General features: G+C 63.5%; 46 protein-coding genes. 33 read left to right on the plus strand and 13 right to left on the minus strand.

Annotation, left to right across the window (positions count from 1 at the left end):
- The 15 genes from ACYQ8K_RS04930 to ACYQ8K_RS05000 form a co-directional block, all read left to right on the plus strand.
- Window positions 1-762: ABC transporter permease (locus ACYQ8K_RS04930; RefSeq protein ID WP_459967306.1), on the plus strand; the 762-nt coding region annotated here is incomplete at its 5' end.
- Between the two features lie 92 nt (window positions 763-854).
- The gene (locus tag ACYQ8K_RS04935) at window positions 855-1631 is read left to right on the plus strand and encodes an ABC transporter permease (RefSeq protein ID WP_459967475.1); all 777 of its coding nucleotides are present in this window, start codon (window positions 855-857) and stop codon (window positions 1629-1631) included.
- A gap of 8 nt (window positions 1632-1639) precedes the next feature.
- On the plus strand, window positions 1640-2782 hold the full coding sequence (locus tag ACYQ8K_RS04940; protein WP_459967307.1) for an MlaD family protein: 1143 nt from the start codon (window positions 1640-1642) through the stop codon (window positions 2780-2782).
- Window positions 2779-3810, plus strand: a complete 1032-nt coding sequence (locus tag ACYQ8K_RS04945; protein ID WP_459967308.1) for an MlaD family protein — start codon at window positions 2779-2781, stop codon at window positions 3808-3810. Before ACYQ8K_RS04940 ends, ACYQ8K_RS04945 begins: the two co-directional genes overlap by 4 nt.
- Complete coding sequence (locus tag ACYQ8K_RS04950; protein ID WP_459967310.1) at window positions 3798-4775, plus strand: MlaD family protein; 978 nt, start codon at window positions 3798-3800, stop codon at window positions 4773-4775. The genes ACYQ8K_RS04945 and ACYQ8K_RS04950 overlap by 13 nt, the downstream gene beginning before the upstream one ends.
- Window positions 4745-5902 carry an MCE family protein gene (locus tag ACYQ8K_RS04955; RefSeq protein WP_459967311.1) on the plus strand — a complete coding sequence of 386 codons (1158 nt, stop codon included), beginning with the start codon at window positions 4745-4747 and terminating at the stop codon, window positions 5900-5902. Before ACYQ8K_RS04950 ends, ACYQ8K_RS04955 begins: the two co-directional genes overlap by 31 nt.
- Window positions 5899-6900 carry an MlaD family protein gene (locus ACYQ8K_RS04960; RefSeq protein ID WP_459967312.1) on the plus strand — a complete coding sequence of 334 codons (1002 nt, stop codon included), beginning with the start codon at window positions 5899-5901 and terminating at the stop codon, window positions 6898-6900. The genes ACYQ8K_RS04955 and ACYQ8K_RS04960 overlap by 4 nt, the downstream gene beginning before the upstream one ends.
- Window positions 6900-7889: an MlaD family protein gene (locus ACYQ8K_RS04965; protein ID WP_459967476.1), complete on the plus strand. Its 990-nt coding sequence runs from the start codon at window positions 6900-6902 to the stop codon at window positions 7887-7889. The genes ACYQ8K_RS04960 and ACYQ8K_RS04965 overlap by 1 nt, the downstream gene beginning before the upstream one ends.
- A 54-nt stretch (window positions 7890-7943) precedes the next feature.
- Window positions 7944-8657 carry a hypothetical protein gene (locus ACYQ8K_RS04970; protein ID WP_459967313.1) on the plus strand — a complete coding sequence of 238 codons (714 nt, stop codon included), beginning with the start codon at window positions 7944-7946 and terminating at the stop codon, window positions 8655-8657.
- Window positions 8657-9025: a DUF732 domain-containing protein gene (locus tag ACYQ8K_RS04975; protein ID WP_459967314.1), complete on the plus strand. Its 369-nt coding sequence runs from the start codon at window positions 8657-8659 to the stop codon at window positions 9023-9025. Before ACYQ8K_RS04970 ends, ACYQ8K_RS04975 begins: the two co-directional genes overlap by 1 nt.
- A 306-nt stretch (window positions 9026-9331) precedes the next feature.
- Window positions 9332-10297, plus strand: coding sequence for an alpha/beta hydrolase fold domain-containing protein (locus ACYQ8K_RS04980; RefSeq protein ID WP_459967315.1), 966 nt, complete (start codon window positions 9332-9334; stop codon window positions 10295-10297).
- Complete coding sequence (locus ACYQ8K_RS04985; RefSeq protein WP_459967316.1) at window positions 10294-11289, plus strand: alpha/beta hydrolase; 996 nt, start codon at window positions 10294-10296, stop codon at window positions 11287-11289. Before ACYQ8K_RS04980 ends, ACYQ8K_RS04985 begins: the two co-directional genes overlap by 4 nt.
- 53 nt (window positions 11290-11342) lie before the next feature.
- Window positions 11343-12338 carry a helix-turn-helix domain-containing protein gene (locus tag ACYQ8K_RS04990; protein ID WP_459967317.1) on the plus strand — a complete coding sequence of 332 codons (996 nt, stop codon included), beginning with the start codon at window positions 11343-11345 and terminating at the stop codon, window positions 12336-12338.
- Window positions 12339-12392: 54 nt separating this feature from the next.
- A complete protein-coding gene (locus ACYQ8K_RS04995; protein WP_459967477.1) occupies window positions 12393-12899 on the plus strand; it encodes an SDR family oxidoreductase in 507 nt (168 codons plus the stop codon).
- A gap of 137 nt (window positions 12900-13036) precedes the next feature.
- Window positions 13037-13489 (plus strand): lipocalin-like domain-containing protein, encoded by a 453-nt coding sequence (locus ACYQ8K_RS05000; RefSeq protein ID WP_459967319.1) that lies wholly within the window; start codon window positions 13037-13039, stop codon window positions 13487-13489.
- Between the two features lie 68 nt (window positions 13490-13557).
- Here ACYQ8K_RS05000 and ACYQ8K_RS05005 read toward each other — a convergent pair whose 3' ends face one another.
- From ACYQ8K_RS05005 to ACYQ8K_RS05015, 3 genes are all read right to left on the minus strand, one after another.
- Window positions 13558-14637 carry an alpha/beta hydrolase gene (locus tag ACYQ8K_RS05005; protein ID WP_459967320.1) on the minus strand — a complete coding sequence of 360 codons (1080 nt, stop codon included), beginning with the start codon at window positions 14635-14637 and terminating at the stop codon, window positions 13558-13560.
- Window positions 14634-14885 (minus strand): hypothetical protein, encoded by a 252-nt coding sequence (locus ACYQ8K_RS05010; protein WP_459967322.1) that lies wholly within the window; start codon window positions 14883-14885, stop codon window positions 14634-14636. Before ACYQ8K_RS05010 ends, ACYQ8K_RS05005 begins: the two co-directional genes overlap by 4 nt.
- Before the next feature lie 86 nt (window positions 14886-14971).
- A complete protein-coding gene (locus ACYQ8K_RS05015) occupies window positions 14972-15190 on the minus strand; it encodes a mechanosensitive ion channel domain-containing protein (RefSeq protein WP_459967324.1) in 219 nt (72 codons plus the stop codon).
- 666 nt (window positions 15191-15856) lie between these two features.
- On the opposite strand from ACYQ8K_RS05015, the gene ACYQ8K_RS05020 reads away from it, so the two are divergent.
- Window positions 15857-16471 (plus strand): TetR/AcrR family transcriptional regulator, encoded by a 615-nt coding sequence (locus ACYQ8K_RS05020; protein WP_459967325.1) that lies wholly within the window; start codon window positions 15857-15859, stop codon window positions 16469-16471.
- A 58-nt stretch (window positions 16472-16529) separates the two neighbouring features.
- On the opposite strand, the gene ACYQ8K_RS05025 is transcribed toward ACYQ8K_RS05020, so the two are convergent.
- From ACYQ8K_RS05025 to ACYQ8K_RS05035, 3 genes are all read right to left on the minus strand, one after another.
- Window positions 16530-17690, minus strand: coding sequence for a zinc-binding dehydrogenase (locus tag ACYQ8K_RS05025; RefSeq protein WP_459967327.1), 1161 nt, complete (start codon window positions 17688-17690; stop codon window positions 16530-16532).
- Between the two features lie 467 nt (window positions 17691-18157).
- Entirely contained in the window at window positions 18158-18670 is a 513-nt protein-coding gene (locus ACYQ8K_RS05030; protein WP_459967329.1) for a nuclear transport factor 2-like protein, read from the minus strand.
- Between the two features lie 94 nt (window positions 18671-18764).
- Window positions 18765-19757 (minus strand): acrylyl-CoA reductase family protein, encoded by a 993-nt coding sequence (locus tag ACYQ8K_RS05035; protein ID WP_459967331.1) that lies wholly within the window; start codon window positions 19755-19757, stop codon window positions 18765-18767.
- A gap of 468 nt (window positions 19758-20225) precedes the next feature.
- On the opposite strand from ACYQ8K_RS05035, the gene ACYQ8K_RS05040 reads away from it, so the two are divergent.
- The gene (locus ACYQ8K_RS05040) at window positions 20226-20744 is read left to right on the plus strand and encodes a hypothetical protein (protein WP_459967332.1); all 519 of its coding nucleotides are present in this window, start codon (window positions 20226-20228) and stop codon (window positions 20742-20744) included.
- A gap of 467 nt (window positions 20745-21211) precedes the next feature.
- On the opposite strand, the gene ACYQ8K_RS05045 is transcribed toward ACYQ8K_RS05040, so the two are convergent.
- Complete coding sequence (locus ACYQ8K_RS05045; protein ID WP_459967334.1) at window positions 21212-22468, minus strand: acyl-CoA dehydrogenase family protein; 1257 nt, start codon at window positions 22466-22468, stop codon at window positions 21212-21214.
- A complete protein-coding gene (locus ACYQ8K_RS05050; RefSeq protein ID WP_459967335.1) occupies window positions 22386-23573 on the minus strand; it encodes an acyl-CoA dehydrogenase family protein in 1188 nt (395 codons plus the stop codon). The genes ACYQ8K_RS05045 and ACYQ8K_RS05050 overlap by 83 nt, the downstream gene beginning before the upstream one ends.
- A gap of 107 nt (window positions 23574-23680) precedes the next feature.
- Here ACYQ8K_RS05050 and ACYQ8K_RS05055 point away from each other — a divergent pair, with 107 nt between their 5' ends.
- The 3 genes from ACYQ8K_RS05055 to ACYQ8K_RS05065 all read left to right on the plus strand — a co-directional run bounded on the left by ACYQ8K_RS05055 (window position 23681) and on the right by ACYQ8K_RS05065 (window position 26006).
- Complete coding sequence (locus tag ACYQ8K_RS05055; protein WP_459967337.1) at window positions 23681-24301, plus strand: VOC family protein; 621 nt, start codon at window positions 23681-23683, stop codon at window positions 24299-24301.
- Window positions 24302-24390: 89 nt separating this feature from the next.
- The gene (locus ACYQ8K_RS05060) at window positions 24391-25272 is read left to right on the plus strand and encodes an SDR family NAD(P)-dependent oxidoreductase (RefSeq protein WP_459967339.1); all 882 of its coding nucleotides are present in this window, start codon (window positions 24391-24393) and stop codon (window positions 25270-25272) included.
- 197 nt (window positions 25273-25469) lie between these two features.
- Window positions 25470-26006 carry a flavin reductase family protein gene (locus ACYQ8K_RS05065; protein ID WP_459967341.1) on the plus strand — a complete coding sequence of 179 codons (537 nt, stop codon included), beginning with the start codon at window positions 25470-25472 and terminating at the stop codon, window positions 26004-26006.
- A 44-nt stretch (window positions 26007-26050) separates the two neighbouring features.
- Here ACYQ8K_RS05065 and ACYQ8K_RS05070 read toward each other — a convergent pair whose 3' ends face one another.
- Both ACYQ8K_RS05070 and ACYQ8K_RS05075 read right to left on the minus strand, forming a co-directional pair.
- Window positions 26051-26818, minus strand: coding sequence for an SDR family NAD(P)-dependent oxidoreductase (locus ACYQ8K_RS05070; protein WP_459967343.1), 768 nt, complete (start codon window positions 26816-26818; stop codon window positions 26051-26053).
- 136 nt (window positions 26819-26954) lie between these two features.
- A complete protein-coding gene (locus ACYQ8K_RS05075; RefSeq protein WP_459967345.1) occupies window positions 26955-27293 on the minus strand; it encodes an NIPSNAP family protein in 339 nt (112 codons plus the stop codon).
- 89 nt (window positions 27294-27382) lie between these two features.
- Here ACYQ8K_RS05075 and ACYQ8K_RS05080 point away from each other — a divergent pair, with 89 nt between their 5' ends.
- Both ACYQ8K_RS05080 and ACYQ8K_RS05085 read left to right on the plus strand, forming a co-directional pair.
- Window positions 27383-28024, plus strand: coding sequence for a TetR/AcrR family transcriptional regulator (locus ACYQ8K_RS05080; protein WP_459967346.1), 642 nt, complete (start codon window positions 27383-27385; stop codon window positions 28022-28024).
- 290 nt (window positions 28025-28314) lie between these two features.
- Window positions 28315-28830: a VOC family protein gene (locus ACYQ8K_RS05085; RefSeq protein WP_459967347.1), complete on the plus strand. Its 516-nt coding sequence runs from the start codon at window positions 28315-28317 to the stop codon at window positions 28828-28830.
- A gap of 246 nt (window positions 28831-29076) precedes the next feature.
- Here ACYQ8K_RS05085 and ACYQ8K_RS05090 read toward each other — a convergent pair whose 3' ends face one another.
- On the minus strand, window positions 29077-29466 hold the full coding sequence (locus ACYQ8K_RS05090) for a PPOX class F420-dependent oxidoreductase (protein ID WP_459967348.1): 390 nt from the start codon (window positions 29464-29466) through the stop codon (window positions 29077-29079).
- A gap of 371 nt (window positions 29467-29837) precedes the next feature.
- Between ACYQ8K_RS05090 and ACYQ8K_RS05095 the strand changes: the two genes are divergently transcribed.
- The 9 genes from ACYQ8K_RS05095 to ACYQ8K_RS05135 all read left to right on the plus strand — a co-directional run bounded on the left by ACYQ8K_RS05095 (window position 29838) and on the right by ACYQ8K_RS05135 (window position 40779).
- Entirely contained in the window at window positions 29838-30998 is a 1161-nt protein-coding gene (locus ACYQ8K_RS05095; protein ID WP_459967350.1) for an amidohydrolase family protein, read from the plus strand.
- Window positions 30983-31933, plus strand: coding sequence for an LLM class F420-dependent oxidoreductase (locus tag ACYQ8K_RS05100; protein WP_459967352.1), 951 nt, complete (start codon window positions 30983-30985; stop codon window positions 31931-31933). The genes ACYQ8K_RS05095 and ACYQ8K_RS05100 overlap by 16 nt, the downstream gene beginning before the upstream one ends.
- 30 nt (window positions 31934-31963) lie before the next feature.
- The gene (locus ACYQ8K_RS05105) at window positions 31964-33658 is read left to right on the plus strand and encodes a thiamine pyrophosphate-requiring protein (protein WP_459967354.1); all 1695 of its coding nucleotides are present in this window, start codon (window positions 31964-31966) and stop codon (window positions 33656-33658) included.
- Window positions 33659-33745: 87 nt separating this feature from the next.
- Window positions 33746-35416, plus strand: coding sequence for an AMP-binding protein (locus ACYQ8K_RS05110; protein ID WP_459967355.1), 1671 nt, complete (start codon window positions 33746-33748; stop codon window positions 35414-35416).
- Window positions 35413-36927, plus strand: a complete 1515-nt coding sequence (locus tag ACYQ8K_RS05115) for an aldehyde dehydrogenase family protein (protein ID WP_459967356.1) — start codon at window positions 35413-35415, stop codon at window positions 36925-36927. The genes ACYQ8K_RS05110 and ACYQ8K_RS05115 overlap by 4 nt, the downstream gene beginning before the upstream one ends.
- A gap of 2 nt (window positions 36928-36929) precedes the next feature.
- Entirely contained in the window at window positions 36930-37781 is an 852-nt protein-coding gene (locus ACYQ8K_RS05120; protein ID WP_459967357.1) for an enoyl-CoA hydratase, read from the plus strand.
- A 297-nt stretch (window positions 37782-38078) separates the two neighbouring features.
- On the plus strand, window positions 38079-38303 hold the full coding sequence (locus ACYQ8K_RS05125; RefSeq protein WP_459967358.1) for an LLM class flavin-dependent oxidoreductase: 225 nt from the start codon (window positions 38079-38081) through the stop codon (window positions 38301-38303).
- An 86-nt stretch (window positions 38304-38389) separates the two neighbouring features.
- Window positions 38390-39868, plus strand: coding sequence for an amidohydrolase family protein (locus ACYQ8K_RS05130; protein WP_459967360.1), 1479 nt, complete (start codon window positions 38390-38392; stop codon window positions 39866-39868).
- A 293-nt stretch (window positions 39869-40161) separates the two neighbouring features.
- Window positions 40162-40779 carry a TetR/AcrR family transcriptional regulator gene (locus ACYQ8K_RS05135; protein WP_459967361.1) on the plus strand — a complete coding sequence of 206 codons (618 nt, stop codon included), beginning with the start codon at window positions 40162-40164 and terminating at the stop codon, window positions 40777-40779.
- A gap of 103 nt (window positions 40780-40882) precedes the next feature.
- Here the strand turns inward: ACYQ8K_RS05135 and ACYQ8K_RS05140 are convergent, their stop codons facing one another.
- Window positions 40883-41137 carry a hypothetical protein gene (locus tag ACYQ8K_RS05140; protein ID WP_459967362.1) on the minus strand — a complete coding sequence of 85 codons (255 nt, stop codon included), beginning with the start codon at window positions 41135-41137 and terminating at the stop codon, window positions 40883-40885.
- Window positions 41138-41148: 11 nt separating this feature from the next.
- Entirely contained in the window at window positions 41149-42378 is a 1230-nt protein-coding gene (locus ACYQ8K_RS05145; RefSeq protein WP_459967364.1) for a cytochrome P450, read from the minus strand.
- Between the two features lie 203 nt (window positions 42379-42581).
- Here ACYQ8K_RS05145 and ACYQ8K_RS05150 point away from each other — a divergent pair, with 203 nt between their 5' ends.
- A complete protein-coding gene (locus ACYQ8K_RS05150; RefSeq protein ID WP_459967366.1) occupies window positions 42582-43088 on the plus strand; it encodes a formate dehydrogenase in 507 nt (168 codons plus the stop codon).
- Between the two features lie 220 nt (window positions 43089-43308).
- The coding region (locus ACYQ8K_RS05155; RefSeq protein ID WP_459967478.1) for a CocE/NonD family hydrolase at window positions 43309-43854 on the plus strand (546 nt) is incomplete at its 3' end.

A 43854-nucleotide genomic window follows, 5' to 3' on the forward strand; every position in this document is an offset into this window, starting at 1 on the left:
GTCGTTGATTCTTCCTTGCCCGCAGACCGGGCAACAGAGCCCCACAACGACTGGACCACTACAACGGGCTCACCCCAGTTCCCGGCAGGCGAAACCATTCACCAGTGTTGGTCCCTATATAAGGTCACCGCTCTGCCGGCGCTGTTGATGGCCATTCCTTTCGGGGGAATGGTGGCCGTCCAGACGTCGGGTTTGATCAATCAGGTGGGGGCGGCATCGATCGTGGGCGCGGCGAGCGGCGTCGGTGTTGTCCGTCAAGGTGCGCCACTCACGGCCGGCTTGCTGATGGGCGGCGCCGCGGCATCGGCGATCGCCTCCGACCTCGGGGCGCGAGCGATTCGCGAAGAACTCGATGCGTTACGTGTGATGGGGGTCGACCCGATCCGGAATCTCGTGGTGCCGCGGTTCGTGGCCTTGATAGTCCTCGCTCCGGTTCTGATGGCCGTCATTCTCGCCTCATCGGTGATCGCGTCGTTCATGCTTGCGATCACGGTCAGCGATGTGACGAGTGGAAGCTTCTGGGCGTCGTTCGGTGCGTTCGCCAAAATCGTCGATGTCTGGTTCGCAATCGGCAAAGCGGTGGTGTTCGCGGCGATCGTGGGGATCGTGTCATCGCTGAAAGGTATTGAGGCTAAAGGCGGACCGCGCGGTGTGGCCGATGCCGTAAATGCGGCTGTGGTGGTGAACGTGGTCGGGATCGTCCTCGCGAATCTGGTGATCACACAAGTGCAGGCGATGTTTTTCCCGATGGCGGTGGCGTAGTGGCCAATCAGGCAACGGCGCCGTCGCGATACATCGACCAGTATCGATTCCTCGCGCGAGTCCTTGAGGTTCTTCAGGCGCCGCTGCACACCATGGGTGGCGCTCTCTTGTTCGTCGCTCAGGTCATCTACCTCGCGCCGGTGACCATCAAGAATTATCGCAAAGAGACGCTGGCCCGGATGATCAGTCTGTCCTTTGGTCGCGGGTCTCTGGTTGTCGACGGGGGCGTGATAAGTGTCCTGACCATCCTCGGCCTGGCAATCGGCGCATCGATCGCCATCGAGGCGTGGGCGACGTTGAACCTGCTGGGCTTTGGTGCCCTTTCCGGAATTGTGGGCGGCCTGGCCAACGTCCGGGAAATGTCGCCCCTGGTCGCCGGGATCGCGTTCGCAGCGCAGGCCGGTGCGCGAATGACCGCCGAGATCGGTGCGATGCGTATCGCCGAGGAGATCGACGCCATTGAGGCGCTAGGTTTGCGGCCTGTTCCGTACGTGGTGGGGACCCGTTTCGTCGGCGCCCTGCTGATCGTGATGCCGGGGTACGCGCTCACGCTGCTGGTGAGTTTCTTTGTCTCCAACGCCATGATCACCACGATCTACCAATCGCCCACGGGAACCTACCAGCACTATTTTGTCCAATTCCTATCGCCGACCGATCTCATGTATTCCACGGTGAAGGCAACATCCTTCTGCGCCGCGGTCACGATAATCCACTGCTACTACGGCTATTTCGCGTCTGGTGGCCCCGTCGGTGTGGGTATCGCCTCTGGACGCGCGGTCCGCGCGAGCCTGGTGGCCATCATGGCGCTGGACTTTGTCCTCACCGTGGCGTTATGGGGTCTCAAGCCGACATATCTGTTCACCGGGTAGGGGTTTCAATGACGACACTGCTCAATGTGAACGACCAACGGCATAAGCGCATTCTCACGCTGATCGGCACAGGGTTCGTTCTCTTCGTCGCATGCGCGCTACTGCTGTACATCGCCATGATCAACCTGTCGGGGCGCTCGTCGAAGAACGCGATCTCGATCGCTATCGAAACGCCTTACGTTGGGCAGGGTGTCGCGGACGGTACCGCGGTCATCTTGCACGGCGTCAAGGTCGGTGAGGTCACGGGCATCTCCAAACTTGCCGGCAGTCGCGTCCGCCTGAACGTCGAATTGCAGCGGTTTCCCACCAGAGGATTGACCGATGCCGTCGGCATCGACTTCCGTCCAGCCAACTACTTCGGGGTGACCGGCATCAATTTGACTCCGGTGGACCGCGGGCAGATCCTGCGCAACGGCGCATCGATCAGTGTCACACCAGCGGGGAATTTCACTCTGCAAACGCTGCTGTACCACCTGGGTGAGCTGTCCCACCAAGTAGTGACGCCACAGCTCATCGGTGTCATGGACCGTGCCACCCGTTACACCGACGCGCTGAATCCACTGTTTGAAACAATGATCCTCGTCTCGACCACCGTCACCGACGTTCAGAAGGTCAGCACCGCACAGCTGTTGCGAAACACGGCCGCGATCAGCGCGGGCCTTCCGTCCTATCTGGACGCGCTCATCGCCACCGGTAACGGCTATCTCATGAACCCCATCGGCCTGGGTTACGACCCGGCCAAAGACCGCGACACCAATCCGTTCCTCCGCTATTACGACGCCAACCGGTTGAAGTACTTCAACGAGGCAAGCCACGAATTGGCCACCAATCCGGACAAGTTCGTGTTCGGCCGGCTCAGAGAATATTTCCTCGGTGCTCGACAAGACCTCTTCGGCAAACTCGGAAATCTGGAGGGGTCGCACACCTATGACTTATTCCCCTTGCTGGATGAAGTTCGCGCGATAGGCAACGTCGTGCCGCAACTTTTGCAGCCGGCAGATATCGCGGACAAGCTGGGCGAGCTGCGTACGCGGCTGGAACGCATGTATGCCGGTTCCGGGGACCAACGGGCCCTACAGGTGCGGATCGTTCTGGATGAGCTACCCGGGGTCGGGGCACCACTCCAGCTGATGCTGGGAGGAGCCGGATGAAAAAACACCTAGGGGCGCTCTGGAAATTCGCCATAGCGATCGCAATCAGCGGGCTGTTGCTTATCATCATCACCAACGAGATCAGGCAACCGGTCGCGGGTGAGACCCGTAGCTTCACAGCAGAATTCACCGACGTTTCGGGTCTGCACGAAGGGGCGGACGTCCGAGTCCGCGGTGTACGGGTCGGCAAAGTGCAATCGTTGGCGCTCAACAGGTCGCAGGGGCGGACCGTCGCGAAGGTTCAGTTCAGCATGGAGCGTCGCTACAGTCTCGTGCCCACGAGTCGCTTGGCGGTAAAGTTCCAGGCGCTCACCGGATTGCGCTATATCGACGTAACCGGCCCCGCAGAGGGCGGTGCGCCGGGTCGAATGACCAGCATTCCAACGTCGATGACGGTACCCTCCTTCGACGTCACCGTTCTGTTTAACGGCCTGCAACCGGTCCTGGCGACGTTGGATCCCAGCGAAATCAACACGTTCACCGACAATGTCGCCACCTTCCTGGCCGGTGACGGCAGCGGCCTGGGCCCGATGCTCGACAGCATCAAGAACCTGACGGCTCTGGTCTCCAACCGAGAAACGGTGATCGCGACGATCGTGCGCAATCTACAACGCGTCGCCGAAGGGGTTCGTGGGAAATCGGACGCGCTGCCCAAGATTCTCAACCAAGTCAGAATCGTTGAGGATTCCGGGATGATGGTTTTGGACGAGTTCCGTAAGTCACAGATCTTCGGCCCAGAATTCACCGGTGAGGTGTCTCGCCTCCTCCACGGTCTGGGACTCGATTCGGGGCCGTGGCACGTGCCGAACTATAAGCCTGGGTGGGATCCGGCCAAAGCGCTCGATAAGGCGTTCACCAACGTGTACAACGAGATCGACGGCATCAAGCGCATACCGGTCGTGTGGCAGAACATCCCTGAGCCGCCCGCCGCGGGCACACCCGCTCCGTGCTCCAAAGGCCAAGCCGTACTACCCATTCCGGTGGATGTGCTCCTCAACGGACGCAAGGTGCTCATATGCAATCAGTGACGACGACTGTGCGCAACCCCTTGTTTTGGGGTGTGTTGACCATCGCCGTGACGACGATCATCGCTTTGGTTGTTGCCTGGGTGTACATCGCACCGCCGCACCAGCAGCTCGTATCGTTTTATACCGACGATGTGGCCTCGGTGAGGGCGGGTGACTCCGTGCGTGTCGCCGGCATCGACGTCGGTGAGGTCAAGCGCGTTTCCCTTGAACCGCAGCACGCGCGGGTGCAGCTTTCTGTGAAAGACGACGTCTTCATCGGCGATCAGACGCAGGTCGAAGTCCGGATGCTGACAGTCGTCGGTGGATATTTCGTCACCCTGCTGCCGCTCGGTGATCGACGGTTGGGCCGCCACCCCATTCCCATCGACCGAGTCACGATGCCCTACAGCTTGGTTCGGGCCCTGTCGGACGCGACCAAGGTCACCGATCAGGTCGCGCCCCGGCCGATCAACGAATCGCTGAACCAGATTCAGCAGGGCCTGACCGGAAGCAACACGGAAATCCTGGCCAAGGTTCTCGACGCCGGCAACAGCGTCAGCGAGGTCCTCGAACACCAGCGTGGCGAACTGACCAACATTCTCGAAATGTCCAATGAGTATCTCGAGACGATGAACGGCAACCGGGCGCTCATCGAGCACCTGATTTCCCGCGCCGCCATCCTCGAGGAAACACTTATTCTCTACGGCGAAGGATTTGGTTCGTCGATCGCGGGCCTGGGCAAGATTGTGGACGATATATACCCGGTGGTTCCGTTCTACATGGAACACCGGCGGGACTTCCTGGCCAGGGTTCGCGGAATACTCGGCGAGATCCAGGCGATCGCCGACCGCAACGGCCTTGTCGTGCGCGTGTTGCGCCGCATCCGGGGACGGATGCAAACGACGCTCGACGCTCAAAATGCCGGAACACCACCGGAACTCCTCGCTACCGACCTGTGTTTTCCGATCGAGGGGAGTCGCTGCTGATGCGCGGTGTGGCATCTGGCAACCGTTCGGTCATCGCGATGGTGGTCGCGATCTTGTCCGCCATCGGCGCCACCTCATGCGGGACGTCGTCCGAATCGGCGGCGAACCAGTACTGCGCTGTCATGTCCGACAGCGTGGGGCTGTACGTGGGCAACCCCGTGACCCAGATGGGCTACCCGATCGGCAAGGTTCTCAAGGTCGAACCGCACGATACCGAGGTCAAGGTCGTGTTCTCCCTCGATGAGGGACGACCGATCCCCGAAGGAGTGCGCGCGGTTACCCGGTCGCCCTCCATTCTGGCCGACCGCGCGCTCGAACTGGTCGGAAACTACACCGGCGGACCAAGACTCAAGCCGGCCCAATGCATTCCCCTGCGTCAGACCTCCACCCCGCTGAGCATCGCGAAGATCATCGGATCGGCCACCGACTTCGTGAACGCGATCAATCCGGAGGGCTCGACGAACATCGGCGACGCGGTGCGCGGGATCGACGAGGCGATGGCCGGCCAGGGAGATCGCGCCAATCAGTTGCTGAACCGGGCATCGCGGCTGCTGGACAACCCGGATCAGACGATTTCCCAGATGGGCGAAATCACCCGCAACATTGCCGAATTGACGTCGATGGTGCGAGCCAATCGTGCACCGATCAAGCAGATCATCACCGACCTGCCGCCGATAACTCCTCACATGGTGGACGCCTTGAGCGGGGCGGTAGAATTTGCCGGAGGCGCGGCCGATCTCATCCCTATCGCCAACGACATCGAGCTGGACATGGGACCCGAGCTGCAGAACGCCTTGGATGAGACGGGCGAAATGCTGCGGATCTTCAGCCCGCACTACAAGGGCCTGGCCGACATGCTCAATTTTGTGCCGCGAATGATCAGCGGCGTCAATGGCGAGCCGCCGGGAGCGATCTCCGGCGGAATCGCAAAGCACCTCAACAACCACGTGTTCCCGGTGCTCACCTGGCGTCCTCCGCTGTTCCGGATACCAACACCCAACGGGCTGTTGGCATGCGGCGCTATGAATGCGTCAGCCCCGGGTAGCTGCGCAGACGTCGGCGGCCGGCCGTATGCGGTCGATGTCGCACTCTTGCAATACGTGCTCACGGAGGCCCAGCGGCGATGAAGATTCGGATACGTGTGCTGATCTGTGCGGTCGTCTGCGGTCTGAGTGCCGGGTGCTCGACGCTTTCATCCCTTTCTGTCGATGCGATCCCGGTTCCGGGCCATACGGTTCGAAATGGTTACGACATTGTCGCCGAGTTCGCCAACGTCCTCAATTTGCCGGACAGGGCGAAAGTCGTCATGGACGGCACGACCGTGGGGCAGGTGACTAAGGTCGCCCTAGCCGGCAACCACGTGGATGTGACGGCTCGCATCCAGGGTGGGGTCGAGGTTCCATCCAACACGTCTGCGGTGCTGCAACAGGCTACGGTGCTCGGCGACATCTACCTGGCCCTGGAACCCCCGCCCAACAGCGCAACGCCAGCACGACCGCTGGCTGCCGGCGGCCGAATTCCCTTGCAGCAGACGGTATCTCCACCTCAGCTAGAGGACACCATCGCCAATTTGGCGAACTTCGTGGGCAGTGGGTCAATACAGCGTGCGCAGAATACGCTGGTCCGGCTCAACCGGATTACTCCGCCGAAAGACGAAGTGCGCAGGGTGGTGTCGCAGGTGACCACCGATCTCACCCAACTCTCGGATAACGTCGACACCGTCGACGTCATGATCACTGGTTTGGAGCAGACGTCGAATGTGGTGGGCACGTATGCGCCGCAACTGAGCTTATGGTTCACGCCGCAGGGCGTGCGGGGTTTTGAACGGTCCACGGTTGTCGCTCGGGAGTTTGGTTACTTGCTGCCGTCGGTCGGGTCGATCTACAGCGGCGGATACTACATAGTTCCGACCTTCTCCGCGCTTGCCGACGCCATGACAGCGGTGCAAGGATCGAAGCAAGCTGTGGAGGCGGAGTACCCACGCTGGCGGAAATTCATCCTTGACTACTTCCTGCCGCAAGAAAAGCATCCGGCGATGAACATCACCTCGATCGTCGGCCCTGACCGGCGGGAGCTGTCAGGCAACGTGGAACAGGTGCTTCGGATGCTAGGAGCAGTTCCGTGATGGTAAGAGTCACAGCGGTTTTCGGCGCGTTCGCTGTCATGATCGCGGCGTTTCTGACCTACGTCGCACACTTGGGCGTCCGTGTCGCGCCGCCTGCCGGTCGAACGAACCTTGCCATGGACGTCGCGGATGTGAACAGTCTGGTGGTCGGCTCCAATGTGCTGTTGCGTGGGGTTCCGGTGGGAAAGGTCGACCGCATCGAGACGTCGATCTCGCACGCCACCATCCACTTCTTCATCGACAACAAGTTCAAGGTCCCTCAAAACAGCGTTATTCGGCTGGAGAACCTCTCCGCACTCGGCGAGTCTTACCTCGAACTCGAGCCGAAGACGTCCGGTGGGCCGGCGTTCAAAAACGGGCAGCGCGTCTCCAGTGATTTGATTGCGGCGCCGCGATCGATCTCGGACCTGGGAGCCAGCGTTGTCCGGACGCTCAACCAGCTTGACCCCGGCCGACTCCACAACGTCGTCAATCAAGCTGACGCCGCCCTACCAGACCCCTATACCGTCCTTCCCAACCTCGAGCGTGCCGGCAAAGTCCTCCACAACACCACCACCGGACTCAACGGTCGAGGCAGACAAGCGGTGGAAAACCTCCAGAGTCTGTTGGAGAACGCTGGATTCGTCGGTTCGATGCTCTCCGAGCCCGCACCGGCTCTCAAAATCATGGGCGGCAAGTTGCTTCCCGGGACGTGGGAAGTCGGGGCAGACAACGTCCTGCATAGTTCTATGCCGCAATCCGTCTATGTCTTCGGCAAGTTCATGCAGCGCATTCAACAGTTTCTGGATGACCGGGGGACGGACCTCCGCGTGCTCACCGAACCACTCATGCCCAATGTCCAGGCGATTGCGAGCGCTCTCGGCAACATCGACAGCAGCCAAATCCTGACCAATCTACTGGCGGCAGTGCCCCCCGACGGGGCGATCGAACTACACGTGACGCTCCCGCCGCGGCCCGGTCAACCGCCCCCACCGCAGGCGGATCAATGATGTGTCCGAATGATGAAGGCTCTGAGAAGAGCAGTACGGAAACTAGGTGAGGATATGAACGTTACCGAGACGACCGCAGAGGCCACGCTCGCGGATGCCGAAGACTCGGATGCGACGACGTCGGACGATCGCGCTGCCGACGACAAGCGGGGCGACGATCGCGCTGTCGACGACAAGCGGGGCGACGACAAGAGCGACGACAAGGAGAGCGACGTCGCGCGGAAAGATTCAGACTCCCGCGAGGCGCGGCGTATCTCATTGTCAGTGCGCAGTTTGTCGTGGGGGACTGTCATCATCGGTCTGGTCGCGGCGCTGGGTGTGATGATCTGGCTGTACGTCGGTGCGAACCGCAAAATCGACGCGCAGGCGCAGCAGGCACGCGATGACCAACATGCCGAACACGTGGCGCTCGACTATGCCGTGCGAGCCGCAATCATGGACTATAAGGATCTGGCGCCGTGGAGGCGGGCGTTGGTCGAGGGAACGACGCCTGAGCTGAGCAAGAAACTCACCGATGCTGCGAACGCCATGGAGCAGATCCTGCTTCCGCTGCAGTGGTCCTCCTCGGCGAAACCCATTGCGGCCAAAGTGAGGTCACACGACAAAGGTCTTTACGTTGTCGATGCGTTCGTCAGTGTTCTGACCAAGACGGTCCAGGCCCCGGAGAAGTTGCAATCTACCGCCACCTACAGCGTGACGATTGACCCCTCCAACGGCTGGAAAATCAGCGACGTGGGCGGTATCGGCCAAGTGGTCGGAGACCGGTGATGCATCGCCAGGGATGGAAGCCGGCTGTTGTCGGCATCGTATCGGCGTGGGGGCTGACGATGCTCTCCGGCGCTGTCGGAATCGCTCCGGCCAGCGCCGGCGGCAAGGAATATCTCCAGAAACTGCACGATGCCGGGATCAACACCCCCCGCGGCGATTACGAGCTGAAAGAGTGGGGCTGGGAAGTGTGCGCGCTCAGGGAGATGGGCAAGTCGCCGCGGCAATGGGTGGAGCAATCCATCTACAGTTCGCGCCCCCATCCACCCCATGGGCTGACCGAACAACAGGCCAACACGGTGGTTGATATCGCGGTGAGCGACTTGTGCGACGACCCCGATGGACCACCCCCGTACGAGCCTCTTCCCTAGCCCAAATCGGCTTCCACCAGAGCGCTCTCACCTTCAGAGGTAGTTGATGTCCCTACCGTGCAGATGTCCTGGAGAGCGGAGTTCGCCGCCGGATGCACTGATTTCGACAGCGCGACAAGCGTATTGGCGTGCCGGTGAAACCAGCATCGAGACCGTCTGTTGCTGTGCGTTGGCGGCCGGCCCGAGTGAATGGCGGACGCGTTGCCCGAAATCCGCCGCGTTTGGCGGTTTTAACGCTGCTGAACTCGCGTGAACATGGTGGAGTCGGTGCAATGACGCACCGTGTCAACATCTTAGGAGCTCCGAATGCACAGCCTCGCTTCCGCACCGCCGTACGATCCCGAGCTGGATGCCGTCCTCGCCGTACTCGTCGACCAGCTACCGACGGTGACAGCGGAGACGATCGCGGAGCTGCGCGGGGCACCGTTCCCGGGCGTTGTGACCGACGATGACCTGGCAGCCGCCGGGCTGGTGCGGCGCGATGTCACGATCCGGGGCTATGAGGGTGCCGAGCTGGTCGCATCGGTCATCACCCGGACCGACAAGGCGAGCGTCGGCCCCGGCATCTACCACATCCACGGCGGCGGCATGATCGTCGGCAACCGCTTGATCGGGGTCAGCCAAATCGTGCCGTGGATCGTCGAGCACGATGCCGTCGCCGTCACCGTCGAGTATCGGATCGCGCCGGAGTTCCCGGACCCCTACCCGGTCGAGGATTGCTACGCGGGACTGCTCTGGACGGCCGAGCACTCGGCCGAGCTGGGTATCGATCTGGACCGGCTCATCGTCGCCGGAGCGAGCGCCGGTGGCGGCCTGGCGGCGGGCGTTGCGTTGCTGGCGCGCGACCGCAACGGGCCCCGGCTCGCCGGCCAGGCACTGATGTGCCCGATGCTCGACGACCGTGACCAGACGCCCTCGACCGCGCAGTTCGACAAGTCTGGGATCTGGGTCCGGTCCAGCAATCTGGTGGGTTGGAACGCCCTGCTGGGTGATCGCCGCGGCACCGCCGACGTGTCGATCTACGCTGCTCCCGCGCGCGCAACGGACCTGTCCGGCCTGCCGCCGGCCTTCATCGACTGCGGCTCCGCGGAACTGTTCCGCGACGAGGACGTCGCCTACGCGACAAGCCTGTGGTGTTCCGGTGTGCAGGCCGAGCTGCATGTGTGGCCCGGCGGGTTCCACGGCTTCGACATGGTCGCACCGCACACGGCGCTGGCGCACGCCGCGACCGCTACGCGGAACGCCTGGGTCGCAAGGCTTCTCGGAGCGTGAGAGCGGTGCCCATCAACGAGTCCGCCACGCACGGCCTTGGCCCCCGACCGTCTTTCGACCCCGAGCTCGAGGCGGTCCTCGCCGTGATCGGCGATGAGATACCGGAGGTCACACTAGAGACGATCGGGGAGCTGCGTAAGGCGCCGGCGCCCGGCATCGTCACCGACGACGAGCTGGCAGCCGCCGGCCTGGTGCGGTGCGACGTCACGATCCGGGGCTATGAGGGTGCCGAGCTGGTCGCATCGGTCATCACCCGGGCCGACAAGTCGGGCTTCGGCCCGGGCATCTACCACACCCATGGCGGCGGCATGATCGTCGGCAACCGCATGGCCGGCGTCGGTCAAATCGTGCCGTGGATCGTCGAGCACGATGCCGTCGCCGTCACGGTCGAGTATCGGATCGCGCCGGAGTTCCCGGATCCCCATCCGGTCGAGGACTGCTATGCGGGACTGCTCTGGACGGCTGGGCACGCCGCCGAGCTGGGGATCGATCTCGACCGGCTCATCGTCGCCGGAGCGAGCGCGGGCGGCGGCCTGGCGGCGGGCGTTGCGTTGCTGGCGCGCGATCGTATGGGGCCCCAGTTGGCGGGACAGGTATTGATGTGCCCGATGCTCGACGACCGTGACCAGACAGCGTCGAGCATCCAGTGCGATGACAGAGGGATCTGGATCAGATCGAGCAACGTAATTGGATGGACCGCGCTGCTGGGTGATCGGCGCGGCACCGCCGACGTGTCGATCTACGCGGCTCCCGCGCGCGCAACGGACCTGTCCGGCCTGCCGCCGGCCTTCATCGACTGCGGTTCCGCCGAGGTGTTCCGTGACGAGGACGTCGGCTACGCAACCAGGCTGTGGTGTTCCGGTGTGCAGGCCGAGCTGCATGTGTGGCCCGGTGGGTTCCATGGCTTCGACCTGATTGCGCCGCACACGACACTGGCGCATGCCGCGACCGCTGCGCGCAACGCCTGGGTCGCAAGGCTTCTCGGGAAGTGACGGCGCGCGACCCTGGGTGCGGCTAGGGTGAACAACACACCCGAGGAGTGCAGATGGAGGAACTCGCCGGCCGGCTGATGGCCCTCGACCCGGAGGCGGGCGAGAGCCTCAAGGTCGTCGCCTACTTCGACGCCCTGGTCGCGGGGGGCGTGGGACTCGACGGGTTGCTGCGCGGCGCTGCCGCGTTGTCAGGGGTCGCCGCGGGAGCCGAAGTTCGCGGCCGGGTCAGTCGGCGCGACCCCGAGGGCCACCGTCTGCCAGACGACTGCGACGTTCCGAAATCCTTGGAGCGCCACACCTCGAGCGGAACGGTATGGCTCGAGCGTGCGGGCGCACCGTACGCCAACGACGAGATGATCACCGAGCGGCTCGCCCTCGCAGTCGACGTGCTCGAGACCCGTCGGAGTCCGGAGAGCGCCGTGGAGGTTGCCATCGACTCGGCGCGCTCGACCGATGAACGTCGTGCCGCGCTGACGAGGCTACGGCTCGATCCGGGCCGAAAGGTCAGGATCGTCGCCACCAGTCCGGATCTCACGATGCCGGGGGTGGCGTCGGCGGTCGTAGCGACCACGTACGGCATGCTGCGAGCGAGTGTGGATGTTGCGAGGAGTGCAATTCCGGCCGGCCGAGTGGGGCTCGGACCGTGCGTGCGTGCCGATCATGCGCCGGAATCGTGGGAGAGCGCTCAGATCGCGTTCCGTCTCAGCGACACGACCACACCTGTCGTCGACGCGACCGACCTCGGCGCGATGCTGATGCTCGCGCGTGTCTACGACCCGGAGTCGCCGCACGGCGACGTCCGGGCGCTGGCTCGTCTCGATGTCCGTTCGAGCGAGATCCTACGAGTCCTCGTCGGAGCCGACAGCATCCGTGGGGCGGCCGCCGAGCTGGGTATGCATCACTCCACGGTGCAGAACCGGCACGAGGTCTTCACAGAGCAACTCGGGTACGACCCGCGGAGCGCCGCGGGCCGCATGCGCTACTTCGCAGCTGCGTTTCTACTGCGTCTGACGGCGGACACCGCTGCGCTCGAACCACGCATCGACTGACCCGCAGGCTAATTCGCTATCGACGCGCTCAAGTAATCAAGTCCGAATGCCGGCATTGCGATCCTGACACCGTGGGAGCTGACTACACCGGAAATCGTGCGCACTTCTGTTGACATCAATTTGATCGGCGTCTGGAATACCGCGATGGCAGCTGTTCCGCACATGATCGAGGCCGGGAACGGCGGTTCGCTGATCCTCATCAGTTCGGCGAACGGACTCAAGGCCGGTCCGTGGGCGGTGGCGTACAACATGTCGAAGTTCGGTGTGACCGCCCTGGCCAAGTCTTTCGCAGCCGAACTTGCGAAAGACGGAATCCGCGCGAACAGCGTCCACCCGGGCGGTGTAAACACCCCGATGACGCAGCATCACATGACCGGAGAGAGCGCCTTCGAAGTGGGTGGCGCGAACAATCCACTGCTGGCCGCGATGTACACGTCGTGGATTCCCGGCCCCATGGAGGTCGACGACATCACGAACACCATCGTGTTCCTCGCATCAGAAGAAGCGAAGTGGATCACTGGCCAGGCCCTCGCAGTAGATGGTGGGGTGACGCAGTACTGAGGTTGGTTCGGTAAGCCGTCTCCCCGCATTGAGCTAAGGAAGCACGTCGTGCTCCAAACGGCTTCCGAATAGCGAACCAGCAATCCGGTCGGGCCGACGAATGATGAAGTCCGCGGCAAGTAAGAGGTGGCAGCAGGATGACGAACGCAATACCTATCCGCGAGCAAATCGTGGGAACCTGGGAACTCGTCGAGTACTCGATGACCTCGGCGGACGGGGAGGTTCATCACCCGCTCGGCCCCGATGCTCGCGGACTGATCATCTACACCCCGGATGGCTTCATGTCGGCTCAGTTGATGACCCCTGGGCGCCCGCAGTTCCACTCACCGAACGTCCACGGTGGCGAACCGGATGAGTTGATCATTGCTGCGCGTGGGTACCTGGCCTATACAGGACCGTTTCATGTCGACGAGGAAACACGGACGGTACATCACGTCACGACCGTGTCATTGTTCCCCAATTGGGTCGGTACCGACCGGCTGCGGATCGTCCGGTTCGACGGTGACGACGCGATGACGTTGTCGACCGCGCCGTTCGAGTTCCGCGGAACCTCCTGGAAGGGCGCAGTGGTCTGGCGGCGCGCCGCGTGAAGCGAAGCTGAGCGCATTGGAACACGACCACCCCGGCCACCCCGCAGGCTGGTTCCCTATCGATGGGCTCAGGAAATCAAGTCCACCTGGCCCTGAACATCAGCCTGAGACACCATGATTCGTGATGTCGCCGCACGGATGTACTCACCGATCTCGCGCAGGGAGCGGTCGGCCTCGGGCACTACCGGTGCCGTGAGTTGAAAGTCGTGGATCTGACCCGGCCAGATGCGCACTTCGGTGGGCACACCCACCGCCGTCAGCTTGGCGGCGGCCAATCGTGCGTCGTGCAGCAGCGCCTCCGAACCGGAGACGTGGATCAGTGTGGGCGGCAGGCCGGCTTTGATGTGATCGAGCGGCTCGTAGAGCTCTTCAGGTTCGCCATCCGCGGTGTGTTTGGCCGCGGCGCCGGCGACCACTGCAACCAGCGCATCGAACGCCTTGGGCGGGAACATCGCATCGGTCTTGATGTTGGGATGCGCCTGCTTGGGTTCCTTCGCCAGTTGCAGCAACGGTGAGATCGCGACGAGCGCCGCCGGCGTTTCGCCGTCGACCTGGAGCCGTTGTGCCAATGCCAATGTGAGATAGCCGCCCGCGGAATCACCGGCCAGCACGATCTGCTCCGGCTCGTAGCCGCATTGCCGCAGCCAGTGGTAGGCGTCGTGGCAGTCGTCCATGGCCATGCCGACCGAATGCTTGGGGATCAGTCGGTAATTGACCACCAATACCGGTGCGTCGGAGTATCGCGAGATCGAGGTCACCAGCCGGCTGTGCGAATTCATTCCGCAGGACAAGAAAGCGCCCCCGTGCAAGTACAGCACCACGCGGCCGGTGCCGTCTGCAGGCAGTACGCCGGGCGCTCGGACCAGCTGTGCGGTTGCCGTCGGCAACGTCACCGTCGCTCGGACAGCCGGTGGTGTGGGAACGATTGCAGAGCAGGCAAATTCGACAAACCCGAACGGCCAGGGGAGGTGTGGCATGCGGCTGCCCAGCGCCAGAGCCGGCCTGATTGTCAGCCGTGATAGCAGTGCGACCATCCGGCTGGCGACGCTGGGGCCAACGATGTCGCGAACCGCCGGTCGAAGATCGCCAGCAGTCGCGGCCTGATCATCCACAACAACAGTGCCGCAGTGCCTTCCGGGCCGGGTCATCGGTTAGCCGCCCGCATGTACAGTCCGGCAATGAGTTCGAGCCACTGGCGGACGACTTGTTGGGTAGGCAGCTGAATGCGGCGCGGGAACAGGTTGGCCTGCGAGCGTTCGACGGCGTCGACGACCCGCTTCGTGACGTACATCAGCCAGTAGGAACAGTCGACAGGCTTGAACGCGCCGCAGATTTCTACTCGGTCAGCCCCGAAAACGCTCATTCGCCGACCGCCGTCGCGGTCGATCGTGGTCACTACGGTCGGCAGTCCCGTGTCTGTAGCGACTGCCGCCAGGGGGGATTCGTGTATGTGCGACATCGCGATCACGACTTCCTTTGTGTTCACTCGGTCGATGAGTCGGAGCTGGGGTCCATGTAGTGGGCGCGTAATCTCACGAGCTCCCATGGACAGACCATCCGAGACGTGCCCGCAGTCGTCTTGACGTGAATGAGCATCGTGCCGACATCGGTGACCGTCCCGACGTGTGGACCTTCGCGAACTTTGTCGCCTATGCGAAATTGCATTTTTGTTGCCCTCCTCACCGGACCGGTCACGGCCATCGCCGTCCGTAATCGAGTCGCGGGACGGTTAATTCATGGCGCCTGTGCCAGCGGAGAGTGTCCCGCCCGTCGCGCCAATAGACCTTGTAGCTGATCGTGTTCGCGTCAACGATGACGCCGGCGCCGCGGCGATGATCAGACCGAGACAGCACGGTATCGCCGATAACTGGGATGCGTGGATCGCGTCCGACAATCATGACCGGGGCCGCCGGCTTCGATATCGAATTTCGGCAACGAAGCGACGCCCGTCGTCGTCAACCACGTCCCATGAAAATGGACCGCGCCATTGTGTGGTTCCCAGTGCGTGGACGGTACGACGCGCGTCCTCCTCGGAGCGGATGTTCGCCAGCCGCGGCCCGTCACTGGTGATGAGGGTCCACATCGTTATCGCCGTGGATCATCGGTGCCGGCACGGCGACCTCGGCCGGAGGGGGCGCCGCCTAAGAAAGGCGCTCGCAGATGGCTCATCGTCATGGTGGCGGCTCCCTTCGCTGTGACTGGGTGAGCCAGGTATGAAGCTGACAAACTGACGTTTTACGTTATTTGTCACGCTACGGCGAGGGAGCATGAACGTCAAGGTAAGATATGTAGAAAGCTACCGCTGTGCTCCGAACAGCCATACGTAAAGTGTCATGCGATGCGACAAGGGTCTAGTACGATTGGTGCATGCCCCGAGGAGCCCGTAACCAGTCGACCGCACCTGCGGAGGGGGACGATCCGCGCGACCGGATTCTTGCTGCCGCCGAGCGCTGTATTGAGCGCCACGGCATTAAAAAGACCACCATGGAGGACATTGCCACCGAGGTGGGTATGTCGAGGCCAGGCGTCTACCGCTATTTCAGCGATCGCGACGACCTACTCATCGAGCTGATCACTCGGCGTGCACGGATGTTGCGTGACCGCGCGCACAAAGTCATGTCCCGAAAGACCGGTCTTCATGACCAGATCGTCGAGGGGCTGCTCTTTGCCGCCAGCGAGGCCGTCGTGGATCCCGTGATGCGGTATATCGTCGATCCCGAGAGCTCCAGTATCGGCCAGCGAGTCATCGAGTCGCGGAACTCGGAGATGCTGTCCGCCGAATTCTTCGATCCGTTCCTTGATGTCGCTTACGTCAATAAGGAACTGCCACGCGACGTACCGCGGTCGGACGTCTATCTCTGGTTGTCGAGCGTCGGCCTGATGCTGATGAGAGGGCTCAAGGATGGTGAGGTCGATCTCGCTCGCTATCGGTCCATATTGCGCCGTTTTGTCGCTCCGGCTTTCGCCGGCGCAGAAAAATAGATCCCCGGACAAGTAGCCGCCACCAGACCCACAGCGGCGCAGGGTGTTTGAAGTTCGATCACGGGGTCGTGGCTGCGCTGGCGGGGTCGATGAGGATCTTGGCGTGCTGCTCGGCACTGCCGAGGGCGGTAAAGGCGGCATCCACACCAGAGAGTCCGACGGTTCCGGTGATGAGGGGCGCCGGGTCGACCGTTCCATCGGCGAGCATGTGCAGCGTGTCGCGGAATTCACCGGGGTCATAGCCGGTGGAAAAGCGAAGGTCGATCTCCTTATTGATGGCCATTCCGGGGCGGAACGTGTCAGGTTCGAGACACGCACCCGCCACGATGATTCGGCTCATCATGGGTACGGTGGCCAGCAGGTTGTCGATCATGCCCGGCACGCCAACGCACTCGAACACGATTGGACCAGAAGGGCCCAACTCGAGCTTGTGTGCAGCGCGAAAGGCCTGCCACCACGGAAGATTCGGGATTCGGCGCAACTTCTCCATCGTGTCGAAGCCGAGGTTGAGCAGGTCTGGGACATTGTTGAGGCGATTCGGCCGCGGCGACGATGAGAATGGATCCGCGTCACGTGGATCGACGACGACATCAGCGCCCAAGCGGGCGGCCAAGTCCCGGCGCCGTGCAGAGAAGTCGGATGCGACGACGGCTCGCACGCCGGCTGCCTTCAACATCGCGATCACGGCCAGCCCGATCGGACCGCAGCCGATGACGTAGGCGTTCTGCCTCTTGCCGATTCGGCTGCGGCGCACCGCATGCCAGGCGACCGCCATCGGTTCGGTCAGGGCAGCGTGGGCATCGGGCAGTCCGTTCGGCACCTCGAACGTCATCGACTCCTGGACGACGATCTGTTCGGCGTACCCGCCAGGCACCTGTGTCGAGGCTCCGATGAACTGTACATCGCGCCCGTCGCGACACATGGGCATCGCCACCACCGGGGTGCCCGGTTTCCAGCGGCGCCGCGTATCGGGTCCGTATTCGACGACCTCACCGCAGAATTCATGGCCGAAGACGACTTTGTCCTCGTGCCGCGGCATTTGGTCATAACCGACGGCCTTGGCCATGTCGGCAAGTTGGTCGGTGTGCACCCGAGCGTGCAGATCGGATCCGCATATCCCGCAACGGGAGACGTTGATGAGCACCTGCCCCGGTGCCGGCCTCGGGTTGGGAACATCGATGACTTCCAGCGTTCCGGCACTGCATACGACTGCCTTCATCCTCATAGCGTATTACCCGGACGCCGGCTGAATCATCCGCCATCCGGCGGTAATTCGACGTTGTTCGCGCCGGTTTGTCGGATACCCTGACGCTGACGAGGACATGTTCATCGAGGCCTTCGATAGTGGTCATCAGCCTCAAGACCCAGCACGTCGACGTCTTCAGTCGCGGTCGAGTTGCGCACCGTGCAGCGGCCGCGTTCAGCCGGTCAGACTCGCCTCGCACCAGCACGGCACGGGCGTCGACCGAATGCGGCAGGGTACGCGCCGAAGGCCAGTTACTCCCGACTAATTTCCAGGGGCTGCAATGGCTTTATGCGCCTCAGCCATCATTTCTTCGGGCGTAATCGGTGACGCGCTCGCGTTGAGCCGCGTAACCCCCGGGCAATCGCCATAGTCGGGGCCGACGTGGGGGCCAGGAATATATCGAAGATGGAGTCCCCTGATCAAGCCGTACAATCGTGGGATTAGTGATTCGAATTGGCTGCGTGCACGGCTGCGCGATCGAGGCGCGGCACGGGCGGGGGGCTCTTCTCGTCGAGCGGTGAAACTCCGGGGACGTCGCCGAAGTCGGGGCCGAGAATCTCGGCCATTGCTTTTGCAAACGTGGCGTCCATGAACATGCGCTCACCGGCAATCTTGTCGCCTTCGAAATCCATGACCACGTTGTAGCGGCCAGTGACCCGCACACCCTCGTCGGTGTCGACGTACACGTACGCTTCTCGACACAGGCTGCCGTCAGCGATTGCGTGCGTTCGCTTTTCAGCCCACATGTTCCGCACGTCGCCGCCATGGAGGAGCCGTCGATACGTCTCCCTTACGGCATCCTGGCCTTCGATGTGCCAATTGAGCGCTGGGAGTTCGTAGATGGGGTTCTCGACAAGCGTCGCCATCGTGGCATCGATGTCGAGGTTGAACTCGGCCATTTCATGGATGGCGAGCAACTCTTCCATCTGTTCGAGCGTGAGTTTGGTGGGCATCCTGCGCTTCCTCTCTACCGGGCCCCTTATTGTGACATGACAAAATGTCAGAAACAGGCGAATCGCCGGAATTGGGCTGGCGGTTGACTGTCACCTACAGGCGGACGATTGTCCGGCCCTTGATGACGCCGCCGAGGATGCTGCCAGTGACTGCCGGAATTTCGTCGAGGCCGATCTCGTGAGTGATGCTGTCCGCCAGATCTTTTGGTTTTAGGTCAGTACCGAGACGCCTCCACACTGCGGCGCGTATTTCTGCAGGGCATTGGACAGAATCGATTCCCAGCAGGTTGACGCCGCGCAGTATGAACGGCAGCACGGTGGTGTTCACTGCGAAACCGCCGGTGAGACCACAGGTCGCCACGGAGCCACCGTAACGCGTCGTACGCAGCAGGTAAGCGGTTGCGTCAGCACCGACCGGGTCCACAGCTCCAGACCACAGTTCGGCTTCCAGCGGCGCGTCACTGGGCGAGCAGACATCCTCGCGACTGAGGATCTTGCTGGCGCCGAGTGCTTGGAGGTAGTCGTGTTCGGTGGCCTTACCGGTGCTGGCGGCGACTTCGTAGCCGAGTCCGGCGAGCATGTTGACTGCGGTGCTGCCGACGCCGCCGGTGGCGCCCGTTACGAGTACCGGGCCGTCGCCGGGCTTGAGTCCATTCTCTTCCAGCCGTTGAATTGAGAGCGCCGCGGTGAAGCCGGCGGTGCCCAGAGCCATCGCCTCCTTCACGCTGAGGCCCGGCGGCAATGGCTCGAGCCAGTCGCTGGACAGGCGCGCGTACTGGGCGTAGCCGCCGAAGTGTGAGATGCCCAGGTCGCGACCGATCGCGAGCACCTCATGGCCGGCGGTGAAGCGCGGGTCGCTGGACTCGACGACGGTTCCGGCGAGGTCGATGCCGGGCACCATCGGGTAGGCGCCCACCACGGGGCTCTCCGGGAGACAGGCCAGGCCGTCCTTGTAGTTGACGCTCGAATACTGCACGCGCACGGTGACGTCGCCCGCGGGCAGGTCATCAAGGGTGAGCTGCTGCACGCCGGCGCTGAACCCGGCGTCGTTCTTGTTCACAACGAATGCGTTAAAGGACTCGGACATGACACCTTCCTGAATCGGATGTCCCAGCGACAACGGCTACGGAGGACGCAGCGAATGTGTTCTCGGGCAGTCGCTTTCTTCATTGGTTACTGCAGACCAAATCGATCGCCGTTGGAACCGGCCACTTGCGTCCCGAAACCCGCAATGGGCGGCACCGTGCGCGAAACCGAGGAACCACTCGATAGATTGATCTAGTCGTCAGCTTAATCACCGTGCCGCGCCCTCGTCAACATGCGGGCCATGGCCCCGGTGCGTGGCTACGTTCCCGTACGCGGTTTTGGGTGGGGGGCGTTGACGACGCGAGGAGATTGTGACTAAGGTCATTACCTAGATCAATCTATTTAGAACGCGGAATCGGATCGGCAGTGCCCGGTGTCTAGTTGAATTTGGGCATTCCAGTGATGCGACCCGGGTCGGCGATGGATGTGATTTCAGCCCGTTGATGGATCAAAGGAGACCCCGCAGGCCATGGAAGAAATGACCAAGAAGGAAATGGAAGCAATCCTGCTCGCGCACGAGAAGGGCGAGTTGGAAGAAGACCTCGACGCCACAATGGCCACCTTGGTTGACAACCCGCACTACGAGCTTCCGACCCTGGGATTTGCCTTCGACGGCTACGAGGCCGTTCGTGAGGCGTACAGCCGCATCATGCCTGGCACCCGGAGCCGCAATGTGGCAGCCAAGATGCGAGTGCATGCCATCGCGGCTAACACCCTGGTCCGCGAGGCGCACGTGTCGTTCACCACCTCGGCCGGCGCGCGGGTTACTGGCAATTACATCGTCGTTATGTCCTTCGATCCCGAGCAGCGGCTGATTTCTGGCGAGCGGATGTATATGGACACCAACTTCGCGGCGATGATGGCCGAGAACCTTGGTCCGGATTTCGCCAGCGTGCCGGGCGTCACAAAGCTGAGCGATGTGGCTCCAATGATCGACAGGCATGATGCGTACGAGGTGGCCGAGCGCCACGGAATTACCATCAACTAGCCTTCGGCATTTGCCGAAAGACGCGGTAGCGGTTCGCTATTGGCAATGGAGCGGTGTCCTTTCGCCTCATCGCTGGCAGCGGGGCCACCGTGAGAGCCACCGTTGGTGGGCTTGTCTGTTCGGGCCTACCCTGGCGCTCTGCGGTGCGATACGTCTGGCGTTGAGCGACTATCAAACGAAGTGTGTGGTCCCGCAAAAAGGGCCTGGCGAGTGAAACTCACCGTGTTCCCGTCGTACCCGCGTAAATCTACTGTTGTCGAGAGGGATTCGGCACACAGAACGCGACCGTCGGCGAAACCGGAGCGGCGCTGCAGTGCAATACTGTGAGGGTCCGCCATTCACGTTCCACGCTGGGTGCAGTGGCCCGGCGGGTGGGGCGCAGTCGTCGCCCCATGCCGTCGAGACCTGCGCGGCGCGTTGATAATTCAATGTCCTCCCAACGCCGGCGAACCCGGATGCAAGGGAGTTCAGCCGGTGGCGACCGTGACTGCGTGACCGGCCACCGGACTGTCGAGCACGAAATCGGCGATCCGCGAACGGTGCTCCTCGGGCGAGCCCAGGAGAGCGGTGTCGGTAAAGGCGCGCTTGAAATACAGGTGCGTTTGGTGCTCCCAGGTGAAGCCGATCCCGCCATGTACTTGGACTGTGTCCCTTGCGATCCGGGTGAAGGCGGTCGAGCAGGTTGCCTGCGCGATCGACGCAACGAGCGCCGGGTCGTCGGTGCCGTCCTGGAGAGCCCAGGCCCCGTAGTAGGCCGCAGAACGTGCGTGCTCCTGGTCGACGAGCATGTCAGCGAGCCGGTGCTTGACAGCCTGGAACGAACCAATAGGCCGGCCGAACTGCAGGCGTGCCTTGGCATACGAGACGCTCAGGTCGAGCAGATGTTGGGCACCGCCGACCTGCTCGGCTGCCAATAGCACCGCACCGACCTGCAGCGCGTGCTGGCAGACGCGCGCCGCTTCGTCCGGGCCGGCGAGTAGCCGGGCGGGTGCGTCGGTCAGCCGTACCGTGGCTTGCGGTCGAGTCAGGTCCATCGTGGACAGCGTGGTGCGCTCCACCCCGGGCCCGAGGGCGTCGACGACAAACAGCGCCACCCCGTCCGAGACGGTGGCGGCGACGAGCAGGTCGTCCGCTGCGGCCGCGTCCACGACGCCCTCCACGGTTCCGGAAACGGCCCACGTGTCGTGAGAGTCGTTGGCCCGCAGAATCACAGCATCGGCGGCGTAGCACCCCGCCTTTTCCGGGACAGCGAAAGCGGCGGTCCGGGTGCCCGCGAGGAGCGGGCCAAGCGTATCGGTGCGCACCGAGCTGCCGGGTGCGGCGACGAGCGCCGGGATCGCCAGCGCGACGGTGCCGAAGACAGGCCCGCAGAACAGGACAGCGCCCAGCTCCTCGACGACGATGGCGGCGTCGACGAGACCGCCGCCGGAGCCGTCGAGCTCCTCCGGCACACCGAGTCCGAGCACACCCAGTTCGGACCCGAGCCGCAACCAGTTCTTCTGGTCGAACGGGGGAGTGGACTCCATCAGCCGCCGCACGGTGGCCTCGTCGGAATGCTCGCTGCAGAACCGGCGCACAGCCGTGCGCAACTCCTGCTGCTCCGGCGTGAACGCGAACTGTCGGCTTGGGATCGAATTCTGGTCAGCCACGAGGTACCTCACGCCAGGGTCCGGAATCGGCACGCAGATCGCCGGGCAGACCCAGAATTCGTTCGCCGAGGACATTGCGCAGCACCTCGGAGGTACCGCCTTCGATGGTGTTGGCGCGTGAGCGCAGGAAGCGCTGCTGCACCGGCCCTTGGTCGTCATCGGGGCTGGCGGCGCGCATGGTGTAGTCGCCGTAGAGCAGCCCCTGTGGTCCGAGCAGGTCCATGCAGAATTCGTAGACCCGCTGGTTCAGTTCGGCGCCGACGAGCTTGTCGATCGACCCCTCCGGGCCTGGGCCGCGGACGGTCGCGATGGCACGGGCGCGCTCCGAGGTCAACCGCTGTGCCTCCGATCGCAGCCAGAGCCGGGCGAGGCGGTCACGTAGCACCGGGGTGTGCCGATCCGGGCGCTGGCTCCACAGCGCCACGGCGTCGGCAATGGTGCCGTCGCCGCGACGGGACCCGCTGGCACCGATCGAGTTGCGTTCGTTCATGAGAGTGGTCATCGCGACACGCCAGCCGGCGCCGACCGCGCCCAGCCGGTGCGCGTCCGGGATCCGGACGTCGTTGAGGTACACCTCGTTGAATTCGGCGTGGCCGGTCATCTGGCGCAGCGGGCGCGTTTCGACACCCGGGGCACGCATGTCGACGACGAAGTAGGTGAGGCCCTTGTGCTTTGGCACGTCCGGGTCGGTGCGGGCGATAAGCAGCGCCCAGCTGGCGCGGTGCGCGAGTGTGGTCCACACCTTCTGCCCGTTGACCACCCAGTCGTCACCGTCGAGGACTGCCGAGGTGGACAGCCCTGCCAGGTCAGACCCGGCGCCGGGCTCGGAAAACAGCTGGCACCAGATCTCCTCGGTGCTTGCGAGCGGACGCAACCACTCACGCTTGAGCTGCTCGGTCTGGGCGTGCTCACACAGGGTCGGTGCGGCCATCCCGTAGCCGATGAGATTCATGGTGGCCGGCGCGGGGAAGCCGGCCTCCTGCAGGATCGCATCCGCGACCGCCTGGTGAGCGCGTGAGACGCCCAGTCCGCCAAGGCCTTCGGGGAAGTGCACCCAGGACAGCCCGGCGTCGAACCATACCCCGAAGAACTCGACAAGAGGAACGGATCGAGGGTCGTGCTCCCGTACGACTTCGCACGCCGCTCGCGCTACTCGCGCGGATTCGCCTTCAGCGCTCAACTTCAGCTCCAGTGATCAAGACAGGCTCGCCGCAAGATCGCATCGGCCCGCGGGGAGGATCCGAACCAGCCTTGCGGTAGATAGAACGATCTAATAGATTCGACGCTATGCGATGTTGGTCGCCGTGTCAATTTCGACCGGCACGACAGGCTGGGTCTCGGTACACCGACAGATGGGGAAGGCGAGAAGTGCTCGCAGCAAAGCAGATTTGCCAAGTAGCTTGGGTTGTGGATGATCTCGACGCCGCTATCCGGCACTGGCAGCAGACATCTGGCATCGGGCCGTTCTACGTGGGCGAACATGTTGGCGGGATCTTCACTGAAGCGACGCATCGTGGCAGTCCGGTCGAAGTGGACATGAGTTGCGCGATTGCCCAGTCCGGTCCGCTCCAGATCGAACTCATCAAGCAACACGGCGGAGCATCGTCGCCGTACCGCGATGTCTATGCAGAAGGCGAAAGCGGACTCCACCACCTCTGTAGCTTTGTCGATGATGTTGAAGCCGAATGTCGCAACTACGAGGGGCACGGCTTCGAGGTGGTGATGAGGGGAGTGGTCGCGGGCCAAACGCCGGTCGCCTACGTGGACACGCGGCCCATGACGGGTTGCATGACCGAACTGATGGGGCGGAGTGGTCTGGTGGTGGATATATTCGCCGCTGCCGCCGCGTCCGCAGTGGACTGGGACGGCACCGATCCGATCCGCGACCTGACCTCACTGATGTCGTGAGGGCGACCACCGGCGGACCAAGATGCTGATGGTCCACCGCTTTGTGAAATGTGACATATAGTAATGTCAGATAGGTCTATAGTGGCCGTATGACAACGAATTGGCCAGCAGGACAGGCAGCTTTCGTCACCGGAGCGGCCTCGGGCATCGGGCTCGGGATGGCGCGGGCGCTCGTCGCCGCGGGCGCCAAGGTGGCGCTCGCCGATATCGACGCCAGCAGATTGACCAAGGTCGAACAGGAGCTGACCGATGCCGGCGGCTCGGTTGTGGCAGTGCCCCTCGACGTCACCGACGCCGGCCAATGGGCGGCCGCGGCCGATCGCGCCGAAGGCGTATTGGGCCCCATCTCGATTCTCTGCAACAACGCGGGGGCCAACGGCGGTGGAGAACTGGACAAGACGCCTCTGGAAGTCTGGCGCTGGGTCTACCGGATCAACGTCGAAGGACAGTTCATCGGCCTGATGACCTTCCTGCCGCGCTTCAAGAAGCGTGCTGGCCGTGCGCATATCGTCAACACCGCGTCGATGGCCGGGATCGTGCCAATGGTTCGCGTCGGTGCCTACTCCTCGGCGAAGTTCGCCAGCTTCGGTCTTTCGATGGTGCTGCGCGGTGAACTCGAGGGAACCGATATCGGTGTCTCGGTGCTTTGCCCCGGCACAGTGAAAACCCGCATCAGCGAGACTTCTGGCGGCGGCGAAGCGAAACTCCTTGGCGTAGAGGTGAACGCCGCCGCGGTCGAAGGCAACAACGCACTACTGGCACAGGGTGCCGACCCCGACCGTGTCGGTGAGCAGGTAGTCGAAGCCATGCAAAAAGGGCAGTTCCTGATCATTACCCATGGCGATTGGCAACCGCTGGTCGAAGCCGTGCACACCGAAATCCAAACCACCTTCAACGAATTCGACAACCGCCACGGCCCTGATATCACCCCCAAGATTCTGGCGCAGGGCATTAGTCCAGTCACAACATAGGACTGCTCCGGCAACCGGCAGACACGGGCGACGGGCCGGCCGAACCAATAACGATGGAGGTTGGAAATGACCGCCCAGGCAATTATGGAACTCACGTTCCAAGAAGGTCGCTACGACGTCTTCGATCCCGTCGGGCTGTGAACTCGCGCTTTCCTGGCGAGTGATGTTCTCGCCGTGTTAATTTCGAAGGGCTGACAATGATTGCTTTCGAGTCGCCTTACGCCGATCCTGTCCTGCTGCGCCGGGCGTTCGGGTGCTTCCCGTCTGGGGTCACCGCAGTATGCGCGATGGTCGATGACGAACCGGTCGGCATGGCCGCCAGCTCGTTCACGTCGGTGTCGATCGTGCCCCCACTCGTGTCGGTCTGCTTTCAATCCTCCTCGTTCACGTGGCAGAGGCTGCGTCAGCGGCCCAGACTGGGAATCAGCGTGTTGGCGCAAGGCCAAGACGACATCTGCATGAGCCTCGCCCGGAACACCCCGAAGCGCTTCGCCGACGTCACCTGGGACCGCTCGTCCGGAGGTGGCGTATTCGTACGCGGTGCCACCGCATGGCTGGAGTGCTCCATACACGCCGAAGTTCCGGCAGGTGACCACGCCGTGGCCGTGCTCGAAATCCACGGCCTCCAAGCAAATCCCGAGGCTGCGCCACTTGTCTTCCACGGCAGCAAGTTCCGCCGACTCGCGGTGCTCGGGTTTGAAGGGGATGTGGCCGACTTCGCCGATGACGAATAATGGACGAACAGTGGGCGGCACGCAACCCCGAGCCGCCGCGGATCTCAGAAGATCGAGTATCCGCCGTCGATGACAATCTCGTCACCGGTGTGGAACCCGCCGACCCCGCCGGCCAGGTACACGGCGATCCGCGCGAAATCGTCTGGCGCGCCCCAACGGCGCTGCGGCATCCGCTTCATAACGTTCTCCTCGAATGTCGGGTTTCCGAACTCCCGTGACACCAATGGTGTCTCGGTCCAGCCGACCACCATTGAATGCGCATTGATCCCGTACCGCGCCAGCTCCACCGCGCACCCCTTGATCATCGCTGTCAATCCGGCCTTGCTTGCCGCGTAGGCCTGACCGCGAGGGGTGCCGTGGTGTGCCGAAACGCTCGACGTGCCCACCAGTACACCCCCGCCGCCGCGCTCCACCATGTGCCGGGCCGCGGCGCGGAAGGTAAGGAAGGCCCCGTCGAGGTTGACCCGGGTGACCTTTTGAAAATCGGCGAGACTCGTGTCGAGGAACGCGATATCGGGAGCGCGCACTCCCGCGTTCGCGAAGCAGGAGTCGACCCGTCCGAAGTGCTCGAGTGTCTCATCGAAGCACATCGTCACTGCATGCTCGTCGCCGACATCGCACCGGATCGCCCGCACCTGTGTCCCGTGCTTTGCGAGTTCCTGCGCAGCAGCCTCGTTGCGTTCGACGTTGGTGCCCCAGATGCAAACGTCGGCGCCGCTTCGGGCAAGTCCGTGTGCCATGCCCAACCCGATCCCGGAGTTGGCTCCGGTGATCAGCGCAACGTGTCCGGTGAGGTCAAAGAGCGAAGGCACGAAGTATTCCTCAGGTCTTCCTGGCCGGGCGAGACGGTGGCACGATCTAAATCCCCTCAGGGACCGATCGGTCCGCTTCACGATGAAGGGGCGAAGTTAAGTGAAAGTCCCAACTGCGGTGGGACTTTCACACGAATCAGCGCAGCTTCGAGAATTCCGTGGGTTCGATGAACACCGACGTCGCGCCCGCCGTGACCTGCTCGCCACTGGACCTCGCGGCGGTCCACTCTGGGTCCGCCCAAAAGGCCTCCCACGATTTCTTCGCGGCCTCCCTGCTCGCATGGGCCACGACGTAGATAAGGGTGTCAGTGGGCTTGCCCTGGTCGTCGGTTTGCACCCAGAAGCCGATGTTGGTCATACCGTGCTTCTCGAACAGCGCCGCGGCGTGATCCCCGATGCGACTCACGAGCTTGTCGATCTTGCCCGGCACTGCCTCGTACGTGCGGAGTTCGAAGATGCGGGTATCTGTAGCCATTAGATCAATCTATCATGGGGAGGCGCCCTGTACTAGATGGGTCGAGCGTCACACTGTGACAGATTGATCTAGCAAGGTACTCTAGACACGTGTCTACCACCTCGCCAGCAACTGAAAAGCAGCCTGACACACGCGTCCGCTTGGTGGAGTCCGCGGCCGAGCTGTTCAGCCGGCAGGGCTTCGGGGCGACCGGTATCAAGGCCGTCCTCGCGGCCGCTGCCGCACCTTACGGGTCGCTGTACCACTTCTTCCCCGGCGGCAAGCAGGAATTGGGTGCCGCCGCCCTCACGCACGGCGGTGCCCGCTACCGCGAGCTTCTCGAGTCGGTGTACCCGCCGGAGGCCGACGTCGTCGAGGCGACGGCCAATTCCTTTGTGCAGGCGGCCGGTCTGCTCGAGGGGACCGACTACGGCTATGCCTGCCCGATCGCGACGATTGCCTTGGAGGTGGCCAACAACGACGAGCTCATGCGGACCGCCGCCGCGGACGCATTCGAATCCTGGTTGGAAGTCCTCGAGCAGCGGTTCACAACGGCAGGGATGACTGCTGAGCGCGCCCGCGACGTCGCCGTGGAGATCTTCTGCCTGATCGAGGGAGCGGTTCTGCTGTCGCGCACCACGCGATCGTCAGTGCCGATGCACACCGCCGGGCGAGCGGCGGCGAAAGCGGTCGCCGCTGGGCTCGCCGACGATCGCAAGGACGCCACGAGGCGGGGCAAGCGCAAGAAATGATCAGTCCGATATCGAAGCCGGCGCGGTGACGCTCACGCCGACCGCACCGTCCGGATAGACGCAACGCGTCACCCCGGTCAACCGCCTCGATCGAAAACAACCTCACCAAACCACCATCCGGGCGCCAGTCCAACCCGGACAGCCAGCCCTTGTAGATTGATAGATTGATCTAGTAGCATCCAATCTGCTGCTCTGCCAACGAAGCAGCGCACGGAGCGCGCAGCGGCGAGAGCCGGGTGAGAGCTGTTCATCGTCGTGGCATCAAGTGGAATCGGAGAGGTTTAGAGCAAATGATCAAGATCGAGAGGGTGGCGCACGTCGTCATAAAGGTCCGCAGCCTGGAGAAGTCGCTTGATTTCTACACCCGGATCCTTGGTTTGAAGGTGATGGGCGAAATCCCACCGGCAGTCGTCTTCCTTTCGACCGGGCGCGACCACCACGAATTGGGAATAGCTGAGCTCGGTTCCGAGGCGCCAGACGGAACGTTCTACCAGATCGGGATGGAACATTTCGCTTTCAAGCTCCGCAACGAGGAAGACCTGCGCGAGGCGTACGACACGCTCGTGCGCGAAAACGTGAAGATCGCCTATACCGTCAACCACGGCGTGACCAAGAGCGTCTATTTCTACGACCCTGATGGCAATGAGCTCGAAGTCTATGCGGACAATTCCCCAGAGGAAGTGGCAAGCTTCGAGAATCCTTACGGCGGAATGGAAAAGCTCTCCTTCGCTACCGACAAGCCATCGTTGATGGATTCACTCATCGAGGCTCAGCAATCGATGGCTGCGGCGACACCCGAAGCTTGATAGCTGCGGCAGTAGGACGCGCTGGGTGCGTTGCACCGGGGCGCTGCCTGTTTCAGTCCTGACGCAAGTGTCTGACTGACGGCGCGGTGGCGCCGGGGAGTGCAACGAATTGCCTGATGTGCCAGCAGGTTTGGTTTTAGAGCCAATGTGATTCGGCCGCCGCGGTCAGCCGTCGCGCTCGAGTGACGGTTGAACGCGGCGGATGAGACGGGGCCCCACCCGCCGCGCCGCGGTCAGACACGTCGGTCAGCCCTGGGCGACAATGCGGCTTGGCCGCAAGGTGATGGAGACGCGCCCTTCGCGCGGCCCGGGAAACGCGGCCGGGTCATGGCCGTAACGCCGAAGTATGTTCTCGAACAGCTCCAGGTCGGGGTCCTCGCCCACGTCCACCGTCCCCCGAACCTCGAGTGTCCGGAACGGATTCGCCGGATCGATGATGAACAGCGTTGCCTGCGGGTGCGCGAGCACGTTCTGGTACTTCTGCCGCGTGCTGACGAGGGACATCCGCACGGTATCGCCCTCGGCTGCGAACCAGATCGCTGTCACCTGGGGAGTCCCGCCGGTGCCGACGGTGGACAGCGAGGCGACCAGCGGCGCCTCGACCAGGTCACGGTGGGAGTGGGGAATGGTGGGCATGTTCAACCTTCCAGGTCAGCGATCATGTGTGCCCGCTGCGGGCTGTACTCCAGGGTTGACGCAGTCGGACAATTGTGATTGTCTGATCGTACTAGAGCAATCTATCTAGTCTGCCGGACCAGCGCGAGGCCGCCGGCGATCACGCGACCGGCAGCAAGCGGTGCGCAGCGTCACGAACGCGGAACCGGTGATTCAACAGCAGAGGAGGCGTAATGGGCATCAAACGGATAGGGAACGTGGGCTGACGACGCCTCCAACAAGGGGCCCACTTCCCGTGGTGCTTGGTCAAATCAATTCGGTCTCGTACCGCGAAATCATTAGCCAGAGAGGTTGCAATGAAGCTCCTTGCGCATGACGTTGACAGTCATGAAATGATCCCGAGCCACCTGCTCGAGGATGTCCTGGGTCAGCCCGGACGAATCATGGGCAAAGTTTTCGAATCAGCAGACCAGCTCCGTCCAGATCCGACCGCGACAAACATGCACCAGACCGACATCGTGGGTGACTTGAAGGACATTGACCCGGAGGACATCTGGAAGATCAAGGGGCCGTCGGCCCCGAGCGCCATCGATCTGAGCCGGCGCGTCGAGGTCCTGGATGTGATGGGGATCGACCGACAACTGGTCTTTCCGACCACGGCCATCGCCGCGATGATCGTCGGCGGCATGAACGATTTTGCCTACGAAATGCGTTTCGGCGGTGACATGTCGGTGTTCGAGGGTGCTTCGCGACCCGAGTTCGCCAAGAGCTTCCTGCAGGCATACAACGAATGGGTCATGAACAACGCCGTCCTGGCCGACGGGCGAATCCGGCTGGTCGGGATCGTGCCGACCCGCCCCGATGTGGGTGAAATGATCAATACTGCAAAGGATTTGATCAGCTCCGGTGTTCGGGCGGTGTACCTGCAGGCCGACGTCCCTCCGGGCGGGGTGTCGCCGGCGCACTCGCTGCTGGACCCCCTGTGGCGGCTGTTCGAGGAGAATGACGTTGCCGTGACACTGCACATCGGGACCGAGTTTGCCTTCCTGGATCCGGGGTGGATGGTCGCCGAGACGTTCCAGGATCTGTTCCAGTCACCGGAGATCCCGAATACCAATATCCAGCTGTTTTCGACCGTGCACATGGCGGTCGACAACTACGTGTCGGCGATGGTGCTCGGTGGGGTGTTCGAGAGGTTCCCCCGGCTTCGGCTCGGTCTCATGGAGGTCGGGGCGCACTGGGTCGGATGTGCGGCTCGACGAATGGATATGTACATCAAGGTGTTTCCCGGGGCGGCGGCGGCGAAGTTCCCGTTGAAGCCCTCGGAGTACATCGCGCGGAACATTCGGGTGTCGCCGTTCAATTTCGAGCCGGTCGACAGCTACATCCAGGACGACCCGGAATTGGTTGACGTGTTCTGTTATTCGACCGACTACCCGCATGTCGAAGGCACGAAGGATTCGATGAAGAACATGCTTAAAAAGGTCGAGCCTCTCGGTGAGGAAATCACCACGAAGTTTTTCCGAACGAATGCCGAGTGGCTCTTGCCGTGACGGCCGCCGAGACTGATAAGGCTGGCGTCCCACACCTGGGCCCGCTCGGCATCTGGTCGGCACAGCTCGATGTGCAGCCGATGACCCGGGCCCAGGGGGCCGTTGCCGAACTCGACGAACTCGGCTTCGGCGCGCTGTGGCTGCCCGAAGCGGTGGCTCGCGAGCCGTTCGCCAACGCCGCGCTCCTGCTGCGGGACACCGCGCGCATGACGGTGGCCACAGGCATTGCCAGCCTGCATGCCCGCACCGCCATGACGATGAACGCGGGCTGGCGCACGCTGAGCGAAGCGTTCCCGGGACGGTTCCTGCTGGGTGTGGGAGTGAGTCACCAGCCGCTGGTCAACGGGGCTCATCAGGGCCAGTACGGCGATAAGCCGTACAGCACGATGGTCGACTACCTCGACAAGATGGATTCGGGCGTTTTCTTGGGGGCGGCCTCGCCGATCGCCCCGCGGCGCGTGCTGGCAGCACTCGGGCCGCGCATGCTGCGGTTGGCCGCCGAGCGCGGCTGGGGCGCGCATACGTACTTCGTGCCCGTCGAGCACACCGCCGCCGCCCGCGAGACGTTGGGCGATGACGCGTTCCTTGCCCCCGCGCAGACCGTCGTGTTCGAGACCGACCCGGCCGCGGCGCGCCAGGCTTCCCGCCGCTTCATGAAGATGTACCTCACGTTGCCGAACTACACGAACAACCTCCGGCGGTTGGGTTGGGGCGATGACGATTTGGCCGGCGAGGGAAGCGATCGGCTTGTTGACGCGATCGTCGCCTGGGGATCCCTCGAACAGATCGCAGCACGCGTGCAGGAGCATCTCGACGCCGGCGCCGACCACGTGTGCGTGCAAGTGCAGTCGTCGAATACGCAGCATTTGCCATTGGCCGAGTGGCGCGAGCTGGCATCCATAATTCCCTCGCTGCGCACCAGGTCAGCCAGATGAACCCGTACAGCACCGAATAGAAAGCCCACCATGCCGCAGACCGCTGCTACCCGCTACCTCGCCGCGCTCGCCGAGCAAGGCGTCGAGTCGTTCTTCGTCAATGCGGGGACCGACTTCGCACCGATCGTCGAGGCCTATGCAGACAACAAAGAGGACGGCGGTCCGCTGTTGCCGACGCCCGTGATCTGCGCGCACGAGAACCTCGCGGGCGGCATGGCGCACGGCGCCGCTCTCGTGACGGGACGGCCACAGGCGCTGATGCTCCACGTCAACGTCGGCACGGGGAACGCCGTGTGCTCAGTGGCCAACGCCGCCCGCGATCGGGTGCCGCTGCTCGTCACCGCTGGTCGCTCGCCGATCCTCGAGTCCGGCGCCATCGGCGCCCGTGACCTGCCGATCCACTGGTCCCAGGAGATGTTCGACCAGGCCGGCATGGTGCGTGAATTCGTCAAGTGGGACTACGAATTGCGCGATCCGCGCCACGTCGAAGCCGTCGTCGACCGCGCCCTGAGTGTTGCCGCCGCGCACCCCCGCGGGCCGGTGTACCTCTCCCTGCCTCGCGAGGTTCTCGCCGAGGCGGTGGACCAGCCGGTACCGCGCCAGCCGCGCACGCCGGTCCCCGTCGCCGTGCAGCCTGACCCCGACGACGTCCACGCGCTCGCCGACCGGCTCGCCGCCGCTGCCTTCCCCGTAATCGTGGCGACGGCGGCCGGCGCCGAGACGGAGTCCGTCGGCCTGCTGGGCGAGCTCTGCACCCGGTTCGGGATCGGCGTCGCCGACCCGTGGGGCCGCTACCTGAATATCCCGTCCGACCATCCGTATCGAGTCGGGGTCACCGTCGCCGGCGTCTTCGACAAGGCGGACGTCGTCGTGTTCCTCGAGTGCGACGTGCCGTGGATCCAGGCCCGGGAGACACCGCCGGCCGAAACGTTCATTGCCCAGGTGGGCGTCGATCCGCTGTACACCACGTACCCGATGCGGTCGCACCGTTCCGACCTCAACATCAGTGCCACGCCGGCCGCATTCCTGACGCGGTTGCTCGAGGCCCTCGAGGACCGCGCTGAGGGCATCGATCAGGCCCGGGCCGAGCAAATCCGTGCGGTCGCCTCGGCGAGACGCGACAGTGTCGAACAGCAACGGCGACAAGAGAACAGTCGCGACGCCGACGCACCGATCACCGCGGTGGCCATCTCGGCCGCCCTGGGCGACTTGCTCGACGAGGACGACATCGTCTTCAACGAATACGTGTCGACCTACTGCCTACTGCGCCGCACGAAGCCGGGCACGTACTACTTCCTGCCCGCATCGGGAGGTCTGGGCTGGGGCCTACCCGCGGCGCTGGGCGCGCAATACGCCGCGCCCGATCGCACGGTGGTCGCCACGCTCGGTGACGGCGCCTACATGTTCGCCAATCCGGCCGCGTGCCACCACGCGGCCGCCAAGCACGACCTGCCGGTGCTGACGATCGTGGCCAACAACAGCAACTGGACGGCGGTCGACATGGCGACGGAGCTCGTCTATCCGGACGGCACCGCAGTCTCCTCCGGCGAAGACCGTTTCTCCAACCTCTCGCCGTCACCGGACCTGGCGGCCTACTGCATCGCGTCCGGCGGGCACGGCGCGACTGTCCATCGCCGCAGCGAGCTCGTCGGCGCGCTCAAGGAGGCGCTGCGCGTCGTGCGCGACGAGCGACGCCAGGCCCTGGTCGACATCCGCTGCAGCTGAACCGCCCCTCATGCGAAGTCGCAGGCCCTGGCTGATCCCCTGTCGTCGGGGCCTGCGGCTTTACCAACTCGACCCGATGGAGATCTGATGCGATACAACCACGCCGAGTTGTTCGCGGGGATTGCTGCGGCCATGCCCGAGCGCGACTGCATCGTGTTCCGGGACCGGCGGCTCACTTACCGCGACGTTGCGGCGCGCGTCAATCGCCTAGCGAATATCCTTCTGACGCACGGCATTACCGTCAGACGGGAACGTGCTGACCTGGCGCCGTGGGAGTCCGGCCAGGACCATGTTGCGCTGTACTTACACAACGGCAACGAGTATTTGGAAGGGATGCTCGGCGCTGCGCGCGCTCGCGCGGCGTCGTTGAATGTCAACTATCGGTATGTGGAAGCCGAACTGAGCTACCTTCTCAATGACGCCTCGCCTCGGGCGATCATCTACCACGCGCGCTTCGCGCCGACACTCGCCGCAGCCCTCGACTTGCTGGACGAGTCGCCGGTTCTTCTACTCCAGGTCGCCGACGAATCCGGTAACGGATTGCTTCCCGGTGCCTGCGATTACGAGGACGCGCTGACGGCATCCAGCCCCGACGCGCCTCGGGTGGCTCCGGCGGCTGACGACCTTTACCTGCTCTACACCGGCGGAACGACCGGGATGCCGAAGGGGACGATGTGGACCCAGGCGGACATCCTCGAGGGCGGCCTGGCCGGGTTTCTTCCCGACGGCATGTTCGACGCGGCGTCGCTCGCCGACGGTGTCGGCTTGGTCGCGGCCGCCGACCGGCGCGTCGTGCTGCCGTTGCCGCCGCTCATGCACGGCGCAGCTCAGTGGCTCGCTATGTCCGGCATTTTGGGCGGCGGCACAGTCGTATTCCCCGATGTCGTGGATCGCTTCGACCCGGCATCGGTGTGGGAGTTGATCGACCGCGAATCGGTGCAGGTCATGAACCTCGTCGGAAACTCGTTCGCCACCCCGCTATGCGATGAGTTCGAGCGCGGCGGCCGCCACGGGCGTTCCCTGCAGCTGATCGGTGTTGGCGGCGCCGTCACCAGTGCGCCGGTGAAAGACCGCATCTTGCGGCTCCTGCCCCACGCAGCCGTCGCCGACGTCGCAGGATCGTCGGAGACCGGTTCCCAGCTGACGAACGTGAGTACGATTGCGGCGCCGGCGGTTTCGGGTGTCTTCACCCCGGCGGTCGGCACCTGCGTGGTGGATGAGGATCGTCGTCGCATCCTCGAGCCGGGGGATCCTGCGACGGGATGGCTGGCCCGCTATGGTCCGATTCCGTTCGGATACCTCGGGGACCGCGCCAAGACCGAGCGCACGTTCCCCACCATCGAAGGCCACCGCATGTCGTTGCCCGGCGACCGGGCGCGGCACCTCGCTGACGGCCGCGTGGAACTTCTCGGTCGCGACTCGGTGACGATCAACTCCGGCGGGGAGAAGATCTTCGCTGAGGAGGTCGAGGACGCGCTGATCGGTCATCCTGCCGTCCGCGACGTCGTCGTGGTGGGACGGCCGAGCGAGCGATGGGGTAGTGAGGTCGTCGCGGTCGTGCAGCTAGTTTCCGGGCACGACCCAGCCGACCAGGATCTCCTGGTTGACGCCGAGCAGCGCCTGGCCCGGTACAAGTTGCCGAAAGCCATTGTCCGCGTGGACGAAGTGGTGCGCGGCCCGGCGGGGAAGGCCGACTATCGCTGGGCCAGCGAGATCGCCGCACAGTATTCGCCTGCACAAAAGGAGCCGAGCATATGACCAGGACCACCGAACCGATTGAGACCGCCGAATCGATCGTCGAAGTCTCGCCCGAGGAACTGCGGCGCCTCCTCGATGCCCAGCGGGCCGCCCAGGCCGCCGATCCGATTCCCGATGCCGCGACCCGGCGCGATCGCATCGACCGCTTCGTGGCGGCGGTCCTGGAGCACAGCGCGGAACTCGCCGACGCGCTCGACGCCGACTTCGGCAGCCGGCCCTCCACCACATCGATGGAACTCGACATCCTCGGCGGAATGGGGACGATCGCCTACGCCCGGGAGAACCTCGAGGAGTGGATGGCGCCGACCGAAGTACCCGCCGGACTGGGCGGTGCGTTTCCGACCTTCATCCAAAATCGCCCCAAAGGCGTTGTCGGGATTATCGGTCCGTGGAACTTTCCGGTCGTCCTGGTCTTCACGCCGACCGTCGAAGCCCTCGCCGCCGGCAATAGGGTGATGATCAAGTTCTCCGACATGACGCCGCGCACCGGGGCGGTGTTTGCCCGCGCGGTGGCCTCCAGAATGAGGCCCGAGGAGGTGGCAGTCGTCAACGGTGGATTGCAAACAGCCACCGCGTTCACCGATCTACGCCTCGATCACATCTTCTTCACCGGCTCACCCAAGGTCGGACGCCTCGTCGCCACGGCCGCCGGAAAGAACCTGGTCCCTGTGACGCTCGAACTCGGCGGCAAGAACCCCGCGATCGTCGCCCCCGATGCCGACATCGCCGATGCCGCAACGCGACTCGCCGCGGCCCGGCTGGTCAACAACGGCCAGGTGTGCCTGTGCCCGGACTACGCCTTTGTCCCTGAGCCGGGCAAACAGGCCTTCGTCGAGGCGTACCAGAAGGCGGTGCTCACCCACTTTCCGACCTTCATCGACAACCCCGACGTCGTGTCGATCGTCAACGACGCCAACTACGCGCGCATCGCCGGGCTCGTCGAGGATGCCAAGTCCAAAGGCGCCGTGGAGATCGTGATCGTGCCGGAGAAGGAAATGGACCGGGTGCCCGACGCCGGCTCTCGTCGATTCCCTCCGACGCTGCTGCTCGATACCCCGGCGGATGCCGCGATCAACAGCGAGGAGATCTTCGGTCCGGTGCTGGTAGTGCACACCTATTCCGACGTCGACGAGGCGATCGCCTATGCCGCGGCCGGCGAACACCCGTTATCGTCCTACTGGTACGGCGCGGACACCGATGATTTCCAGCAGTTCTTACTGAACACCACGTCGGGTGCGGTCTCGCGCAACGACTTCGGACTGGCATACATCAACGACGCCGTGCCGTTCGGCGGCGTCGGGATGAGCGGCTCGGGCGCCTATCACGGCAAGGCCGGGTTCGACACGTTCTCCCACCGGCGTCCCGTCGCACAGAGCGACCTGCCCACCCCTTTTGCCGCCGCCTTCACCCCGCCCCTGACGCCTGAGCGCGTCGAGGGCACTGTGGCCACGGCCGCCGCCATTCTGGCCGACACCAGGTCCCGCCTGCCTGAGGCCGAGAGGCAGGTGTGAACTTGAGCGAGTTCGAGACCGTGCTCTATGAGCGGCCGGCCGCGAAGGTCGCTCGTATTCTGCTCAACCGGCCCGAGGCGAGAAATGCGCAGAGCATGCGCATGTTGTACGAGCTCAATGACGCGTTCGACCTTGCCGCGCAGGATGATTCGGTCAGCGTCATCATCCTTGGCGCAAACGGTCCACACTTCTCCGCCGGACATGACCTGCGCGAGCGTGACGCGCTGCGGGTGGTGAGCGACCATCAGCGCATCGGCACATGGTGCGGATTCGGTTGTGCCGGTGCCGAATCGCAGATGGCCATGGAGAAGGAGATGTACATCGGGCTCAGCGAGCGGTGGCGCAACCTCCCGAAACCGACGATCGCTGCCGTGCAGGGCAAGGTTATCGCCGGTGGCCTCATGCTCGTGTGGCCGTGCGATTTGATCGTTGCCGCTGAAGATGCCCTCTTCCAGGACAACACCGTGTCGATGGGTGTGTCCGGCGCCGAGTTCTTCAACCACCCGTTTGAGGTCGGCGCCCGGAAGGCGAAGGAGATGCTGTTCACCTCGGACTTCCTCACGGCCGAGGAGGTCCATCGGCTCGGCATGGTGAATCACGTTGTGCCTCTCGATGAGCTGGAGTCGTTCACGCTGCAATTAGCGTCGCGTATCGCCGAGAAGCCGCTGTTCGCACTCAAGCTGGCGAAGGAGGCGGTGAACATCGCGCAAGACAACCAGGGGCGAGTCAATGCCATGCAAACGTCGTTCGCGTATCACCAGCTGTGCCACAGTCACAACCAGCAGGTCCATGGGATGCTGATCGACCCGGCGTTCATGCAGCGGACTTTCCAGGCGAAGCCCGAGGCGGGGTGATGAACGAATCGCTACAAATGCATTAGCTGCCATCGGGTCTGGCACGGAGAGGTCTGCTCACGCATGGGAGTCGGTGATGGCGTTCTCAAAAAGGTCGAGCCTCTCGGTGAGGAAATCACCACGAAGTTTTTCCGAACGAATGCCGAGTGGCTCTTGCCGTGACGGCCGTTGATGCTGACAAGCCGATCATAAGCTTGATTTACCAGCTCGGCGTCCCTCACGGTAGCTCCGTCGATCTGGCGTGCTTGTTCGGCAATGAGCCAATGTTCACGATCTCGACAAAGCCAGGAGCACAACATGTCTGGATCGCACATCGGGGTTTTCCTGCCCAGCATGAGTCCGGCCGCCGGTGTGCCCCAGCATGTCGTGGCAGCCGCCCGACGGGCCGAGGACCTCGGCTTCGAATCGGTGTTGGTGATACATGGCTCGCCGCCTATCGCGGTTCGCCAGACGTTCCTATCAGGGGTTCCGATCGTCTCGCTCGGCCCGGTAGTGACGTCGCAAGAACGGCCTTTCGAGTAAGCGGAAGTACTTGACGGTGGCTCTTGCCGAGGGTTAACTGACATTAATAAATGTCAGATGGGTCACAGGTTGAGAGGTGACGCTGGATGCGAGTCAGTTTTGATGTGCGGCGGGCCGACGAAGACACGCTGTCGCGTCCGGAGTTGAGGCCCGTGACGATTGTGTCGGCGGACTCGCATGTGTCTTTGCCGCCGAAGATGTACAAGCAGTACTTGGACTCGAAATACCATGACTCGTGGGCGGGTTACCTCGATGATGTGTCGGTCATCAACAAGGTCGTCGAATTGACCGGGTACCCCGCCCCGCCGGATGCCCTCGAGATCTACGACAAGCGTGGCGTCGTCGAGGCTGCCGGTGAGGTCGGCTATTTCGATCCGGTATGGCGCCTGCGTCACGTTGAGGCCGAGGGCATCGTGGCCGAATTTCTGCATCCGTTCGGTCCGATCGGTTTCGTGCCGTTCGCCGACGTCCAGAACCAGATGCGTTCGCATGAGTTGCGCTACGCGGGCTCTCAGGCGCACAACCGGTTCCTGAAAGACTTCTGCTCGGAGGCGCCGGGACGCTTGCTGGGCGTACCGCTGATCTACCCGTGGCCGGACTGGCGGGGCGGGGTCGCCGATATCATGCAGGCCCGCGAAAGCGGGTTCCACGCCATCTTTCCGCCGATGATGCCCGGAACTCCGGGGGACCTGCCCGCGATGTATGACCCGTGGTGGGACCCCATGTGGGCGGCGTGCCAAGACCTGGGCATGGTGGTGCACATCCATGCCGGTTTCGGTAACCCGCAGGGCGGCGTCGTCGAGATGGTGCGAAATGTGTTCGGCCGTAACGATGCACATGGGCCGGACGCGAGCAAGGAAGGCCTGGCCGCAATCGACCCGAGCCTGCTGCCCAAGTTCGATCCGGATGGCGACCCTGAAGCCGCCGGCACGAACTCGTTCTTGAGCGAGCTCTTCGAGACGTTCGGTGAGCGTCGGCCATTGTGGCAGTTGATGTGGGGTGGGGTTTTCGACCGGTTCCCGAAGCTCAAGGTCGCCTTCCAAGAGATCCATGCCGATTGGGTGCCCGTGACATTGCAGTACTTGGACCAGGCGCACGCGGCCAATCCGGGTCCGCTGAAGATGACGCCGAGCGAGTACTGGGACCGTCATTGCGCCTGCGGCACGTCGCTGATGCGGTATGGCGACGTCGCGGCCCGTCATGATGTCGGCCTGGACAAGTTGATGTTCGGCAGCGATTACCCGCACTTCGAAGGGACATGGCCGAACACCCACGACTGGATTCGTGCCACGCTGGGATCCATCCCCGAAGTCGAGGCGCGCGGCATCCTGGGCGAGAACGCCATCAATTTCTATGGCCTGGACCGGGCGTTGCTGGAGAAGACTGCAAAACGGATCAGCCCGCTGTCCGGCGAGCTGTTCAATGGCCAAGAGGTCGATCGCAAACTGATCAGGCATTTCGAGTTCCGGGCCGGCATCAACAAACCCGTCAATTTCAATGTCGATCAAATGAACCAGGCGTTTGAAGAGGACCGGGCCGGGGCGACCAACGCGCTGGTTTCCTAGAGCGCGTGATGTCGACATCATGATTCACGCGAATCGGTTGGTCGAGCGCGGTTATGCATGATGGGACAGCTTGAAGGCAGGGTCGCATTTATCATGGGTGCCGGTGGCGGGCAGGGTGATTCGCATGCGGCGCGGACCGCCGGGCGCCGTGGTTCATCACGCACGACTCTCGTGGCGAGCGCTGTCGATGCAAGAATTCCCGCTCCAGGAATCTGGACCGAGCGTCATCGGTCGGGCGACGTCGACCGTCACCACTATGCTTGGTTTGCACAACTTAACCGGTAGGAGCGAACGTGTCGGCTGGCCGCGTATACGGCGGAATAACGGGTGAACGGCGGATCGCTGAGCGACGCCGGAAGTTGATCGAGGCCGGCATGAACGTGTTCGGTTCTGCGTCATCCGGTTCCGCTCGGGTCAAGGATGTCGTCGCCGAATCCGGACTGACGGAGCGCTACTTCTACGAAAGCTTCAGCGACTTGGACGCGTTGTTCGATGCGGTGCTGGAGCTCACTATGGAGACTGTTGAGAGTGCCGTGAACGCCGCAGTCGTCGAGGCGCCTGATGACGCCGTGTCGAGGCTGTCTGTCGTACTGCGAACATCTGTCGATGTGTTGGCCGGCGATCCCCGCACGATCCGCATCATCTTTGTCGAGGCGCTCGGTAAGGGCGGACGCGCTAGCTCTCGCCGCAACGAGATCCTCGTGCGTGCTGCCGAGAACTTCTTCCGGTGGTCGGGAACCGATGTGGGTGACTTCGAAAGCAGCCCTCTAGAGACGCGAACGAAAACTTTCGCCTTAACAGGGGCGGCTTCGGAATTGTTGATTGCGTGGGCTGAAGGACTTCTTGACATGACCGCAACCCAGCTCGCGGACTTCCTTGTGGGACTGTACTGGCGGATAAACCTTCCTTGACAGGGGTTTTTCCGCACAATCCGCGCGGTCATCGCGTGCTCGCCCTTTCCGAAGCCAGTCGCCTTGTCTCACTGGTTGATTGATGAGTGCGGCGCCAAACGCCTCAACCTCCCGCGGCGGCGCGATCGTCGACATCGTCGTCACCCTCGTCGTCCCAGTAGGCCCATTCGGGCAGCGGTGTATTGGGCATGGCGCCGTGCGCGGACGCCTCGTACCCGGGTTGACCGGTATACCCCTTCCACTGCGGGTTCCGTCGATTCGCTCGCGAGCGTCTGACGCCCCGGGTGATCAAGGCGACCGTGCCTCCGACGATGAACACGATCACCGCAATTTTGAGGACCACCAACAGCACCACCATGATTCGGCCCGTCAGGTGTCGAACGCGATGGGCAGGCTCGCCGGCCCGCTCAGGCCGACGACCGGCTTCCAGGGCGACGGTCCGTTCTTGCGGGGGTTCGCGAGTCGGCGGGTGACGGTTTTCAGTGCTTCGGCGATTTCGCGCCGCGCCAGGTTCGCCCCGAGGCAGTAGTGCACGCCCGCGCCGAAATTAAGCACGGGCGGCAATCCCTCGCGGGTGACGTCGAACCGGTTGGGATCGTCGTAGATCGCTGGATCACGGTTGGCCGCAGCGGTATTCGCGAACACAGGCGTTCCCTGGGGGAAGTGGACCCCGGCGAGTTCGACATCCTCGGCCGCGACGCGCAACAGGGTGGTGGCGATCGGGGAGTGCCGCATGGTCTCTTCGACGGCGGTCATCGCCAACTCGGGAGCGTTGCGCAAGAGCTCCCACTGGTCGGGATGCTCGCAGAGCACCCCGATGGACGCGGCCACCTGATTGCGTGTGGTGTCGGTGCCCGCGAGCAGCAACGCGGCGGCGAGCATGCGCAGCTCACCGGCGTCGAGCCGGTCCCCGTCGTGCTCGGCGCGGATGAGGTCGGAGAGCAGGTCGTCGGTCAGGGTGTGGCGACGCCGGGCGATCATGTCATCGACGTAGTCGTCGAGTTCGCCCCAGGCGCGCATCACGCCGGGCACATCATCGGCGGTGAAGGTGAAGTTGAAGGCCTTGAAGATGTCGTCGGCCCACAGCGAAAACCGTTGCCAGTCCTCGCGGGGTGCGCCGAGCAGCGCGCAGATGATGGGCACCGGGTAGGGCCGCGCAATGTCGGTGACGACGTCGCAGTGGCCGCGGCGGCTGATCGGTTCGACCAGTTCGTCGATGACCTCGGTGATGGTGGCGTGCAGGCGTTCGACCGCACGGGGCGTGAACGCCTTCGACACGACGCTGCGGACGCGCTGGTGTTTGGCGCCCTCCATGCCCAACAACGAGTTGACAACTTTGTCCCAGAGCGGACCGGACGTGATGCCCTGGACGGCGAGGATGTAGCCCGGTGGAATCTGGAACCGATTGTCCCGCAATATCGTTCGGACGAGTTCGTAGCAGAGCACCTCGGGCCCATAGGGACCCAGCGCGATCGGTGCCTGTCGCTGCGCCGCCAGCAGCTGCGGATAGACCTGGTCGGGTGTGGCGGTGGCGACGTCGTACTCGATGGTCGGTAGGTCCGCGTCGAACACGCTCGGGCTGGAGATGCTGACGGGCATTCACCCCTCCGTTTCAGCTTTAGGCCGGCACAACCGGCAGTTGGCTGTCACTTCGTCGATCTTAAGTCACCGCCGTTACCCGCGACCATCCCGGACGGGCCAGGGGAGGTCTCGAGCCGGTGACACTACGGCGTGTCGCGGTTTCACCGCAGGCCGGTTCTGAGACCGTTGGACATACTCGCGATGAAACGCAAGGAGGCGGCGTGAGTCCGACTCAGATTTTGTTCGTGTCAGGTCTCGTCGTCACGGTTCTAGTCGGGATCGCGGCAATCATGTTCTCCGGAAAGCTGTTCCGCCCTGAAACGACCCTGGCGATCGTGTTGACGGTGATCAGCGTCGCGGGCTGGGTCTGGCGGATGCCACGGGGGTGGTACACGATCTCGCAAATCGCTCTGCGCTACCGGTTGAAGACTTGGCAGGTTGCGGAGGTCGCGGACAAGCTCGGTATGCGGGCCTCCAACCGGGGTGCGCTGGTCCCTCCATCGCTGCGGAAGAAGATGCATCCCGAACTGATGCGTCTGAAGAAGCGCAAGGCGGTGCCCGAGCCGAGGGCACCGAGAAATACCCGACCGGTCTACGAATCCTCAGCCGCGCAGTCTGATTTCCTGGGGGAGGCCGATCGCATGCAGTTCTCCGGTGAGGAGCTACTGCGACATCTGCGTCCGAGCATTACCCATTTCGGGGCGGACGCCCAGGACGAGGCGGTCTGACGAAATCGGCTGGGGCCCTCGACACCCCTGAGCCCACTGAGTGCAGTGCTCTAGATTCTCTGAGTGATTCGCGGCGACGCCGCCGCGGGCTTCAGGGGGAGCTGCGATGGTGAGATCGATGACCAGCCTGCGATCCAGGCGCAAAGGCGCACGCCGCATCCGCAAGACGAGTCCGTCGCCGTTTGCGCCGGAGTGGACGCCGCCCCCGGCCACGTATGGCGTGGGCGTGCGTCACAACATCGCGGTGCCGATGACGGACGGTGTGGAGCTGCGCGCCGACATCCACTACCCCACGGTCCCCGAGACCGGACAGCCCGCCGCGGGTCCGTTCCCCGTGCTGCTCTCGATCACGCCGTATGGCAAGAAGGCGCCCCCGCCGGCTGCGCAGATCGGCGGCGGCGCGGCTCCCTACCTGATCAAACGCGGCTACATCGAGGTGATGGTCGACGTTCGCGGGACCGGATCCTCGGGCGGGTCGTTCGAGATGTGCGGCGAGCGGCAGACGCAGGACGGCGTGGAGTTGGTGCAGTGGGCGTCCACGCTGCCCAACGCCAACGGTCGCGTCGGCATGGTGGGCCTGTCCTATCTGGCGATCAACCAGCTTTTCACCGCGGCCGCGGTCGGCCCGGGCTCGCCGCTCAAAGCGATCTTCCCGGTGATGGCGGCGCGCGATTTATACCCCGCCCCCCCCCCCAAGGGCGGGGGGGCGGCCCAGCATGGGGTGCGGGGGGGAGGGGGCGGGGACACGCGCGGCGACGGGGGTATA

This window comes from Mycobacterium sp. MUNTM1, assembly GCF_054660795.1.

Coding starts and splice junctions, on each gene's coding strand:
- ACYQ8K_RS04935 (WP_459967475.1), top strand. CDS start 855: ATGGGTGGCGCTCTCTTGTTCGTCGCTCAGGTCATCTACCTCGCGCCG.
- ACYQ8K_RS04940 (WP_459967307.1), top strand. CDS start 1,640: ATGACGACACTGCTCAATGTGAACGACCAACGGCATAAGCGCATTCTC.
- ACYQ8K_RS04945 (WP_459967308.1), top strand. CDS start 2,779: ATGAAAAAACACCTAGGGGCGCTCTGGAAATTCGCCATAGCGATCGCA.
- ACYQ8K_RS04950 (WP_459967310.1), top strand. CDS start 3,798: ATGCAATCAGTGACGACGACTGTGCGCAACCCCTTGTTTTGGGGTGTG.
- ACYQ8K_RS04960 (WP_459967312.1), top strand. CDS start 5,899: ATGAAGATTCGGATACGTGTGCTGATCTGTGCGGTCGTCTGCGGTCTG.
- ACYQ8K_RS04965 (WP_459967476.1), top strand. CDS start 6,900: ATGGTAAGAGTCACAGCGGTTTTCGGCGCGTTCGCTGTCATGATCGCG.
- ACYQ8K_RS04970 (WP_459967313.1), top strand. CDS start 7,944: ATGAACGTTACCGAGACGACCGCAGAGGCCACGCTCGCGGATGCCGAA.
- ACYQ8K_RS04975 (WP_459967314.1), top strand. CDS start 8,657: ATGCATCGCCAGGGATGGAAGCCGGCTGTTGTCGGCATCGTATCGGCG.
- ACYQ8K_RS04980 (WP_459967315.1), top strand. CDS start 9,332: ATGCACAGCCTCGCTTCCGCACCGCCGTACGATCCCGAGCTGGATGCC.
- ACYQ8K_RS04990 (WP_459967317.1), top strand. CDS start 11,343: ATGGAGGAACTCGCCGGCCGGCTGATGGCCCTCGACCCGGAGGCGGGC.
- ACYQ8K_RS05000 (WP_459967319.1), top strand. CDS start 13,037: ATGACGAACGCAATACCTATCCGCGAGCAAATCGTGGGAACCTGGGAA.
- ACYQ8K_RS05005 (WP_459967320.1), bottom strand. CDS start 14,637: ATGACCCGGCCCGGAAGGCACTGCGGCACTGTTGTTGTGGATGATCAG.
- ACYQ8K_RS05015 (WP_459967324.1), bottom strand. CDS start 15,190: ATGGCCGTGACCGGTCCGGTGAGGAGGGCAACAAAAATGCAATTTCGC.
- ACYQ8K_RS05020 (WP_459967325.1), top strand. CDS start 15,857: ATGCCCCGAGGAGCCCGTAACCAGTCGACCGCACCTGCGGAGGGGGAC.
- ACYQ8K_RS05025 (WP_459967327.1), bottom strand. CDS start 17,690: ATGAAGGCAGTCGTATGCAGTGCCGGAACGCTGGAAGTCATCGATGTT.
- ACYQ8K_RS05030 (WP_459967329.1), bottom strand. CDS start 18,670: ATGCCCACCAAACTCACGCTCGAACAGATGGAAGAGTTGCTCGCCATC.
- ACYQ8K_RS05035 (WP_459967331.1), bottom strand. CDS start 19,757: ATGTCCGAGTCCTTTAACGCATTCGTTGTGAACAAGAACGACGCCGGG.
- ACYQ8K_RS05040 (WP_459967332.1), top strand. CDS start 20,226: ATGGAAGAAATGACCAAGAAGGAAATGGAAGCAATCCTGCTCGCGCAC.
- ACYQ8K_RS05045 (WP_459967334.1), bottom strand. CDS start 22,468: ATGTCCTCGGCGAACGAATTCTGGGTCTGCCCGGCGATCTGCGTGCCG.
- ACYQ8K_RS05055 (WP_459967337.1), top strand. CDS start 23,681: ATGCGATGTTGGTCGCCGTGTCAATTTCGACCGGCACGACAGGCTGGG.
- ACYQ8K_RS05060 (WP_459967339.1), top strand. CDS start 24,391: ATGACAACGAATTGGCCAGCAGGACAGGCAGCTTTCGTCACCGGAGCG.
- ACYQ8K_RS05065 (WP_459967341.1), top strand. CDS start 25,470: ATGATTGCTTTCGAGTCGCCTTACGCCGATCCTGTCCTGCTGCGCCGG.
- ACYQ8K_RS05075 (WP_459967345.1), bottom strand. CDS start 27,293: ATGGCTACAGATACCCGCATCTTCGAACTCCGCACGTACGAGGCAGTG.
- ACYQ8K_RS05085 (WP_459967347.1), top strand. CDS start 28,315: ATGATCAAGATCGAGAGGGTGGCGCACGTCGTCATAAAGGTCCGCAGC.
- ACYQ8K_RS05090 (WP_459967348.1), bottom strand. CDS start 29,466: ATGCCCACCATTCCCCACTCCCACCGTGACCTGGTCGAGGCGCCGCTG.
- ACYQ8K_RS05095 (WP_459967350.1), top strand. CDS start 29,838: ATGATCCCGAGCCACCTGCTCGAGGATGTCCTGGGTCAGCCCGGACGA.
- ACYQ8K_RS05105 (WP_459967354.1), top strand. CDS start 31,964: ATGCCGCAGACCGCTGCTACCCGCTACCTCGCCGCGCTCGCCGAGCAA.
- ACYQ8K_RS05110 (WP_459967355.1), top strand. CDS start 33,746: ATGCGATACAACCACGCCGAGTTGTTCGCGGGGATTGCTGCGGCCATG.
- ACYQ8K_RS05115 (WP_459967356.1), top strand. CDS start 35,413: ATGACCAGGACCACCGAACCGATTGAGACCGCCGAATCGATCGTCGAA.
- ACYQ8K_RS05125 (WP_459967358.1), top strand. CDS start 38,079: ATGTCTGGATCGCACATCGGGGTTTTCCTGCCCAGCATGAGTCCGGCC.
- ACYQ8K_RS05130 (WP_459967360.1), top strand. CDS start 38,390: ATGCGAGTCAGTTTTGATGTGCGGCGGGCCGACGAAGACACGCTGTCG.
- ACYQ8K_RS05140 (WP_459967362.1), bottom strand. CDS start 41,137: ATGGTGGTGCTGTTGGTGGTCCTCAAAATTGCGGTGATCGTGTTCATC.
- ACYQ8K_RS05145 (WP_459967364.1), bottom strand. CDS start 42,378: ATGCCCGTCAGCATCTCCAGCCCGAGCGTGTTCGACGCGGACCTACCG.